Here is a 46,682-nt window from a genome sequence, read left to right on the forward strand (position 1 = left end):
GATCACCGCCCATTGCTCATCCGAGAGCCAGAACAGGTCCGCCATCACCGCCTCCAGGCCAGAAAACGGCCGCCTGGAATCATAAAACGACAGACCCTGCAACGGATTGGTTCGGTTCACACCCTAGGCTCGACAGCCCGACTCCTGCAAGGATCAACCCGAGGGTGCTGCTGCCGCGGGCGGCGAGCGCGTTCAGGAGGAGCGCTGCGACGCCGGCGCCGGCGATGCCGCCGAGCGGCAGGGCAAGGCTCATGGTGGCGGCGAAACCGCCGTAGAAGACGATGACAGCGCCCAGCGCCGCGGCGGACGAGATGCCGAGGATGCCGGGGTCCGCGAGCGGGTTGCGCAGGTAGCCCTGCATCGCGGCGCCGGTCAGGCCGAGGCTGAAGCCGACCAGGGCCCCAAGCAAGGCGCGCGGAATGCGAAGCTCCCACAGGACCAAGGCCGGCAGCGTCGTGCGACCGGCGACGAGGTCTGCGAAGGCGGCAGGCACGTCGAAGGGCGCGTAGCCGATGGCGATGGAGGCGAGCGTCAGCGCGAGCGTGGTCAGCCCGAGCACGGCGATGACGGTTCGCCGGGCGCGCGGCGTGCCGAGGCGACGGGAGGCCGTTGGATGGAGCGAGGTGACCGGCGCATTCATGGCCGGAGTGCCCGTTCGTTCGCAGCCTCGGCGAGCTGCGCCACGACCTCCGCGACCTGTGGCCCCGGACAGGTCCAAAGGCGGTTCGGGATGTCGACCGTCCGGTGCGCTCGCGCGAGCGCTTGGAAGACGGGATGATGCAGCAGCGTGTCGGCGAGCGAGGGCGAACCGGGCGCGCCTTCATCGACCACGATGAGGTCCGGGTTCGCCAGCGCTGCGGCTTCGAGGGGCACCTGCCCGAAGCGGTCACGCCCGATCTCGGCCGAGACGTTGACGAGGCCGGCGGCGCGGATCAGCGCGTCCCCAAGCCCACCAGGCGCGACCGTGAAGGCGTTCGGACGCATCACGAGGACGCGAAGGGGCTGCCTGGCCGGCAAGATGGCGGCGAGACGCGCATTGAGCGCCGCGACCATCGCCTCGCCCCGTTCGGCATGGCCGAGCGCCGCCGCGACCTCGCGGATCTGGGCGCGGACGCCATCGAGGTCAGCCGGCACGCCGAGTTCGAGCACGGGGGCGCCGACGCGCTTGAGCATGCCCACCGTCGTGCGCGTCGTGAAGGCTCCGGCGATCACAAGGTCGGGCTTCAGGGCCACGACCTCCTCGGTGAGACCCCGCGTCACCGGCAGCCCGACCGCTTCGGCCGCGACGGTCGAGCCCCGCGGGTCACGGGCAAGGTAGGTGACCGACAGCACTTGATCGCGGTCGGCCAGCCGGAGGACGAGTTCGTCGGCGCAGAGGTTCATCGAGACCACACGCACGGGTGCCGCCGCCGCGACCAAAGGCACGGCGGACAGGATGGCCACGAGAGCGAGCGCGAGGCGTGACGTCATCACCATCTCAGAAGGCCGTGAGGCGCACGCCGCCGTAGGCGGCGAGGCCCGGGCCGAGATAGCCGGTCGGGTTCTCGTAGCGGCGGTCGAACAGGTTATCGACCCGGACGAACAGGCCGACGTTCTCGTTGATGTCGTAGTTGGCCGACAGGTTCACGACCGTGAAGCCGGGGTTCTTTAGCCGCGGCACTGAGAAGTCCCGGTTGCCGTCGACGAACGGTCCGAGCACGATCAGGGTCCCGGTGATGGTCAGGCCCGGCAGAGGGTTCCAGAAGACGTTCGCGCTGCCCTTATGCCGGGGCCGGCGAAGCAGCTCCTGGTTGGCGATCTCATCCTTCGAGACCGTGTTGGTGTAGTCGATCCGGCCCGACAGCGTGTCCGTGAACCGGACCGAGACGAAGGCTTCCGCCCCGTAGGTCGTCGCCCGTCCGACGTTGACGTTCGACGTGAAGGTCGCGTTGGTGTTGATCAGGTTCCTGAAGTCGTTCTGGTAGTAGGTCGCGCCGATGAGCACGCGCTCGCCGAGCGGCTGTTCCAAACCGCCGTCGAACCCGAAGCTCTCCTCCGGCTTGAGGTTCGGGTTGCCGAAGAAGTTGGACGCTGGGAAGTTCTGGTAGAGCTGGCTGAGGGTCGGTGCCTTGAAGCCGGTGCCGACACTGCCCTTCAGGCGCGTCTCGGTGCCGGGCAGGATGTAGCTCGGCGCGACGCGAAACGTGGTGGCGGGGCCGAACTGGTCGTTCTCGTCGTGGCGGATGTTGACCACGAGGGCGGCGCGGTCGAAGGGCGTCAGTTGCACCTCGCCGTAGCCGGCTGTGTTGCCGTTGCGTGCCCTGAGGGTGCCGGCACCGAATGCGTTCGGATCAATCGTCAGCAGGCTCTCCTCGTCTCGCTGCGCTCCGAACAGGACGAGGTTGCCGGGCGAGAGAAGGTAGTCGCCACGATACTCGTAGCGCAGGCGCTCGCCGAGGCCGGTCGTCGGCTGGATGGCGAACGGGTCGTACTCGTTCTGCTGCTGGCGATTGAACAGGTTCGAGTAGTTGATCGCGAAGATGTTGTGAAAGCCGACAATGGGCGTCCATTCGGCCTCGTTGCGGGTGTAGAGCTGCTGCACGTCGGCGGCGCTGCGGACCGCGGACGGAAAGGCCGGGAAGGTGCTGAAGTCCGTGCCGGTGAACAGCAGGCGCGAATTGATGAACCGCGTGGTCGAGTTGACCCGGAACGTGTCGGTGAACTGGTAGCCGAGCTTCGCCGAGACCGTCTCGTTGTCGTAGTAGTTTGGGTGGATCGGGCGGCCGAAGGGCACGAGGTCGCGCGGCGTGACCGGCGTCGCGGCCGCTCGGAAGTGCTGGATCGACACCGAGTAGTCGAAGCCGTCCTGCGCCCCGCTGATGCGGCCGAACTGGTTGAAGGTACCGAACGATCCGCCCTCGGTCCGCAGGGTCACGCGCGTCGGCCCCTCGCCCCGCTTGGTCGTGAAGGAGATCACGCCGCCGATGGCGTCGCTGCCGTACAGGCCGCTCTGCGGCCCGCGCAGGACCTCGATGCGGGATAGGTCGTCGGTCAACAACTGACCGAAGTCGAACGAGCCGTTCGGGTTTGAGGGGTCCGTGGCGTCGATGCCGTCGATCAGGACCTTGGTCTGGTTCGAGTTCGCGCCGCGGATGAACACCGAGGTCTGCCCGCCGGGGCCGCCCGTCTGCACCACGTTGAGGCCGGGCACCTGTTGCAGGGCGTCCGGCACGGTGCGCCGTTGCTGGTCTTCGAGCACGCGGTCGGTCAGGACCGTGACGCTCGAACCTGTGGCGGCGATGGGCGTCGGCAATCCGGTGGCCGAGACCGAGATCTCGGCGAGGCTGACCGCGGCCTCGGCCGCAGCCGCTTGCCGGGGGGCATCGGCGAAGGGAGCGGCCACCTGCTGGGCCAGGACCGGCGAGGCAGAAAGAACCGCGCTGCCGATGCAGGACGAAACGAGCGCACGCCTGAGCGCGGGAGAGAGGAAGCAGGACAAGGGACGGCCTCGGGTGACGGCTGTGGCACGTCACCGCGAACGAGGCCTCGGCGGCCGCGTCCTCAAGGGAACCACGGCGCCGCGACACCTCCCAGGACACCCCGCCCGGCAAGCTCCGCGTGTGACCACGGCTGACGGCAGGTCTCCTGGCTCGCGGGTCGTCGCCCTCTCATCGTCTTCCCGGGCGAGGCCGCCCAGTGACGTCGTGATGAAGGACTCGCCGCTTACAGTTGCGGGGGCAGCCGCGGCATCGGCCGAGCCCTCACGGGCGTGACCTCACCGCGTTCCCTTTTGATCCCCGAGGGGAACCGTCACACTCAAGCTAGGCTGCGATGCGTCCATCCGTCAACGCAGGGAAACACCTTGTTCAGATGTGTGGCGTTCGAGGGGAGGCAGTCGCTTCTTCGATACCTCATGCGTAAGTGGCCGCGGGGCGCCTAAGAGCCCGATCCCGTCGAGGCCGCCTTCAGCGCGACGCCAGGCGCGGCTACTACTCGTACACACGTGCATGTCGGCTCAGGGTGGGTTTCTGCCTGTCTGGTTTTGAGCGGATTAGCGGTGAAGCAGACATCGCCGTTGTGCTCGATCTGAGATCTGCAGCATCTGCAACTTCAGGATGTCTCTTCAGCGCACCGCACTCGGCTCGTGGAGCGGGCAGCGGTTGAACCGCTCACGGAACTCGGCCGAATGCCGATAGGGGGCGTTGCGGGCGCGGTTGATGTTGCCAAGAGGTCGGTGCGCTGCGAGGCCTGTCCACACGCTGAACCGCATCTCCTCGTCCACTGCCTGGACCCGTGCAGGGTCCCAACTGTCCTGCGGCTGAACCTGGACAATCCCGACCCGCTGGAACGGTGCCTCGTCCTCCTTCCACTCCACCGTCGGGTCCTCGACCGGCTGGCGCTCAAGGTCGCGACAGAGCTGCACGCGGAATTCCCACTCGCCGGCGATGCCGATCATCTCAGACTGTACGGTTTCGCGGATGGCGTTCGGGCGGCCGGAGGCATCGATCTCGGTGCCGGTCAGGGCGGTCAGAGCTGGCGCGACGGGGGCCAGCGAGAACTTGGCGATGTAGGCGCCATACCGGAACGGGGTCAGGCTGTAGTAGGTCTCGCCGAGCGGATCGACATTGGGCGCGCCACCGAGAGAGCCGATGGTGGGGCTGTCGATGCCCACCGCATGCAGGGCCTTGTTGACCCCGCGCAGGACCGTGGAGGCGGCGACCTTCAGCCCCTCGGCGCGGTCCGTGGTGCCGGCCAGCAGCTTGAGGCTGCCCAGAAACTTCTCGGCGTTCGGTGCCTGGAACACCTTGCCGTTGACCATGATGAAGTTCTGGGTCGTCCCCTCCGCATCCGGCAGGCGCTCGCCGTCGACGTCCAGCACTTTGAGGGCGAGGCCTCGGGGCAGGGAGACCGCATCGGGAAGGATGTCGCCGGCGTTGGTCGACAACCGCATGTAGACCTTATGCTGGCCGGGAGTGGCGAACAGGCCCTGGGCCAGCTCGGGGGGCAGGCCCGCATCGATCGTCAGAGCCCCTTCGAGGATGCCATGCGACTTCGCGTGGACCGAGCGCACGGCATGGCCCGAATGCTCCGCGACCCGGTTCAGGATCTTATCGAAGGTCTGGTTGAGCTGCTCGATGGTATGCCCTTCGTCCGGCAGCACCGCCTCGACGTCGGGAGTGTATCGCACCGGTGATCGCAAGGTCTGTCTCCCGCTGACGGCCAGGACCGAACGCCCGCTCACCCGGCGACGTTCCGGGTTGTGCGGCATTCAATCGCCCATGAACTAAGGTGGGGAACGGCAGGGGGCCGGCGCGGCTTGTCTCCAATGCGGTCTTTCTCTCTGCCAAGGCGTGGCCATGATCCGGCAGCCTTCGGACCCCGCGTCCCGATCCTAGCCTTCGTGCAATCACCCCGCAGGCGGACGACACGTCGAGGATACGCCGATGACATTCCTTCGCTACGCCCCCGACATCGAGACGCCCGCCCCGGACGAGCAGAAGTCCATCGACGGCATCATCCAGGGGATGACCCAGCAGTCGCAGGTCGTGGAGAAGCGCGAGCACCGCGCGGTGCGCGCGAGCCACGCCAAGAGCTCAGCCTGCGTCGTCGGGGAGTTGGTCGTTCCGGAGAACTTGCCCCCGGAACTCGCGCAAGGCCTGTTTGCCAGGCCGGGTACGCACAAGGTGGCGGTGCGCTTCGCGCAAGGGCCTGGGGAGATCCTGGGCGACCGGGTATCGACCCACCGCGGCATGTCGATCAAGGTCTTCGGGGTGCCGGGCGAGAAGCTTCCCGGGCACGACGTCGATACTCAGGACTTCGTACTCGCCACCGGCACGACCTTCCCGTCGGGCACCGCGGCGGGCTTCCTGCGCGACGGCACGGTCATCGGGAAATCGACTGGCTTGCCAGAGGGCGTGAAGAGTGCCGTCGCGGCCACGGCCCGCAACCTCAACCGAGTGCTGCACGCGTTCGGCACCGAGAGCGCCTTGGCCGATTTCCTCGGCCATCCCTACAGCCATCCGCTCGCCGACAGCTACTTCAGCCAAGCGCCGATGCGCTTCGGCGACTACGTCGCCAAGCTCGGGGCGGTCCCGGCTTCGCCTGCCCAACGGGACCTCGCCGAATGGCGGCTTGATCCGCACGGGGACGAGGATGGCTTCCGCCACGCGGCGGCGGCGTTCTTCCGCGACAACGAGGTGGTCTACGACCTGAAGGCGCAGCTCTGGGCCGACGCCGAGCGCCAGCCCATCGAGGATGCCTCGGTCGACTGGCCGGTCGCGGTCAGCCTGTACCGCACGGTGGCGATGATCCGCCTGCCCCGGCAGGACGCCTATTCTCCCGAGCGGGTCCGCTACTTCGACGAGGTGATGACCTTCCGTCCCGCGCACAGCCTGGCGGCGCACCAGCCGCTGGGTTCGGTGATGCGGGCGCGGCTTCAGGTCTACCAGGCGCTGAGCGATTTCCGCCACCGGGAGAACGGCGTGACCGCCGAGAACACCGCATCGCCGGAGAGCATCCCGGCCTGAAACGGACTCCTTCAGCGTCTCGGATGGACCGACAGCAGTCCCGTCAACATAAGGGACGCTGAAAGCCTCGACGATTTCAGGAGGGGCTTCGGCCTCGGCACGGCGGAGGCGGGACCAGCTACGTGGCTTGCGCCTTCGGATGGCGCCTTTTGCCGAAATTACCTGTACTTTACAGCATATTCACAAGCAACGGCCGCACAACATGCGACTACTGACAACTGGAGGCCAGTCTTACAGGAAGTATTTCACCGAAGGCTTGATCAACGATCTAGCCGACGCGTCCTTTGCGCGCATTGCGGGTGAGCGAGACGATGGCCCTCAACACCGCCAGGGTAGCCGAGACTCGATTGTGCGCTAACTGGTCGTCGAGCCTGTCGCGAACGGGCGGGGGGACGATCCATGACCAAACGCCTTCGGACCATCGCCACCGGTCTCGCGGCCTTGATCGTCAGCACGGGCGCGGGCCTCGCGCAGGACCATGGGACGCACGGCGCGGTTACGCTGCCGGATGCCGCGAGCGCGACCTACCAACCGGGTCCGCCGAACCTACCGAAGGGCACGCAGATCAGCATGGTCTCAGGCGATCCGAGCAAGCCCGGCCCCTTTGTCCTGCGGGTGAAGTTTCCCGCCAATACGGTCATCGCGCCCCATACTCATTCCGAAGTCGAGACGCTGACGATCCTCTCGGGCTCGATCTATCACGAGCACGGCACGACCATCGACAAGGCGAGAGGCAAAGAGCTGCGCACGGGCGGTTTCGTGTTTCTGCCCAAGGACATGCCGCATTCGCTTTGGACCACTAAGCAGCCGGTAGAGCTTCAGGTGAATGGCTCTGGACCCTTCGGTCTGAACTACATCAACCCCGCCGACGACCCGAGCAAGTCGGTTCAGTAGATCTGGTCCCTCGTACCAAACGCCTCATCCGAGATGCCCGCTACGACGGACACTGCGCCCGCAATGGCCCCTCTGTCGTGTTGAGGAGGCGCTGCTATTCGGCCGCGTCGAGGAGTCGGAGTAGACTGCAGATCCGTGCTCTATCCTCCCGTCCATCTGCGCCGGCCTGAGACCGTCTACTCAGGGTGGATTACCGCCTGTCCGCTTCGGGGCGGCAATGCATGGAAGCGGACGTTGGCTTCGTGCCCGCTCACGACTCATTGCAGACGCTCAGCACCATGCCAGGATGGCCCCACGCGGGGGGGCTGGACGATGCCGACCTTACAAATCCATGACCTTGAGCCGCAGCACGCCGCTGTAGTCGATCCTCGCCTCGTGCTGCCGATGCTCGGCGAGCGTGCGATCCGGGCTTCATGGCAGGTTGCCGGGGTTGCCCGCTTCAACGAACCCCTCTTCGCTACGGGCGAAGGAGCAACCCATCTTGAGGCGCTCTGCCGATCTCTGAAGCGTGTTTCAGGTGTAGTGTTGAGGCAGATTTTCGATCAGGTTGAACAGGTCATCTGGGGCGAGTTCTCTGCCTACGACGGAGAAGGCACGCCTTGGGTGATACTCCGGGCTATCGACAGTTCTTGGTGCGAGGTCGAGACGGACGACGTTGGCATTCTGGTTCGCATCCGGGAGACTTTTACGGATGTCCGGACGGACCAGTGAGGGGCCTGTTCACACCCTAATCAGCCCTTTGCAGAGCGCTCCAGGGCGAAATCCAGTGTAGTCCAGTTGGACACTTCGACGCCCGTCTCGTCATGGATCAGGTATCCGTGGACCGACCCTTCGGGCACCTCGATGGCTGTGACCCACCCCTCTCCCCTGCGCTGCGATCTCGGCGCTAGGCCGGAGGCCAGATCAGCGAGTTCGCGTTCAGTGATAGGCTCAAGTGCGCGGGCACCTGCCTCAGCGGCTCCCGCCGCTGTGGCGAACACTTCGGTGAGGGTCTCGTAAGGAACAGGCGCTGTCCAGGGTGGGAAGACCGCCAACTTGACCGTGTAGCTCATAAGTTCACTAGTGCCACTGGAGGCCCTAACGCCGAGTTCCGCTAACCACCCCGAACCAAAGTAGCCGGACGGCCGAGGAATGGCTGCTTTCGGGAAGTGCGAGTCGCGTTCTGCACGGCTGGACCGGGTCGCAAGCAGACCGTCGCATAGCCAAGACGATGGGTTCGACCCTAAAGGTACTTGAGCCAAGCGATGTCGCGTCGCGACGCCTTGAGGCGCGAGAACCAGGCCGTCGGGAAGTACAGGGGCGGGATCAGCGCCGCATACCAGACCACGATCCACACGTAGTTGTCGACGCCGAACACGGTGCCCTGGGTCGCGCCCCAAATCGCGAACGCGCCATGGTAAAGTAGCCGCAGAACCGTCAGGTGAACCACGTAGAAAAAGAGCGGCGCCCCGCCGAACACCGCCAGCGCCGCGACGACCAGGCGGTCGCCAATGCGTTCCAGCGCGACGAGCAATAGCGCCCCGATCCCGAGCGTCAGCAACAGGAACAGCAGCGAGGGCGGATACTTCGTCAGCGCGAAGAAGCTCATCGCGGTCCGCATGGCGCTCTCGTCGACGACGAACCAGGGCCTGTCGCCGTAGCCGTTCACCAGACGCAGCAACGCGAAGCCGACCAGCATTGTGATGCCGACTGTAGCGAAACGGCGCTCGCGCGTACCTGTGGCGACGCCGGGCAGGAACCACGGACCGATGGCGTAGCCGAGCGCGATGACCCCGATCCAGGGAAGCACCGGGTAGGTCGTCTTGGCCACCAGACCGAATGGGAGCGCGATGACGTCGCGCTGGTGCAGCATGGCCCAGGCGGCGAAGAAGGGGTCATCGGGCCGGAGTTGGATCGGGTCGAGGAGATTGTGCCCGCAAACGATCAGCGTCCCGACCGCGAATAACGCCGAGCGCGGCAGGCCGATCATCGCCGCCAGGACGATCATGCACACGCCGATGCACCAGATCACCTGAAGCCAAAGCGTCGGGCTGGCGACGCCCCAGTACAGCTCCGAGAGGTAGAAGACCTCCAGAGCCATCAGCACGAGGCCGCGCTTCACGAGGTAGGCGCGCGTCTCCGCCAGGGTGTGCCGGGTGCTGAACAGGTACGCTGCCACCCCCGTCAGCGCGATGAAGATCGGCGCGCACAGGCTGACCGCGAGGCGCGCGAGATACAGGCCCGGCAGGGCGGTCCTGGCATCCATTGGGTCGGCGACCGGCACGTGCAGGAACCAGGTTTCACGCAGGTGGTCGAGGAGCATCAGCACCATTACCAGCCCGCGCAGGGCATCGATTGAGACGATGCGTCCGGTCAGGGCCGATTTCTCTGTCGACTCTTCCAGCGTTCTCGGATGCACGCTCATCAGAAGCGCGCCGTCATGCTGACGGTCACCCGCCGGGGCTCGCCGACGCCGACCCAGAAGGCGTTGTAGGAGCGTTCGTAGTAGGTCTCGTCGAAGATGTTATCGACGTTGAGCCCGAAGCGCAGGTTCTCGTAGCGGTAGTAGGCCAGGGCGTCGGTCAGCACGTAACCCGGGAGCCGGAACCGCTCGTTGCCGCTGTCCCCGAGACGCGAGCCGACGGCCCGGACGCCGCCGCCGAAGCCGAAGCCCTTCCAGTCGCCGGCCTGGACCTCATAGACGCCGAGCAGGCTGCCGGAGTGGCGCGGGATGTTGAGGAGCGGCGAGCCGACCCGCAGGACCTCGTCGCGGGTCACCGCTGCGTCGATGAAGGCGTAACCGCCGATCACCCGGAACTCGGGCGTCACCTGTCCGACGAAGCTTAGGTCGAAGCCCTGGCTCCGCACCGCCCCGGCGGCGATCTGGAAGAAGAAGTCCCTCGGGTCGGTCGTGAGGACGTTCTCCTTCTCGATGTGGAAGGCCGCGCCGGTCACGCTCAACCCGGTGAAGAGGTCGAGCTTGACGCCTGCCTCGTAGCCGAAGCCGGTCTCGGGGGCGAAGGGTCGTGTCGCAATGTCGAAGCCGGTGTTAGGCCGGAACGAGGCCGCCACGTTGCTGTAGAACGAGAGGAAGGACAGCGGCTGGTAGACGAGACCCGCACGCGGTGAGAAGCCGGTCCGGTCCTGCTCCGTGCGCTCGTTGCCAACCTTGTCGCGGAAGGTCTGGTTGTAGAAGTCGGTTCGGTTGCCGAGGAGCAGCCTCCACTCGGGGCTCAGCGCGATCTGGTCCTGCACGTAGACGGCGGTGTTCCCGACGTTCTCGCTCGCGCTGTAGCGCCGCGTAAAGGGCGGCTTGGGCTGGCCGTAGACCGGGTTGAACAGGTCGATGGCGAAGGGGTCGAGCCGCGGCGTCGAGCGCAGCAGGTTCTCGGTGCTGTTGTAGCGCTCGTGCTCAAGGCCGAGCAGCACGGTGTGGGCGAACGGCCCGGTGTCGAAGTGCCCCACGAGCTCGGCCTGACCGATGGCCACGCCCCACGTGAAGTCGTGCCGGCGGAACTCGCGCAGCAGGGTGCGCCCGTCGTCGAGAAGGCCGGTCGCGCCGGTCTGCAGGCCGGTCAGGCTGCCGGTGTTGAAGTGGCCGGCGACCCTGAGCTGCCAGTCGGCATTGAAGGCGTGATCGAGGCGGATCTGCAGGATCCCGGCTTCTGACACGGAGTCGTCGCCCGGCTCACCGAAGAAGCGGGAGCGCGGTACGAGGCCAAGGCGGTTGTTCACCGCCACCGTCCCGCGGTCGAAGGTCTGGCGGTTGCGCAGGTACTGCGCCTCGACGGTCAACTTGGTGTCCGGGCTGATCAGCCAGCTCACCACGGGCGCAGCCAGGACGCGGTCGCCGTCGACGAAATCGCGGAAGCTGTCCTGCCTCGCGAGCGCGCCGTTGAAGCGGTAGAGGACGGTGCCTTCCTCGTTCAGTGGCCCGCCGGCGTCGACGGTGGTGCGTGCCGTTCCGAAGCTCCCGAACAGCGTGCCCATTTCGACGAAGGGCAAGGCCACGGGCTGCTTGGTCAGGATGTTGATGGTGCCGCCCGGGTCGCTGCGTCCATAGAGTGCCCCGCTCGGTCCCTTGAGCACCTCGATGGACTGCACGTTCTGGGTGTCCGGCGCGCCGTTGTAGCCCCGGGCAATGTTGAAGCCGTTGAAGAAGATATCCTGGGTGGCGAAGCCGCGCACCGAGTAGAGCGCGAGGTTCTGGGCGCCGAAATCGTTCTGCTTGCCGACTCCCGGAACGTAGTCGAGGGCGCGCTCGACGCGCGTGGCGGCGGTGTCCCGCAGGACCTCCTGGGGCACGACGTCGACCTGCTGGGGCAGCGAGAGCCGCGGCGTCACGGTCTTCGTCCCGCTGTAGAGATCCTTGACTTGGTAGGTCGGTGCGGCGGTGTAGCTGCCCTCGACCGAGAGCGGATCGAGAACCACAGCGGCCGCTGCCTCGGCAGGGTCTCCCTGGGCCAGCGTCGGAGATGCGCCCGGAAGGGTAAGCGCGAGCGTGGCGACGCATGCGCGAAACCGCCTTTTGGAAATCGAACGGTACACAGGCCTAGGACCTCGGGACGGCAGTGGCACGTCACCGCGAACGAGGCCTCGCCAGCCGCGCTGGCGCACGGCCGTCTCGACACCCGTCAGGACCACCCCGCCCGACGCGTTTCGCGTGTGACCACGGCTGACGGCAGGTCTCCTGGCTCGCGGGTCGCCGCCCTCGCACCGTCTTCCCGGGGTGACCCAGTGACATGGTGGTGAAGGGCTCGCCGCTTACAGTTGCGGGGGCAGCCGTGGCTTCGGGGATAGCCCCAACCACGTTCCCTTTTGATCCCCGGAGGGAACCGTCAAGGTTGAGCTACGCTTCACGAGAATGTGAGTCAACGCACCGGCTGCTGCCGTTCGACCGGCTCCTGTGAAAGGGCACGCGTGAGGTCGAGGTGACCTGAGTTGCGTCGGCGGAGTGATGACACCTCAAGCTATCCCTGGGCGGGATCGGGAACGCGCGGCGACGGCGCCAACAGGCTCGCCTACTCGACCTTCAGCCGCTTGGCTGCAGCGGGGCAAAGCATCTTGAACTGCTCGACCATGGGCGGCATGCCCGACGCGCACGAGGTGTCGGCGTCAGCCCCGACTGGGAAGCGGGCCTTCCTGACCTGCCCATCGCTGTAACGGTAGCCGACCGTGCCGGTTCGGCAGTTCGCCTCCGCGGTCATCGTGGCTCGGCCTTCGCTCCGTAAGTAATTCGCGACACACTGAGCCGTCGTGAGCTTGCCACCGAACTGCTTGGTTTCCCCGCCGGGGTCGCGTTCGCAATACTCCTGCAGGTCGGCCTTGGTGACGATGCCGCGCATCGTGGCCCGCGCCGTATCGATGCCGTCGCGCTCGACGACCGTGCCGTTCCAGCCTTTGCAGGAGGCGAGCGGGAAATCCCCCGCCGCCAGCGTCGGCGTCACCAAAAAGGGCAAGGCCGCAAGCGCGTAAACGGTGATCCTCAATGGCGTTCCTCCGGCGCGGTCTAGACCGAAGCGGCTCTGACGGTATCTCTTCGGCAAGCGCCAATTCCATTTATCCACAGGCGTCCACACCGGCTCATTGTCGCAAGCTCGGCCGCTTGCGAGGAACCGCCGCCGCATGTTCCTATTTTGTTCTGTTAGATTCGCGGAGCAAAAACATGCAAGCCAGCGGCATTACCATTGGCCTGCCCATGCCGGTGCCCCTCCTGGCTCGACCAGTCAGGGCGGGCTTCCCCAGCCCGGCGGACGATTTCATCGAGGACGAGATCGACCTTCAGCGTCTGCTCATCGCCAACCGGCCGGCGACCTTCCTGGTGCGGGTGGCGGGCGACAGCATGGTGCTGGCCCGCCTTTTCGACGGAGACCTCGCGGTGGTCGACCGCTCGCTCACGCCGCGAAACGGCGACATCGTCGTGGTCGATATCGACGGCGAGCGCTCCTTCAAGGTCTGGCGCCGCCAGGGGCATCGGGTGCACCTGGCTTTCGCCAATCCCCGTTTTCCGGAGTTCCGGCTTTCTCCCGGAGCAGAGGTGGAGGTCTGGGGCGTCGTCTCCGGCTCGATCAACCCGAGGCGCCGGAGCGAGTGAGCGCCCGGGCCTACGCCCTCTCCGACGGCAACTCGTTCTATTGCTCCTGCGAGCGCGTGTTCGACGCCCGCTTGGCCCGCGTGCCCGTGATCGTGCTGAGCAACAACGACGGCTGCGCCATCGCCCGCACCGCCGAGGCCAAGGCCCTCGGCATCCGCATGGGAGAGCCGTACTTCAAGATCCGCGACATGTGCCGGTCCCGGGGCGTGCGAGTCTACTCGTCGAACTATGCTCTGTACGGCGACATGTCCGCCCGGGTGAACACGGTCTACCGGGGCTTCTCTCCGCGCATCGAGATCTACTCCATCGACGAAAGCTTCCTCGACCTGTCCGACGTCCGGGAGCGGGACCGAGTGCCGCTCGCTCGGGACATGCGTGAGACCGTGCGAGCCTGGACTGGCATCCCGACCTGCGTCGGGATCGGCCCGACCAAGACGCTGGCGAAGCTCGCCAACCACGTCGCCAAGAAGGTGCCGGAGCTCGGCGGGGTTTGCGACCTGACAGACCCGGTCCAGTACGAGCACTGGATGGTCCGCATCCCGCCCGAGGACATCTGGGGCGTCGGACCGGCCAACGCCCGCAAGCTGGAGGCCCTGGGCTGCGAGAGCGTCGCCGACGTGCGCGACCTCGACACCCGGGCGGTGCGCAAGGCCATGACCGTGGTCGGGGAGCGGCTCGTCATGGAATTGCGGGGCATGGCCTGCCTCGACCTGGAGGAGGTCGCACCGACCCGGAAGGGCTGCGCGGTGACCCGCAGTTTCTCCGACCGCGTCGAGGACCTCGCTACCATGGAACAGGCCGTCGCCACCCACGCCGCCAGGCTGGGCGAGAAGCTGCGCGCCGGGGGCCTCGGGACCGACCACGTCACGGTCTTCTTCCACACATCCGAGCACGACCGGGACCGGCCGCAGCGGTCGGTCTCGTCGGTGGTGACCCTGCCGGAGGCGTCGAACGACACCCTCGTGCTCGTGAAGGCCTGCCTGCACGGGGTCCGGAAGACCTGGCGCGACGGCTACCGCTATTCCAAGGCCGGGGTCGTCACCACGGACCTGGTACCCCTGGCGGCCTCGCAGCGGGCCTTCCCGGGGCTGGGGCAAATGGACCGGGAATACGGGGCGGCGCTGATGGGCGCCCTCGACGCCTGCAATCGCCGGTTCGGCCGTGGGGCGGTCGTCCCGGGCAGCGCGGGGTTCGCCCCAAAACGGGAGTGGTCGACCAAGTTCGACATGCGCTCGCCGCGCTACACCACCCGGATCGACGAACTCCCGACCGTGGCGGCGGCCTAGGCCGGGCCATCGTGGTCACGGCGCCGGCGTCCAGGCACGCCGCGTCGTAACGCGTCACGGATAGCGTTATGCGCTACGCGGCACTCGCCGAGTCGACCGGCGTCCTTACCGCGCCGCCGATAGGGGTCCGGGGTTATCCCCTCCATCATGGGGAACAAAGCGGGTTCGGGACGCATGAATCCGGAACTTGGCCGGCAACCCGACGGGGGCTTCCATGCGCGCCCGCGCCCGCACGCGTACCGAGAAGGCCGGCACTGCGTCCCAGACAGCGGCCAAGGCGAAGCCTGGACCGCGACCCGCGGCCCGGCCGGCGACCCCGCGCGGCAAGCCGGAGAAGCCCGAGGTCCGGATCTTCGTTTCCTACTCGCACCGGGACGCCGACGCGCAGGCCAGGCTCGAAACCCTTCTCGCCCCGCTGAAGCGCGAGGGCGTCACGACCTGGTTCGACGGCGACCTGAACGCCGGCGACAAGCTCGACACCGGGATCGCGCGTGCCCTCCGCGAAGCCCATGTCTTCGTCGCCCTGCTCAGCCCCGATTACCTTGCGAGCAACTACTGCTGGAAGATCGAGTACAAGCGCGCCATGGGCCGGCGCGCGCGGGGCCACGTGCGGGTCGTCGCCGTGGTCGTCCGCCCGTGCGACTGGAAGTCGACCCCCGCCGCCGGGTTCAAGCTGCTGCCCGAGGACGGACGCGAGGTCACCCGCTGGCGCAGCGCCGACGATGCGTTCCTCAACGTCGCCCAGGACATCCGGCGTGTCGTCGCGGCGGTCCGCAAGGACATGGCGACGACCCTCGCCAAGCCCGCGCCGCGGAAGCGCGCGACAACGAAGCCACCGGCAAAGCCGGCCCCCAAGCCTCCGATGAAGCCGCCTATAAAGTCTGGACCAAAGCCGCGGGCTCGCACGGCTGGCGGGCAGACGGTGCTGAAAGGCCCGCGCAAGCCTGGAAACAGCCGGGGAAAGATCTGATGCGATGACGAGGCCGCTAAGCCGAAGAGGTGGCTTCCCGCTCGGACACGGTCGGCACGATCTCGGCGTGGTTCAAGACCGGTTCCTTCGAATTGAGGCATCACACGCTGTCGCCAGTGCCGGCTCCACCGCTGGTCGGATTACTGCAGTCGCAGATCCTCCCAACCGTGTGCAACATCCACCAAGGCCTCGGTGCAATGACGCCGGACAGCATCGGCGCGTATTTGACCCGGGGGCACTTGGTGCAGAGCCGTAGGCAATCCTGTTGGTCCAGGAACGTCTGGCCGGGTTGGTCCACGCTGCCGCCTGCGCGGAGGATTACGCCAACCCAAGCCCAAGCGTTCAGGTGAGCGTACGCGGCCCGGTTAGACTCCGAGCCGTGGTGCGGAGCGGTCGCAACGACTACCGGGAACGGCATGGGGAGGGCCGGGAGGAACGAGTTGGCATAACCTCGACCGTCGCCGAGGGGTGAGTCGCCACAGAAAAGGAAACCATGTCGCTGCCATCCAAGTGGCGCGAAGAACGCGAGGCTCTGCCGGTTGATCAGCGTCAATTGCATGTAGAGGCGGAGGGAGGATGGGGGCGGTGCCTGCTCGACGGCGTTGATCGGGACAAGGAAATGGCGCGCACCGCCGGACGCCCGGCGCGTCCTCTCAAACGTCTCAAAATCGAACCAGCGGGTTCTGATCCCATGTCGGATGGCAGCCATGGCGATGCCGCGAATGGCTTCGGCCGTCTCGATCAGGCCTAGCCAGTAGCTGACAATCGAAGTTCCCGGCGCCGCGGACACCCGCCCTTTCCGATGCCTCGCCCTTTTGCGCGTCGCGTCGAACGCCCGTGCAGCGTCGGCGTCACTCGCCAATTGCTCCTTGGCGACGCGAAGCTCTTCGAACCACCCGGGCTCCGGGGGAGGCTCCCCGGGACCCAAGTCGTCATCAGGGTCGTCGGCCCAGCCTTCGAAGAGTGATCCGTCGTGGTCCAACGGCTCGGACTGGATGTCGTCCCGGCCATCTCGCGGTCTCTCCTCACCCGCGTCGCGGATGCCGCGCAGAAGCTGCTCATCGGGCTTCTCCAACGCGGCATCGAGCTCGCCGATCAGCTTTCCCAGAAATCCCGCGGGATCGCGCGCGAGTTGAGGGATGACATCGACCCACCTTCCCGGAAGCCAAAGCTGCCCGACGCGTCCCGCCCATTTATCCAGGAGATTGGGTAGGCCCCCAGCGTGGTCGGTGTCACCATGGGTGCACAGGACGACATCGAGGCGTTCCAAGTCCTTGAAGTGCCGCTTGAGTTTGTCGGGGATCTTGTCCCCTTTGTAGCCGCCGTCCACCAACACGGCCCGGCCCGAGCGCCGAAAGAGAAAGGCCTCCCCTTTGACAGGGAGGGCCAGCAGCATATCGGGCCTTTCGTGCAAAGAGACCGGCATGCTTCCCCCGCGGGCGTATCCAAATGTCAAACGGCTCACGGGGCCGCATGCCGGCGCACGACATGCCTGGCTGCGGGCGGAAGCCGCCTCTCAACGGTCAAGCTGATGGAGCTCTACCCTATATGAGGGCCGGGTTGTCCTCCGCCCAGATGAGCTGAACGGTTGAACCGCTGATCTCGACCTTGAGGTCTGTCCGGTGGCGCAAGGTCTCGGCCATGCCGTCGATGGCCGCTCGCCCCCAACCGTAAACCTGCAGTTCCATGGAGGGCTGCTTGCGCCCCGCCACGGCGACCGCCTCGTCGATGATGCGGCCCAGGTTGGTGTCGGCGAAATCCGCACCGGCATCGCGCCCGTACAGTTTCAGGTCACGGAACTGATGGTCGAGGGGGGAAGTCCTCATGCCGTACATGACGGCACGGTTCTGCAACGACGCGGTGTAGGCGGCCTGGACCTTGGCCTTGATTTCCTGGGGCGTCACGGCTTGCCCTCCCAAACGCAGTCACCGGCCATGCCAACGGCGGCAGATGTCGGCCGTTCCCCGGGGCCACTGACGGGAGGCAGCTCAGCGACGGACGGGCTCAGCCGGCTTCAGGATATCCTCCGGCCGCTTCAGGTCGAGTTGCTCCCCCTCGCCGTCCGCCTTGTAACCGAATGCCTGGGCGTATCGGTCGAGGTCGGCTTCGCTGTTCAGGGCGACGCCGTGGCAGGCGGCGAAGTACCGGGCGGTCGCCGCCTCCGTCGCGCCTGCAGGCTGCCCGATGGGAACCAGCACGGCCGCGATCCATGTCCCCGGCTTGTCGCCTGGGTCGACCACTGCGGGGCGCGACTTCGAGCAGAACACGTACTCGTCGCCGGCTTCGCCGCCGACCCGCCGGGTGCGCTTGTCGTAAGTCCCGTTCGGATGCGTGCTCGTCCAAGTCCGCACGCTCATCTTGAAGAGCGCCCCGGCCGGGGACGACGCGACTAGGTCACGCTGCTCGATGCTGAACCACGAGCACACGTCCATATGGCACCGACCGCGCAGGAGTTCGGCCGCCGTAGCGGCGTCGAGGCTCGCGGCCGACGCGAGGATCGAAAGGGCGGCGAAAAGGGACAGGCGCAAGGGCGTCTCCAATCGGGGGCGTCGAACTGCAGGGCCCCCCACCGGACAGGACACCGTCGGTCGATTAGGGCTCGGCGGAGGCCCGGGTTATGCGGCCTCGTCCGGGCCAAACGTCCGGCTGCCAGGCCAGCGACCCGTGGCGGCGAAGACCTTGCCCGGGAGCTCCTGCAGGGGCCGCTTATTCCTGATGCGCTCGCGCAGCTTCTGGCGCAGTCGACCGGGCTTGATCGCCTTGTAGCGTTCCGTGGCCGCCACCCAACCGTCCGGCAAGTCTTCGAGGATCCGCTCCGCGGTAAGTGGCCCCCTCTCCAGCAGCAGGTCATGGACCTCGGCGACGAACAGCTTCCAGAACCATTCAGCCGACAGGGGCGGCGCGTCGGTCCCGATTGCGACGCGGCCCGGGTCCGGGGCGGCCTCGACGGGCGGCGCCACGGCGAAGCGTCCCTCGACCTCGGCGAAGCCGTCCCCCGCGTCGGCTAGGCGGATGAGGTAGAGCCGCAGCCAAGCCGGGGTCAGCGGCAGGCCGGCCCGCTCGGCGCGCTCCTTGAGCCGGTCCGGCAATGACAGGTGTATGGCGTGGACCCACATCGGCCCGCGCCGTTCGAGCACGCGGGTGACCGCGACGCGGACCTCGGCCCAGACCGGGTCGGCGGCCTCGGCGGCATGCCGGTCGCGAACCTTGCCGTAGACAGGGTTGAGGTGCATCGGTGCGGGTACCTTCACCGGCTCGGGCTCCGGGTCCGGCGCCGGGAATGCGAGCGCAGGGGGTGCCGCGCGGAGCCGGGCGAGCTCGGCCTCCAGCATCGCGACCCGCGCCTCCAGCAGGTCGACCTGCGCCAGCGCCTCCTCCAGGACCTCGCCTTGGCCGGCCTCCCGGGCCGCCTCACCCTCGGCCTCGGCGATCCGGTGGCGGGTCTGCTCGACGCGGACGTGTTCGAGGAGGGCGGTGCCGAAGGCGGCGAGTTGACCCTGCAGCGCCTCAGGCAGCTCGGCCTGCTCGATCAGCGGCCGGTAGCCGACCCTTGCCTTCCACTCCGCGAGCTCGCGGGCGATGTCGCCGAATGAGCCCTTGCCGAGCGCCTTGCGGACGGTGCGCACCGAGACCCGCGGCTTGGCGCCGTCGGCGTCGCGAGCCCTGGCCCGTATCCCGTCCGCCGCCGCCCAGACGTCCTTCCTCGCGACCATGCCCGCCGTCCCCGACTTGATGCGGACAGGATTGAGCGAAAGCGGTGAAGAAAGGGTCGTCGTGCGCATCCCCATTGACCCAGGCGTCCCGGATGCACATCCTGCGAATCCGAACGGAGAGTGAACATGGCTCAAGGTGGCAACTCAGGAGGGCGTCCCCCCGGGTCGTCCGCTCCGCCGAGGCCCGCGCCGGCCCCGGTCAATCGCCCTGGTGGAGGTGTCGGTGGAACTCGTGAGACAGGCGTCCGACCTCCCCCGCCCGGAGGCCCCCGTCCCGGCGCCAAGCGCTGAGGCGGTCCGTCTCTACGGCGACCTGAAGTTCGAGGCCCAGCGATGCGCCTACTACCACGGGATGCGGGCGCGCTTCTTCGACAGCTTCGGGAAGACGATCTCGCTCGTATCCTTCGTGGCGGGCGCGGGTGCGTTCTCGTCGCTCATTCAAGGCGTCGGCCCCCTCGTCTCAGTCCTGGCAATCGTCACCGCGTTCTTCTCGGGCCTGAACCTGATCATCGGGTTCGCCCGGAAGGGGCGCGACCACGAGGTGCTGAGGAGCAAGTATTACGGCATCCTTGTCGAGATCAAGAAGGCGCGTGACGACCTTTCGAAGCTGCGCGAGATCCAGGTGCGGCTGCTCGGCTCTTACGCCGACGGCACGATCTTCCTGTCGGCGCTCGACATGATGGCCACGAACCGCACGGCTGTCTCCCTGGGGCACCGGGACTACATGATCTACGTCCCCTGGAACCACCGCGCCCTGGCGCATGTCTGGTCCTTCACCGGCTACTACGTGAACGGCAAGCGGCCTGCCATGGGAGCGCCCGTCCAGAACCCGGCGCAGGCGGCCGGGGCCTCTTCACCGCCGCCGGTCGATTGACGGCAACCCGGCGAAGGACGGCGCCCGCCCCGGCGGGATCATCCCGCCCTTCCTGAGGGCCGCGTCCGCGTGGGCGTAGCCGGCGCGCATGACGGTCCGCTGGACGTGGTCCGGAAACCGCTTGAGCCGCGTCTTGATCGATGCCGCCAGCTTCGTGTCCGCAGCCGTGAACCCGAGGGGGTTTTCCGGCCCGTAAGTCTGAACGCCCTGGCCGATGCCCCAGGAGACGACCTTGCGCGAGCCGTCCCGGTCGAGGCCGCGAAGCACCCGCTCCCGCAGGAAGATCCCCTGCTGAAGGGCGATGTCCGTGACGCGGAGCGCCTGGGAGAACCAGTTTGACTTCGGGAGCGGGTTGCTTGGCATGGCCCGCCCCCCGTCGCTGACGAGAATGGTCTCGTAGCGCTTCCAGATCGGCTCCAGGCCGAGGTTGTCGTAGACTCCTCCGTCGGTCAGCCGAAGGCGGCCCTTGAAGCCTTCCTCGTGCAGGTCGGCACCCTCCTGCATCTGGATGGCCCCGGGCGGGACGCGGACGTAGGCGGGGGACATGTACGGCGGGAAGGCCGCCGAGGCAGCCACGACGTCGGCGACCCTCAGCTCCGGCTTCGGCCATTGGCCGACGTGATACTCCGCCGCGTATTCCTTCGCGAAGCGCCATAGGGCGCCGGTCTGCAGGCTGGTCGCCGTGAAGGTGAAGCGGGGCCGGTCGGGCAAATCCTGCAAAGTCGCGCCTTTGAACAGCGCGCGGTCGTAGACCCGCGCCGCGACCCCGGCGGCGGTCACGAAGGGCAGCAGCCCGGCCACGATAGCGGGCGCGTCCACCCATTTCTGGGCCAGGGCGAGGAGCGGCTGGCTGACCTCATCGCGGAGGTTCGTGGCCACTCCATTCTCGTCGAAGCGGAGACGCGCCCACCCCACGGCCAGCGCGCCGGCGGCGACGGAGCCGCCCGAGACGCTGGCCACTCGATCTAGCTTAGGCAGGATGCCTGCCTCGTTGAGCCGCGTCAGCGCGCCGACGTGGAACAGCATCGCGCGGAACCCACCCCCGGAGAGGCACAGGCCGATGCCAGGCTCAAGCTTGCGGGCGCCTAGGAAATCCTCGGCGGGCCTCGGGTCCGCGCCCTTGGGGGAAAAGCCGTCCATCAAAGCATCCCGCGGAAACCGTTCGCCACTTGTTGCACTTCTGTTCTTAGGTACCCAAATCGCTCTGGTGGAGGGTGATATATGACTGCTGTCCTGACGTTTCATCCTCTCGGCGACGCCGATGGAACGCTCGTCGAACTGGCCGACGGGCGCCAGGTTCTCATCGATTTCGGGAACGAGTGGACGGCGGCGCGCGACGACCGGAGGATCGATCTCGCCACGGCCCTCAGGGCGGGGCTGCGCAGTTCCGGTCGCCGCGGATATGAAGCCGTGCTCTTCACCCACCTCGACCGCGACCACGTCTACGGCGCTGCGGGCTTCTTCCACTTCGACCACTCGCCCGCGTTGCAGGGACCGGGCCGCGCCATCATCGGTGAACTCTGGGTCCCCGCCGCAGCGATCCTGGAGGACGACCTCCCGGACTTCGCGCAGGTCATCCAGGACGAGGCGCGTTTTCGCCTGCGCCGCGGTTATGGCGTGCGGGTCTTCTCGCGGCCGGAAGCGCTCGCGGGCTTCCTGGCGAAGCACGCTTTGACGCCGGCCCAACGCGACCACCTGATCGTCAACGCTGGGGAGACCGTCCCGGGCTACAGCCTCTCCGGGCCGGAGCGGGTCGAGTTCTTCGTGCATTGCCCGTTCGGCTGGCGGCAGGACGAGAACGACCAGATAGTCGACCGCAACCAGGACAGCGTGGTGCTGCAGGCGACGTTCCTCGAAGGAGGAGAGCCGCGGCGCGTCCTGTTCGCATCCGACATCGACTCGGAGACCCTGCGCCTCATCGTTCGCACCACCCGGCGTCACGGCAAGGTCGAACGGCTGGTCTGGGACGTGTGCAAGGTCCCCCATCACTGCTCGTACACGGCGCTCAACGCCGCCGATAAGGGCATGACGCGAACGGTTCCCGTACCGGAGGTGGGCTTCCTTTTCGAGAGCTGCGCCATGCCGGGCTGCATCATGGTCTCGACGAGCCGTAGCATCCCGTCCAACGACCTCGACGTCCAACCACCCCACCGGCAGGCCGCCGCTTACTACAAGGAAATCGTCCGCGCCCGTGGCGGACGGTTCGAGGTCACGATGGACCATTCGCCGCCGCGGGACCCGCAGCCGTGCAAGGTGGTCATCGACGAGCAGGGATGCCGGTTCGTCTCTCCCCTGACGGAGGCCGTGTCCCGTCCGGGCGGTCTCCTGCGGCCTGCGGCGGTGGCGCCGGCCGGTTTCGCGTTCCCCAACCATCCCGTAGCCCCTGTCAAACCGGCGGGCTTCGCTTGATTTGGTTCTTTGAGAGACCGAACCGCCTGGTCGCCGAGCGCCGGGCGGTCACTGCCTTGGCATCGTCGGTTGACTGGCTTGACGACTTCGGCTTCGGCATCGGCGACGGCGCCCGTCTGGTCCTGCACTTCACGGTGGCCGTCGGCGATGCGAAGGTCGACTTGGAACTGCGGTATCCGCGGCTCTATCCGGACACCTGCCCCGACGTGGTTCCCAGGGACCCGAACCTTAGGCTCTCGGACCACCAATGGTCGGGCGGGTCGCTGTGCCTCGAATACCGGACCGACAACTGGAGGCCCGAGTTCACCGCCGCCGACATGATCCGCAGTGCGCAGGCTCTCCTGTCTGCCGAGGCAACCACCGAGGGCGGCGCGGCGCGCCTGCCGTCTGCTCACGAACTCACCCAAGGTCAACGTCTCAGAGCGGCCGACTACCGGCACGTGTACTCCGATGCGCTCGTCGACCTGTTACGCCAAGCCGCCCCGGGAACGCGGATGGCGGCGACCATGCGGTTTCAATTCCAAGGTTCGGCGGTCGTCGCGCGGATCGATGCAGTGGACACGCCCGATGGCCGCTGGCTCCAGCCCGGTTTCCCGCAGGACGGTCACCAAGCAACCGGGGTCGTAATGCTGCAACCAGAGCCCGTGACGGCCGATACGGAGCTCGATCTCACGAACGCCGAGTTGCCGCGGGAATGGGCGCGGCTCTGCGCAAACACGGATGCGAATCCGGAAGCGGCGGAGTTTGCGCTCGTGCTGGGCGGCTCCGGGCTTCGGATGGCGTGGCGCTGGTTACAGACGCATGCCCATTTGATACCGGTGGTGCCGGTCCATGCGGGCTCCGGTGGGTCGGAGCGGATTGGGTCGATCCAACCGGAGATGGCGGCGAAGGCGGTCGCCGTGGTCGGTTGCGGTTCCGCAGGCTCCAAGGTCGCTGCCAGCCTAGCCCGCTCCGGGATCGGGCGGTTCGTTCTTGTGGACGACGATGTCCTCCTTCGCGACAACCTGGTCCGGAATGATCTGGATTGGCGCGCCGTTGGCGCCCACAAGGTCCATGCGGTCGCCGCGCGGCTGCGACTGATCAACCCCGAGGTGACCGTGAGTGCGCGTGCGCTACGCCTCGGGGGACAGGAAGCGAGCGGCAGCGTCGACACGGCCCTTGAGGCGCTGTCGCAATGCGACCTGATCGTGGATGCGACCGCGGACGCCAATGCCTTCAACATCGTCTCGGCGGTTGCCAGGCGTGCCGGACGACCGATGGTCTGGCTTGAGGTGTTCGAGGGCGGGATAGGTGGGATGGTCGCCCGATACCGACCCGGCCTCGACGCGCCGCCCCAGGACATGCGCAGCGCCTACCTCGATTGGTGCGGATCGCTCAATGCGCCTTGGTTGGGCACCGAAGCGGGGGATTATGCCACCGAAGCGGACGGCGGAAAGGTCCTCGTCGCCGACGATGCCGAGGTCGGTATCATCGCCAACCATGCCGCCCGCTTCGCCATCGACGCCTTGACCGGTGGGAACGCCTTCCCGCACCCGATCTACACCGTCGCGCTGAGGGCCGGCTGGATATTCACGGCTCCTTTCGAAGCCCACCCGCTAGATGTTACCGTTCCGGAAACCGTCGGTCCGGAGGTTCAGTCGGACGAAGACAGGGCCGAGGCCGTGGAGATCTTCACAGGCCTCTTCACCAAGGACACCCATGAAGATCCTGCTGCCTAAGGCGGTCTCCGCCTCGTGGCGTCGGGAGCTCAAGCAGGCCGGCCAGCGAGAGATCGGCGGCGTCCTCCTGGGCGAAGCCCTCGGTGGGGATGAGTTCAGGGTCCTGGAGGCGAGCCTCCAGCACGACGGCGGAAGTCCCGCCCGCTTTGTCCGTGACCCGGAACACCATGGGAAGGCCATCCGGGACTTCCACGAGCGAACCGGCCACGATTATCGACGCTTCAACTATCTTGGCGAATGGCACTCCCATCCGTCTTTCCCGACCCGACCCAGCCAGGATGACGTCTGCGCCATGCGGGAGATCTTGGCCGATGGGCGCGTGGGCGCGACGTTCGCCTGCCTCTTGATACTCCGCCACCGGCCCTTCCGCCGCCTCGACATCGGCGCCAGCGTCTTCACCCCGGATGGCGGCATCTCTCCCGTCTTGGTGAAGCGCGAGCGTTGACCTCCGCACATCGCTAGCGCGCGGCGACCGGCGGATGGCGGCGGCGAACATTCCGAGTGCACTTCCGGCGGGATCGGAGATGCCTGCAAAGTCCCTCTTCGGCACTGCCCCAAACTCGCCGCCGGTGTAACGGGTACGCCGAACGTTACGCGTGATGCGATATCCACCGGGTCGTTCGCCCCGCAACGTCCAGGGTTCCCCGGACTTCGTCGCGTGCACCCGGTTCTGCCCGGGATCCACAGGGGGCCAGGCTTTTCTACTTAGATCTGACGGGTCGTCGTTGACCGGCGTTAATCGAGCTGCTTCGGTCTGCCTGCTGTTTGGCACCACTGTCCGCGGCCCAGGCTCCTTGTCGGGTCGCCACGCGAGGATTGCTTCCGCCATGTCCCCCCTCGACCGCCTCATACCTGGAGCCGAAGTCCGGCCGGCGGTCGTGCAGAATGCCTGCGCCGCCCGGCCCCCTCGTTCCGACGGCACCCCCACACGGACCGGAGAGGCCTGACCGCGCCCCTTGCGCGCGGCCGCCTCCGACCGGAGGCGACAATGGCACCCGACACCCACGACCCCGACGCGATTATCGGCGACATTTTCCGGCGCCTCGCTGGATGCCGCGAGAGCCTGGGCGAAGCCTCGCTCATCAAGGTGGCTGCCGCGGTGCGCGTCGCCCTCGGCGCCGCCGTGCTGGAGGAGGCAGAGCGGCGCGCCGCCTCGCTGGCCGATAGGACCGGCCCGCGCCCCCGCGACGTGCGGGTCACCGCCTGGGCCCGCCGGACCGGCGGCGACCCCTACGATGTCGGCGACGACCTGCCCTGATCCCCGGCAACCGGACGCATCGAGCATGACCGAGCACCTCATATGCAAACGCGATGACCGCCTCCGCGCGGTCCCCGAGCACCCCTGCCCCGACCCCATTCCCGAGGCCTGACCCGGCGCCGCGACGCGGCCGGTCGCCTCGCGCGGAGACGACCATGGCCCGAAAGCAACAGAACCAGAAGCCGGATCAGAACCTGGAGGACTTCCTCTCCCGCGACCTCGCACGCAGGGCTCACGAAGGGGACGATGCGTCCGGGGGCCTCGACGAGAAGGTCGAGACCCTCGCCGGCATTCTGGTTCACGACGCGCTGACGCCCGAACAGCGGCGGGCGCTGGCCGCGCTGGACGGCTGCGCGGTGGTGGTCCGCGTGCCCTCGCCGGATTGGGCCGACGCCGCGGCCGCCGCGATGCGGTCCCACGCCACCTACTCCGACATGCAGATTAAGCTCGGGACATCGCGGACCCAGGACCGTCCAGAGGTCGGGTGCGACCGCGTCTCCGCCCGCCTCGCCCGGGGCGGCCGGGTCTGCGGGATCAGCCAGGACCCTGAGCGCTACCTGCCCACCGCCCTCGTCGCCGGCGCCGACGTCCGGCTCGACCTCGCTCAGCCGACCGCTGGGCAGGTTGCCCGCGCGATCCGGGCCGTGACCGGCGAGGACCCCGGGCCGATGCCGCCGCTCCACGGCCTAGGCCACCACGATTACGTCGCCGCCCTGCGCACGGGCTCGACCGCTGCCGCCTGCCTCGCCCGGCTCAAGGCCGCCGCGCGCTCCCGCTCCGTCGTCGACCCGGACCTGCCGGAGGCGCCGCTGCTGCACGAGATGCCGGGGCTGGAGGGCGAGGCCAGGGATTGGTGCCTCGCGCTCGCCGACGATTTCCAGGCTTACCTCGCGGGGCGCATCGAGTTCGATGCGATTGCCCGCCATGCCGTGTTCTTCGGCGAACCCGGCACGGGCAAGACTTTGCTGGCCCGGTCCATCGCCAGGACCCTGGGTGTCGGCTTGATCGAAACATCCGTGGCGTCCTGGTTCACGCAGACGCAAGGGTATCTCGGGGACGTGGTGCGCGAGATCGACAGGGTGTTCTCGGCTGCCGCTGCTGCTTCGCCTGTGGTCCTATTCCTAGACGAAGCGGACGGTCTTCCCTCAAGAAACAAGCTGGATAATCGCAACAGAGATTTTTGGAAGCCAATCATAGGTCAAGTATTGTTGCAATTAGATGGAGCAACGTCAGGAAAAAACGGCAAGATTATCGTCATTGCGGGCACGAACCACGTCGAAGACTTGGACCCCGCGCTTGTCCGGCCGGGCCGACTGTCCCGCGTCATCACGGTGCGCCGGCCCAGCGTTTCCGGCCTCGCCGACATCATCCGCCACCATCTCGGGCCCGACACCCTGCAGGGGGCCGACCTGACCGGCGTGGCCGCCCTCGGGATCGGCGCGACCGGGGCCGACGCCGCCGCCTGGGTCAAGGCCACCCGCCGAACGGCGCGGGTCGCCGACCGGCCCGTCACCATCGCCGACCTGATGGCGCTGATCGCCCCCGAGGACGACCGCACCCCCGCGGAGGCGCTCGCCTGCGCGAGGCACGAGATCGCCCACGCCTGTGCGGTCGAGGTCATGGGCGTCGGGACCGTCCAGACCGTCACCACCGTGCAGAGCGGCGAGGTAGCTGGTCTTACGAGGACCAAGTTGAAGACCCGGCTGTCGATGACCCGAGTACAGATCGAGAACTACGTCGTGGCCACCCTGTGCGGACGGGCCGCCGACGAGGAATGGGGCGAGGCGTCCACCGGGGCCGGCGGTCCGGCTAATTCGGACCTCGGCATGGCGACCCGGACGCTGGCCGCGGCCCATGCGAGCTTCGGCCTCGGCGGCTCGCTGCTTCACAGGGCCTCTGACGCCGACGCGCACCGCCTTCTGGCGACCTGCCCGGACCTGCGCCAGGCTGTATCCGCGGACCTCGACCGATTGTACGCGCGAAGCCGCGACTTCGTGCAGGCCCACAAGCCCACCATCGACGGACTCGCCCACCGCCTCGTCGACGAGCGGTTGCTGACCGGCGCGGTGATCCGTGACCGGCTCGCTGAGGACCGCACCAGTCTTGCCCCCACCCGGACCAAGGGAGGGCGCCGTGCTTGATCCCAACGCGCTGGACGAGTGTCTCGCCGACGTGATGCGGCGCCTCGTGGGGATGCGGCGCATCCTCCGCGGCCCGGACTTCGAGACGCTCGTCGACGCACTGAACGTCGAGCTCGACGTCGCCGAGATGGAGGCAAAGGGTCGAGAGATCGCTCGAACCTTTCGCTCCAGAAACAACAGGAAGCCATCGCTAACCGGGAAGCAACCCGAAGCGGACGCCGTCCGCCCTCAAGATGGCGAAGGTAACGTCATCCCCTTTAGGCCGCCATGGGCTGCTCGGGCGCTTACAGACGCCAGATAGACGTGGTCAGGCTCACATGAGTCTGAGCTCGCGAAGGGGGTGGGCCGGCGTCTCAATGACGTTCTGAGCCCTCCGGCAGGCGTGACGTGCCAGCGGCGGATGGCGGTGCTGCTCAAGCGTGAGCGAAGCGCCCCGAGGCGTAGCGAAACACAACGGTAACGACGCTCAAAGGTCGTCAAAGCCGCACGCGCTTTCCAATGTGAAAATTCAGAAGGTTGCGATGATGTCGAACCGAATGCGTGGAGCGACCCAAGAGGATCGGCACGGACGTGAGCACAAGTGCGTCGATGCTTGCAATCCTGCGGATGCAGGACCGGACCCACCCCACTCAGGCTGGATGCCCCACGATCTCCTCACGGAGGCAGAGGCCTATGCCGCCTTCGGACACGTGCTTGAGGACAAGGAGCTGCGCCACGCCCGCCAATCGGGCCGCCTCGGCTTCATGCGCCGCAAGCGCACAATCTTTTACAGGCGCGACGAACTCGAAGCTTTCGTTAGCAGCCTCCTAAGACAGGACTACGTCGAACCATGCAAGACGAGAATGGAACCGTTGCCGAAGGGAAGTCGAAGAGACGGAAGTCTGTTCGTCACACAAAGGGCATCTCAGAACACGCTCCCGCCAGACCTGCTCCGACAGGCTCTCAAGATGATGGAGTAAGTGCCCTTGTTCGAAGGGTTAGAAGCAAGTACCCAAAGGTTAATTTTGTAAGTCTGCTCGCCGGCAAGGAGGCCCAAACTTATCGATCAATCTCGCGAAAGACTACAAGGGAAAATCGCTCGTTTGAGTGGTAAGGTTTTTACATCAATCCGTCGCGACCGAATGAAAATATTCGAATGTATTGGAACATTCCAGGAGACAGCGATGTCTCTCAAATTTCTCTCGGAACACAAGATGAGGAACTAGCCAAGAAGCTGCTCGTAGGCTTCGTAATTTCTATCGGCCGCGATCCATCAGGCAGCGTAGGCGACCCTCAAGTCATCGCCGCCATCAATCGACTGCTTGCAACTACCAAGAGATCAACTGAGGCATGGATTAGCCACGCCAAGTTTGTCAAGGAGCTTCTCAATGAGTTGCACCCCAATGTGACCATGTCAGAATTCTCTGAGGCGATGCAGGAGGAACTTATCAAGCGAATGGTTCCACGTTGGAAGCCAAATACTATCCTGACCGCAATGAAGATGCTTGCGTCAGAATGCCATCAGGCTTCCAAGCCTGATAAGCACCTCGCAGTATTCTCACATTATAGCCCTACCGTAATTTCTAATATCGAAGAAATCTGTGATATTCTCGAAACCGATACGCCAGATCCAAGGAACTGGTGCCCGGAGCCGGAGATTATGGCTCTCGTACTTCGTGAGTTAGCTCATCACGAGGATGCTAGACGCTGGGCCTTTCTCGCCATCTTCACAGCATGCCGAGCTGGAGCTCTAATGCAATTTGGATCATCCATGCTTGCCACACAGCACGGATGCAGTACCCTCAGAACCCTTCCAAAGGGTGTCCGCAAGAAGAGAAACAAGAGAAGGCCTACGCTGCCTTTGCCGCCAATGATCAAGGCCGAATTGGATAGCTGGGGACAAGGCAATTGGATTTTCTGCTCGCAAGACACGATTGATTTCCAGGTCAAGCGTGCCGCAACGGCCCTAAATTTGCCTGAGCTCTGCCCCTCAAGTTTCCGCGATTTTGCTATTGCTGCACAACGGAATGGGCACGTTACAATTGGTGCCTGTGAAGTTCCTATCCCCGAAAGCGAAATTTGGGCTGGGCATCGCGTAGCGTCGAACATTCATGAACGGTACGGATTTTTTCACCCCGATTACCTCCAGAAGCCTGCTGCAGCGATGCTCTTCATGATGCAGTGGCTCGACCGGCGATCGGGTGGCGCGCTCTTCCGCGGGGTTACCGCGGGATCAATCCCCGCGGTAACCAGCGAAACTGACGATGACATAGCCGCGAGGGTCGATAATCCGCAGGCTCCGCCGCCCGCCAGTTCGTCCAGGGCAACAACGCGGAAGGCGGGCAAAAAATCTCTGCCCAGCAATGAGTTAGACCCCAATCCCATCGTGCCTGTAGACGCTATTGAAGCTGACGAGCTACCAAATCCGGTTCTGATCCAAAGTGAACTGAACCCTTCCTCTCATTCATTGCATGCCATTCATATGCGGGAGGAATGGCAAGCCGTCTCCAGAGGGGATTTGGCGGGACTAAACGGGGCAAAGGTACTGAAAACGGGCCAAATCGAGGGCTTTCAGGGCACTTTCCGCCGGGTTTCCGATGGGCGCGAACCGGGCATTTGGGCGGACGAGTTCAAGCGTGTCGGCTCCAAGTACGTGCTTCCGACCTTAGAAAGCTGGTTCCGAGTCACCGGCATCGAAATCTACGAGACTGACCCCACGATATCAGGCAGCGCAGTTCGCGTGTTCGTCGAATGGTCATCACAGACGGTTATGAGCACGGCGGATGTGAAATCAAGAATGGTCGCCTCGTTGGGCCGCGATCCTGGCGGCTGGGTAGACCACTCAGAAGTTCGAAAGGTCGATGCATCCGGGCCACCACCGGGACACTTCGAGTACAGGGATTTGGATGAACTTCCGGACCTTCCCCGTGGCCTTCTCGATCTAATAGGGGCGCACTCACCTCTCGGCGTTATCTCTGGGGTCCCGGGGTGGTTCAGAGAGGTGCCGAGTATGCCGTTTGAGCCACCGTCGAGATACGAACAGCTCGACTGGCGCCACCTACTCAGAAATCTGCAGTTGTTTTTTGATATCAATCACATTCGAGTCTTCGAGGCAGAAATCTCCATCGCAAACCTGACCAAGCCATTCAGATTTTTTGTGGATGGCCTAACCGAGAAAATCATCCCCGTCGAAACAGTTCGCGAGAGAATGTTTGATGATCTAGGCTGCGATCCGGGAGGCTGGGCCGAACATTCGCGACACAATGCAGCCACAGATTTCGATGTCGAACGATTTATCTCAACCACCTCATAAATAGACGACGCGAAGCGGTTTTCCATGAATCAGTTTACGCCCGATGACGCCAATGACAGCCCCATCTTAGGCTGGCACTAAATCATGGGATGCAGATACAACTCAGTTTCTGCGCCGTCGGCTCAGCGGTTGCGCCTCAACGATGGGCGAACCGTCAAGTGGAGGTAGCCGCACCTTGGCAATGGCGGCCTTGGCTGCCTCCATCTCGGGGCCTTCGCTATACCGGCCCAGGGTCAGCCCGGACCGCTTGTGGCCGACGATGGCGGCAATAAGGTCGCCGTCAACGGCGGCCCGCTCCATCTTGGTGATGAACCAGCGACGCCAGGAGTGGAAGTTGACCAAGCTGCGCCGCTTGCCTTCGACCTGATCGTCGACCCCGATTGCCCTGCGATACACCGTGAAGCGCTTCGAGAAATAGGAACTTCGCTCGCGCATCGAACCCTCGGCCTTGGGCACCGGCCATTCAGGGAAGAGGTCGTCGTCCGCAGACTTGCCCCTCACCCGGTTCGCCACGAGTTGCTGCAAGGCCGGGTGGATCGGTACGTCGCGTTCGTGTCGTTCCTTCTTCTGCGGCTTGAACGTGAACCAGCCGTCGGCACATTCCCCAACCCTGAGGTCGATGACGGCGTCGAGCCGGGCTCCAGTCAACGCCGCGACGAGCATCACGTCCATGATCCCCGCGGGCGGAGATCCCATCAGTAGCTTCTGCACCTCGCCGTCGGTGAAGGACCGCTCCTCCATGTCAGCGTTCTCCTCGGGCTTCTCCAATTGGCAATGGGTCCAGGGGTTGTCAGCGACATGCGTCCGAAGGACGAGGTAGCCCCAATAGCGCTTCAGCCGCCCGAGGTACTTCGTCGAGGACGCCCAGCCGAGGTCCGCGAAGCTGCCGATGTCGTCCATGAACCGCACTGCGGTCCGGACGTCGATGCGTTCCAAGTAGGGGTCCACCCCGTTGCCCCGGCACCAGTCCAGCAGGATCCGCAACGCGCGCACATCGTCGGTCAATGAGCGCGGCTTGATGCGAAGCGTCTTCATGAACGCGTCGTGATGCAGGGCGATGGGCGTCGATTGCCGGCGGGCGATGGCACCGAAGGTGTCGGCCTTCTCACGTGCCTCGTGCGTGGTGATCTCGTAGTCGTAGGTGTCGCCGTCCTCGTCGACGTCGGTCTTCCATGTCGACCCGACCGAGGCGATCTCGGCCTCGCGTTCGCGGAGGGCCTCCAGCAAGGCGCCGTGCGCAGGGTCGCGCCGGTCGACGGCATCCTGAAGGATGTTCGCCCAGGCCACCGCCTCGTGGAGTTCCGACCGGCTTTTGCCGCCGAGGTTGACCCATGCCTTGTCGATGCGCGCCTTGAACTCGCGCACCACGGGCGCCTTGAGGACGTTTGCCGAGAGCAGACTTTTGGTGCCGAGGGTGCGCTTCAGGCGAGTGCCGAGCTGCGGCCGCAGGGCCGCGGGAACGCCCATCGTGACGCGATAGTAGCCGTCGTGGAGTTCGAGATAGGCGTTCCTGGGGTCCGGCTTGCGGGGCATGTCGTGTCCGCGGGTCCGAGGGGCAATTTGTCCCCGATTTGTCCCGGGATGTGTCCCGAAATCGCGTTTCCAGGCAAACACTTATTTAGTTAACAATGACTTAGGGCGGCGGCTCGTGAAATCCCTCCGTTTCCGCCAGTACCGCTCAACACAATCTAAGTCGCTGAATTGACAGCGATTTTCCGCACGTCGAGTTTTGATTTCTCCCCGCGGAAACTGGCTCGGCCAACAGCAGAAGGAATGCCCACTCGGCGCTTCCGATCTTCACGACGGCGTGTGATTCGAGCTTGAGCGGAGGAACGACTGCTTCCCGGCTCGCTTGCGAAGAGCTCCGTCGGAAGAAATGTGATCGACCGAACCGTCGCATCCTGCTTCGGCAGCATTCTCTGCGAGACCTGACTGCCCGGGTCGCCAGGTCGTCAGCGTAGGTACCGACTCCGGGAACCACGCCGCGCCGGTGCCGTCGTGCTGCCTACGATCCGGAGGCGGGATGATGTCACCCGGCATGCGCGTCGGGTTGCTCCGTCCCGGTGGCGTCCAGGCGGGTACGCCGGCTCCGGCACCGGCTGACATGGGCGTAGTCGCGTCGGAAGGAGCCGCACTGAACAGACGCGCGCGCGAGGGCGAAGGCACATCCCTAGCGGATCCCGCTCGCGCGGAGCGCCCTTCCCTACCGGCCAGTCGAGACCTGGCCGTCGTCGCGTCGATCCGGGCACCCGCTGAGCACGCGTCACGACCCTCCCGTGACCGTGACCGTGACCGTGACCGACGGCGCGGAACGTCGCCCGGGCGGGAGCCGTTCCCGATCCCCGTGGCCGCCCTGGTCGCGAAGGCCTGGTCGCGAAGGAGAACCGCCAGGAGCAGCACCACCGACACGATCAAGGGCCTGGCCAATGAGGCCGTCGGCAACGTGAAGCAGGGCATCGGCAGCGTGACTGGCAACGACAAGCTGAAGGCCGAGGTCAAGGCGCAGGAACTGAAGGGCGAAGCCCAGAAGACGACCGGGAACGTCAAGGACGGCGCCAAGCACGTGGCCGACAAGCTCACCGGCAAAGTTTGATCCGGCCGCCCGGAGCGGTTCCACGCTCCGGGCATCCCGAGGTCGCGGCAACGCGTCGAAGGAAAGGATCGTGGATCCTGGCATAGGCCGGTCCTGCAACGCCCGCGCGCCATGCCGCGTTGATCTGCGAAGACAATATCCGAACCGCAGCCGGACCCTTGCCTGCGCGCAGCATCGTGGGCCCATGGACCAGTTGAACGCGTCGCAACCGACGCCGGAGATCGACCTCTCGTCCTGCGACCGCGAGCCCATCCACATCCTCGGCGCGGTGCAGGGGTTCGGCTTCCTCATCGGGGTCTCCCCGGACTGGATCGTCACCCGCGCCTCGGACAACATCGCGACCTGGCTCGGCCAGGGTGCGGCGGCACTTCTCGGCCTGCCCCTCGATGCCGTCCTCGACCGCGAGGCCATCCACACCCTGCGCGGGCACCTGCAGACCCTGCGCGGGCCCGACGCCGTCGACCGGGTCTTCGGCCTCCGGCTCGTGCCGGGCGGCGAGCCGTTCGACGTGGCCCTCCACCGGTCCGGGGACACCATCGTCATCGAGGCCGAGCCGAGCGCCACCGAACACCTCAGCGCCGGCAACCTCGTGCGCAGCATGGTCACCCGTCTCCAGCAGACCGTGGGGTTCGACCCCCTCTGCCGCGAGGCCGCCCGCCAGATGCGGGCGCTGACCGGGTTCGACCGGGTTATGGTCTACCGCTTCGCCGAGGACCATTCGGGCGAGGTCATCGCCGAGGCGGTCCGGTCCGGCCTCGCCCCCTACCTGGGGCTGCACTACCCGGCCTCCGACATCCCCAAACAGGCCCGCGCCCTCTACGCGCGCAACTGGCTGCGCATCATCGCCGACGTCGACGACACCGGCGCCGCCGTGCTGCCCCCGCGCGATCCGGCCGGCCAGCCCCTCGACCTGTCGCTGTCGACCCTGCGGACGGTCTCGCCGATCCACCTCGAATACCTGCGCAACATGGGCGTGGCGGCCTCGCTGTCCGTGTCCATCCTGCGCGACGGTCGCCTGTGGGGCCTGTTCGCCTGCCACCACACCGAGCCGCGCCACATCTCGCTCGAGCGCCGGACCGGCGCCGAGCTGTTCGGCCAGATGTTCTCCTGGCTGCTGGAGGCCCGCGAGCGGCAGGCCGACGCCAAGCGCGAGGTCCGTTCGCGCGAGTTGCACAACCGCCTGCTGGGCGCGCTGGCCACCGGCGGCACCAACCTGGAAAGCCTCTCCGACTTCCTCGACGACCTGGCGGCGATCCTGCCCTGCGACGGCATCGGCCTGTGGGTGAACGGCGAGATCACGCTCCAGGGCTCGACCCCGACCGCGGAGGAGTTCGCCGGCCTGGTGCGCTTCCTCAACCGCACGGCCGCGAGCAAGGCCTACGCGACCGACGAGATCGGGCGCGTCCACGAACCGGGCCGCGACTTCACCGAGCGGGCGGCCGGCATGCTCGCCATCCCGGTGTCGCGCACGCCCCGGGATTTTCTGGTCTACTTCCGGCGCGAGGTCTCGCGGACCGTGACCTGGGCGGGCAACCCGGTGAAGCCCGCGACCCCGGGGCCGAACGGCGTCCGTCTGACCCCGCGCAAGAGCTTCGAGGCGTGGCGCGAGACCGTGCACGGGCGCTCGCTCCCCTGGGCCGAGGTCGAGATGCGGACCGCCGAGGCCCTGCGCATCACCCTGCTCGAGGTGATCCTGCGCCTCACCGACTCCGCCGAGAAGGAACGCAAGGTCGCGCAGGAGCGTCAGGAACTCCTCATCGCCGAGCTCAACCACCGGGTCCGCAACATCCTGAACCTGATCCGCGGGGTGGTGACCCAGAGCCGACCGGCGGGCGGGGCGGACAGCGCCTTCGCGAACACGGTCGGCGACCGCATCCAGGCGCTCGCCCGGGCGCACGACCAGATCACCTCGAGCAACTGGGGACCGGGATCCCTGCGCGACCTCGTCATGCTGGAGGCCGGCGCCTACCTCGGACCCAAGGCCGGCCGGGTCGTGCTCGACGGCGCCGACGTCCTGCTGGAACCGCAGGCGTTCTCGACCGTCGCCCTGGTCGTCCACGAGATGATGACGAACTCGGCCAAGTACGGCGCGCTCTGCGACAGCCTCGGGCGGGTCGACCTGCGCTGGGAGCGGGACGCCCTCGACCACTTGGTGATTCGATGGCGCGAGACCGGCGGCCCGGCCGTGCGGGCGCCCACCCGGCGCGGCTTCGGCACGACCATCATCGAGCGGTCGATCCCGTACGAGCTCAAGGGCGAGGCGGAGGTGCGCTACGAACTGGCGGGCGTCGAGGCGCGCTTCACCATCCCCCCGGCCTTCGTCCAGAACGCCTCACGCGCCGCGCCGAAGGCTGTCAGGGCGGCTCCCGCCGAGGCGCTGCGCGGTCTCGCGGGGTCCGTGCTGGTCGTCGAGGACAACATGATCATCGCCCTGGAGGCCGAGGAGTTGCTCACGTCGCTCGGCGCCACGAACGTGGACATGGCCTCGTCGACGCGCGAGGCGCTCCGGCTGATCGACGCGGCGCCGCCGGCCCGGGCCCTGCTCGACGTCAACCTGGGCTCCGAGACCAGCATCGCCGTCGCGCGCAGGCTGTTCGAACTGGGCATCCCCTACGCGTTCGCCACCGGCTACGGCGACGGCTTCCGCATTCCGGAAGACCTCGCCGCCGTGCCTGTGGTGAAGAAGCCCTACGGGGCGGAGGACCTCCTGCGCGCCTTCCCGGCTTGAGCCCGCGAGCCGGTGCTCGACGGGTCGGTGATCGGGGTTACCGGTGGTTGGGGCGATGTCGGGCGCGGCTCCTGGCCCGGTGGGATGTTCCGCCACGAAACGCGCGGAGGTCGCGCGGTCCTCGGCGCGCCTCAGCTTGCCGAGGAAGCCCTCGGACTCACGGAGACGGGTTTCACGATCGCGACGCGGTGCCTCGATGCGGCGGATCTCGCCGTCGCGCCACGCGTCGAAGGCGGTGGTGCCGCTGGCCCGAAGGCGGGGTGAACGACGGCGGTGCGCGGGTCACGGCGCCGGGCCCGACAGGTCGCGGGCGGCATTCGAGACCCGGCAGGCCGGGACGGTCGCGTGCGTCGCGGGCTTCGGGCGGGTCGGCGCCGCGGTCGCCGGGCCGGAGGGCCTCTACCGGCGGTCACGCTCATTCGGGGTGGGGTCACCTCGGTTCGGTGCCGCGCCGCTCTAGGTTGGCTGAAAGGGGAGCGGACCGCATGGGGCAGGACATCGGCGAGGCGGAGCGGTCGCCCACTTCGCGACGGCCATCCGTCTCCAAGTCCCTGGACCTCCTCAACCTCCTGCTCATCGACGTGAACGGGGCGATCAAGCCCTACCTCAACGTCTACCTCTACGTGCACCGCGGCTGGAATGATGCCTCGGTCGGGCTTGTCAGCACGGTGTCGGGCATCGTCGGCATCGTGGTGCAGACGCCCATCGGGACCGCCATCGACGCGGTGCGCGACAAGCGCGTGATCCTGCTCGGCGCCCTGGTCGCGCTCTCGCTGGCCACGCTCCTCGTCGCGCTCTTCCCGTACTTCTGGCCCGTGCTCGCGGCCTCCTGCGTGCTGGCCGCCGTCGGGGGCATGCTGAGCCCGGCCATCGCGACGCTCACGCTCGGCCTCTTCCCTGCCGACCGGATCGCCGGGCGCTTCGGCCGCAACGCCGCCCTGGAGCGGACCGGGAACGTCGCCATCGCCGTGCTGATCGGGCTCGTCGGCTGGCTGTTCCCGGACCGCGCGGTGTTCCTCCTGGTCCCGGTCTGCGCCATCGTCTCGGCCGCGGCCATCTACTCCATCCCGCGCGATGCCATCGACGCGCGCCGGGCCCGCGGCGGCGGCGAGGGGGAGCAAGCCCCGGCCCGGTGGCGGACCCTGCTGACCTGCCGGCCGCTCACGGTCTTCGCGGCCTGCGTAGGGCTTTTCCATTTCGCCAACGCGCCGCTGCTGACCCTCGTCGCCCAGGAGATCGGGCAGGCGCGCCCGGACTGGTCGTCCGTCATCGTCTCCGTCTGCATCGTCGGCGCGCAGGGGGTGATGGTGCCGATGGGGCTCATCGTCGGCCGCCGGGCCGAGCGCTGGGGCCGCAAGCCCTTGCTCGTGATCGGCTTCGCCGCGCTGCCCGTGCGCGCCTTGCTCTATCTCGTCTGGCGCGACCCGTACTGGCTGATCGCGGTCCAGTGCCTCGACGGCGTCGGTGCCGGCCTGCTCAGCGCGGTGAAGCCGCTGGTCATAGCCGACATCACCCGAGGAACCGGCCGCTACAACGCCGCCCACGGCCTGATCGGGACCGTGCAGGGCGCCGGCGCTTCGCTGTCGTTCGTGATCGCCGGAACCTTGGTCCAGCAGGCGGGGTTCGATGCCGCCTATCTCGCGTGCGCCGCCGTGGCGGCGGTCGCGCTCGGAGTGCTCGTGACGCTGCTGCCCGAGACAATCCCGGAGAAGCCCCGGAGAAGCCCCGGGGCGGCCCGGCGGCGTGGCTGCGAGCGGTGAGACCTGGCACGGCTTGAGGAGGGGTGGTGAAAGATCGGATTTCCGGCCGGGGCGGCCGGCGGCTCACCGCGACGCTGGCCGTGCTCCTCTCCCTTCCCCTGCCCGTCACCGCCGCGACGCTCCACAGCACCTACGTCGACCCGGCGGCGATGGCGCTGCAGCGCGTCCTGCCGCCCCCGCCCGAAGCCGGCTCGGAAGCGGCCAAGGCGGACATCCAGGCCGTGGAGGCCGCGGTCCGCGCCCGCACGCCCGACGACGAGCGGCGCATCACCGCGAACCTGCCGTGCACCCTCGACCGCTTCACCGGTGTGCTCGGCCCAGCCTTCACGGCGGAGACGATGCCGGACACCGCGGCGCTGATCGAGAATGTGTTCCAGGACGGGGAACTCGCCGTGCTGGCGGCGAAGGCCGCCATCGCGCGGCCGCGGCCCTACACGGTGAAGCCGGACCTCGCCACGTTCGGACATCGCTCCGACAGCACGTCCTACCCTAGCGGCCACGCCACGTTCGGGTATCTCGCGGCCACGGTGCTGTCGCGCCTCGTGCCCGAGAAGCGCCAGGCGCTGTTCGCGTTCGCCGGGACCTACGGGGAGAACCGCGTGATCGCCGGCACCCATTTCCCGTCCGACCTCGAAGCCGGCAAAATCGCCGCGGCCGTCATCGCCGAGGCGCTGTTCCACGACCCGCGCTTCGAACGCGATCTCGCCCGGGCGGCTTCTGAAGTCGCGGCCCAGGGCGGCGCCTCCGGTCGGTGAGGCGAAGGCTCCTGACGCAGGATCACGAAGGCGGGAGGCGGGTTTGCGGGGCGAACCCGCCTGTCCAACTGCAATCCTGGGCACCCGCGCACGGGCCCTTGCCGCACCCGACTCAGCCCCGGAGATGGGCCGCCCGACATCCGAGCCCCGAACGACAGGAGGCCGCCGGCATGTCTCACCTCACCGAGGAGAAGGCCGCTGATGGGCACTTCATGGTCAAGGTCGCCGGTCGCGCCGTCACGGAGATCTGCGAGAAGCGGCAGGCCAGGAAGCTCGTCCGCGGGATGCACATCTGTCGGGCGGCCTCGTCACGCTGTTCGGCGGAAGACGAGGCTCGCCGCTGCGATGGCTAAGCCCAGCCGAGCTCTCTCACGGCCCGGGCGTCGTTCCAGATCTTCGTCAATCCGATGATGCGGTCCCCCTCGAACTGCATGACATACACGTAGTCGGTCGACGTGGATTTGCCCGTGGGCGGGCAGGGTCCGCCCTCGCCAGTGTGGGTCCCGTGGAAGACCCCGTAGGCCGTCACGTTCCGGCGCTCCTCGTCCGTCGCGAAGGAACGCACCTCGTACCGACCGTCGGGGATGAAGGTCAGGAGCCCCTTCATCCACTCCGTGTAGTCCCGCAGGGAGGTCACGCCGGCCAGGGCATCGGCCTGGCCGGAGAAGGTCGCATGCGGGGCACAGTAGCGCGCGCACGCCTCCCAGCCTCCGCCGGTCTCGCAGGCGTCGAAGAAGGCCTTTGCTACCGTCGTGATGTCGCCCATGCCTGGATCGCCCTTCTCCATTGCCGGAAGCGCCGATTGTAGCGGACGCCGTCCGCGCAAGCACCCTCTGCGAGGGTCTGCGCGGACGGTCATGCGGCTGGCGCCGCTTCCAACCGTATCGCGACGGTCAGGAAGGCGCCTCGTTCGAGGCCGCCGCGCCATGCCCCCCGCTCCCGTGCGGGAGCGGGTTGGGGCAAGACGCTTCGAGGTCGAGCGCGCCATGTCTGTGACCGTTCTCGTGTGAAGCCGGGGGAGGCGGTGGGCCGGACGTGCCGAGGCGCGCGGCCCGGCTTCTCGAAGGCGGCGTCCCGACTTCGGCCGTCCCCCGGCCGGGCGCTCGAGCGCTCTCCGCCGAAGTGGATACCGGTTCGGCGTAAGAGAGCGCGTCGAGACAAAGGTTTAGAGCCGTGCCCGATTGCAACGCGATCGGGCACGGCTCTAGCCGAACCTCCGGCCGATCGCCTCGGCGAGCATGATCGTGGTCACATTCGTCGGCGCCGAGACGATGTCGGGCATGATCGAGGCATCGACGACGTTCAGGCCGTCCACCCCGCGCACCGCCCCGTTCCCATCGACCACTGCCCACGGGTCGTCGCGGCCGCCCATCGGGACGGAGGAGGTCGGGTGGGCGTAGCCGTCGACTGCCGAGAGCACGGCTCGCCGCAGCGCGTCGTCGTCACGGACATCGGGACCGGGATACATCTCCGCCGCGACCACGTCGCTGAACGGGGTCGTCCGGCCGATGCGCCGCGACAGGTGTACCGCTTCCAACATGCGCCGCAGGTCGGCCGGGTCCTCGAAGAAGTTGTAGCGGATGAGCGGCATGGCGCGGGGGTCGCGGCTCGCCAGCCGAACCGAGCCGACGGACCTCGGCAGCGTGACCGAGCAGGCCAGTACGATGGCCCCGCCGGTCGGGCTCTGCGCCGGATCGAAGATGTGCGTCCCCAAGATGTGAAGGTCCAACTCGTCCGGAGCGGCCTCACGCGACCGCGTCCAGATGATCGCGCCCGCGACCGGGTCCATCGCCCGCACCTCCCGCTTGAGCGCGTAGACGTTGTAGTAGAACGGATGCTCCTTGAGTCGCTCGCCGACCGGCGCGTCCTGCAGCACGGGAATGTCGAGGTCGCGCAGGTGCGCCGCCGGCCCGATGCCCGACCGCATCAGGATGGCGGGGCTGCCGAATGCCCCGGCCGAGAGGATCACCCGTCCGGCCTCCACCGTCGCGCCGCCCAGCAGCCGGAGGCCGCGCGCCCGCCGGCCGTCGAACAGCACGGCGTCGACCTCGGCGCCCCCGACGATGGCGAGGTTCGGTCGGCGCCGAACCTCCTCAGTCAGGTAGGCCATGCCCGTGTTGACGCGTCGGCCCTCGACCACGTTCAGCGGGTAGGGCAAGACGCCGTGCTGCTCCACGCCGTTGAAGTCGGCGATGCGGGACAGGCCGGCCGCCTCCGCGGCCAACACGAAGGCGGGCATGGAGGGGGTGATCTCCTCCATCGTGCGCTGGCGGATCGGGAAGGGCCCGGAGCGCCCGCGCCGAGCGTCGTCGCCGGCCGGCGTGTTCTCCAGTGCCCTGAAGACCGGGAGCACCTCGTCCCACGACCAGCCGTCGAGACCGCGCGCGGTCCAGCGGGCGAAATCGGACGGCCGCGCCCGCATGGCGACCGCGGCGTTCACGCCGGAGCTGCCGCCGAGCACCTTGCCGCGGATCGCGCGCACGTCGTGGCCGAGGCCGGAGCGGTCCTGGGTGTGGTAGCCCCAGTCGTGCGCCGCGTCGCCGCCGACCCGGTTCGCGTTCGCGATGACGTCCGGATACGCCCCCGGCGCGTAGGCCGGTCCGGCCTCCAGCAGAAGAACCGTCCGGTTCGGATTCTCGCTGAGCCGGCGCGCGAGCACGGCGCCCGCGGAGCCTCCGCCGGCGATGACGACGTCGAAGGCCTGATCCGGGATGGGGGCGCGGATGGGCATGGCGGACATGTCCTCTTCGAGAGCGGCGATGGTCAGGATGCGGAGGCGCGGCGCAGGAAGGCGGCGGCTCGGTCGAGGGCCCGGCGGCTGCTGTCGAGGTGGGCGACGTCGAGCTGGAAGACGTGATGCAGGCCCTCCCAGACCTCCAGCCACACCGCGACGCCAGCCTGTTCGGCGCGCCGGGCGTAGCGCGTCGCGTCGTCGATGAGGCGCTCGTCGGTGCCGACCTGGATCAGGAGCGGGGGCAATCCGCGCAGGTCGCCGAGGAGCGGTGAAGCCAGCGGGTGGCGGACATCGCGCGCGCCGGCATACTTGCGCGCGCAGTCCTGCAGGTACGCACGACCGATGAGCGGGTCCTGCACCGAAGGGTCGTTCATGGAGGGGCCGGACAGCGTCAGGTCGGTCCAGGGCGAGAAGACGACGCCGGCCACCGGCGCAGGGCCGCGCGCGCGCAGGGCGAGGCTCGCCAGGGTGACGAGGCTCAGCCCGCCCCCGGCCGAGTCCCCGACGACGGCGATCCGGTCGTAGCCTTGGCCGATCAACCAATCCCAGGCAGCCAGCGCCGCCTCCGGGGCAGCGGGCAGCGTCGCCTCCGGCGCCAGAGGATAGTCGATGGCGAGCGCGGCGACGCCGGCCCGGCTCGCGATCTGGCTGACGAAGCCGCGATAGGCCGCGGCCGTGCCCTGGACGTAGCCGCCGCCGTGCAGGAAGAGGATCGCCTGGCCGGGCGCGGCATCCGCGGGGCGCACCCACCAGCCGCGGATGCCGGCCTCGTCCACAGGGTCGAACGCGACGCCGTCCGCGCGCGGGCTGCCGGCTATGAAGGTGTCGTAGACGGCCCGCGGCTCTCCCGTCGCGTTGCCCCAGAAGCGCGCGAACAGGTCCCGCAGGGCGTCCTCGCGCCGCCGTTCATCGTCGGCGAGCGGAATGGTGATCGTCCCTGGCGCCGGATCGGGGCCGAAGGTGTCGTCGCGCATCGCAGTCCCCCCTGGTGCATCGGCCCGACCGCCGCCGGGCAAGGCTCCGCCGTCCGCGCGTCGCTCGGCGCCGCGCGGGGTTCGTGTGTCGGACGATCGGATCTCAGGCCGGGATGCGGCCGAACGCGCCCCGGGCGTAGCCGGCGAGCGCGCGCTCGACGTCGGCGACCGTGGACATCACCAGCGGACCGCGCTTGACGAAGGGCTCGCGGATCGGCCGCCCGGCCATCAGCACGACATGCGCAGCCTCGGCGGCTTCGAGGATGATCTCCGCGGCGGAACCTGCGCCCACCGCGAGGGCGCCGCCCTCCGGCAGGAGGCGCTCCTCCTCACGGCAGCGGACGGACACGCGCCCCGACACGGCGTAGATCCAGGCTTGCCGCCCCTCGGGCAGGGCGTGGGCGAAGGCGCCGCCCGGCTGTAGGAAGCCGTCGAGCAGTGTCATCTCCTCCGGGGTGCCACCCGCGCCGACAACGTCGCCGCTCTGCCCCAGGACGACGCGGACGCGATGGCCGCGGCCTTCGAGGACCGGGATGTCGGCCGCGCGAACGTGCAGCGCGCGCGCCGGCTGCGCCTTGAGGCGCGCGGGCAGGTTGACGAAGACCCGCAGGGCGTGGACCCGTGCCCCTTCGGCCGGCCTCTCCTCGTGCGCGGCGCCCGACGCCGCCGCGAGCCAGTAGAGGTCGCCCGGCTCGAGGGCGACGTCTCGGCCCAGCGTGTCCCGGTTGAGGAAGTGGCCGGTCGCGTCCTCGAACATGACGGTCACGGCCGAGATGCCGGCATGGAGGTGCGGCTCGAAGGTCGGCCCCGTCATGACGAAGTGGTCGACCATCAGGAGCGGGTCCATGCGCCCGTCGAAGGCTTCCTCGGAGAAGTGCGCCGCGGAGAAGTTCGAGCCGATGCGGTGGGGCTCTCCGAGAACGGTCTCGCCGAGCCTCGGGTGGAGCGCGTCGGCCCCGTGGATGGTCTCGAGAGCTGTCATGTCCTGCCTCGCTGCGTGGATGTGCCGATGGTGTGGCGACAAACGCTGGCCGAGAAGGCAGCTATTTTCGGACCTATCGTCCGACCGTTTGGACGCCGGGATCCGGCATCCGGTGGCGCTCGCGGCGGATGGCGACCGGCCCCGGCCCCGCACACCCTCGACCGACCCCGTCGAGATCGCCCGCGCCTAGAGCAGCACGGCCTTCGGAAACTCCGCCGCGAGGTGGTCGAGGAAGGCCCGCACGGACGGAAGCAGGCCTTGGCGGTAGGGAATGAGGGCCGTCAGGGTGGAGTCGCCCGCGACCCAGTCGGGCAGAACGCGCCGCAGGGCACCCGAGCGGACGGCCTGACGACAGATGTAGCTCGGCAGAGCGACCACGCCGATGCCGCGGATGGCGGCCTGCTGCAGCCCGACCATGTCATCGCCCATCAGCCTCGGGCTCAACGGCAGTACCGCCTCGTCCCCGGCGCGGCTCGCGTGCCGCAGCCGCCAGACCGGCGCGACCCCGGTCCGCATCATGAACAGGGACGGATGGTCCCGAAGGGCGTCCGGATTGTCCGGAGCGCCGTTCTCGTCGAGGTATGCCGATCCCGCAAACAGGAACCAGGGCGCCGGCGCCAGGGTACGCTGGACGAGGTTCGAGTCCGGCAGCGGGTCCGTATGGGCCCGCACGGCGATGTCGAAGTTCTCGCCGACGATGTCGACGGTGCGGTCCGCGCCGTGGGCCACGACATTCACCTTCGGGTGGCGGACGAGGAAGTCCGCGATGATGTCCGCCAGGGCGAACTGCATGGTCGCGACGCCGGCCGTGCACCGCACCGTGCCGGTCGGCTCCGTCAGGCGCTGGCGGATCGTCGTCTCCGCCAGCTCCGCCTCTCTGAGCATCGCGACCGCGTGGCGGTAGAAGTCCTCCCCCGCATCCGTCATGCCGAACCGGCGCGAGGTCCGGTTCAACAGCCGGACGCCGAGGGCGCCCTCCAACTGCTGGAGGCGGTGGCTCAAGGTGGATTTCGGCACGCGCAGCGTCCGCCCGGCGGCCGTGAAGCCGCCGCGATCGACGACCTGCACGAAGTAGAAGAAGTCGTTCAGGTCGAGCACGCCGCCCCCTTATCGTCCAAACCTATGGACGCTGGGTTCGGATTGTTGCGGCTTCTGGGCCGCCGGTCCAGCCGGTAGCTCTTGCTCGTCGCCGGCCCCGACGGGCCTTGAGCAGGAGGATACGATGACCGCTCGCGCCTACGAACCGCTCACCGCCGAGAACGCAGCCCTCGTCCTCGTCGACCATCAGGTCGGCCTGATGACGGGCGTGCGGGACTATTCGACGGGCGAGCTCAAGCACAACGTGATCGCCCTGGCGAAGGCCGCCGCGGCGCTCGGCCTGCCCATCGTGGTCACCACGACGGCGCGCGACAGCCTATGGGGTCCGACCTTCCCCGAGTTGGTCGCGGCGTTGCCCGGAAACGAGATCATCGACCGCTCGTCGGTGAACGCCTACGACGACGCGCGCGTCGCCCGGGCCATCGAGGCCACGGGCCGCGAGAAGCTGATCTTCGCCGGCATCTCGCTGGAGGTCTGCGCGGCTTTCCCGGCCATGACAGCCGTCGCCCGCGGCCTCGACGCCTACGTGGCTGTCGACGCCTCCGGGACGTTCAGCGAGACCAAGCGCCAGGCCGGCCTTCTCCGTATGGCGCAGGCGGGCGTGGTCCTGTCCGACTACGCGACGCTGATGGTCGAGATCCTGAAGGACAACGCCCGCCCGGAGGCGGGCCCGGTCTACGCCGCCTTGGACATGCCCTGGGCGACCTTGGTCGGCCAGGTCGCCGCCTCCTTCGGCAGAGTGGACGGCGGAGCGAATGCTTGACCGTTCCCGACACGTGTCAGTTTGCGGCCGCCGCCTGTCCCACAGCGGTCGGCAAGCGGGCGCGCCAGCGGTGTCTGCCGGCCCCTGCTCGACGCAACAATCGAAGCAACACGCGCGTAAGGCCGAGCTCTTAAATCCTTCATTAACCAAAGGCCCGAACGGCCACGAGGGGGAACCGACATGACCACCATCATCGCACGACTGCTGATCGTCATCAGCGTGATCGGCGCCATCGCCTGCGCGCCGATGCTGACGCCGGCATCCGCAGCCGGTCTCCTCGCGCAGACGAGGTGAGCCGTCATGGGCATGCAGTCCGTCATCCTGCTGGTCATCGCCGGCAACTTCGCCTGCGCCTCCCTCATCCCGTATCTGGCGATGACCGGAGCCTGAAGGCGTCGCCTCGGTAGATCTCTCACCCTACGGAGCCGACCATGAGTATCTTGAAGACCGCTTGCCTCACCGCTGTCCTCGGCCTCGTCTCCGACATGGCCTTTGCCCAGACACAGGCGAGCCAGGAGAACCTGAAGCGCCACTGCATAGGAGATTACCTGGAACATTGCGGCCAGTTCTCGCCCGACGGCGGGGAAGTCCAGGCCTGCTTCCGCGAGAGAGCCGGCCTCCTGACACCGAATTGCTCGATGGCTATCGCCGCTTACCAAGAGGAGCAGAAGGCCGCGAATCCGATTCGGAAGGTCCGCGCCGCACGGTGAAGTCATCCCTTGGCGTATTCGATAAGGTCAGCCGAGCCGGCATCTGCGAAATCCGGCGCGGCACGGAATTCGCCCGTGTCTACCGTCGCCTGCCCTGACCGGGATGCGACCCGCCGCAGGGTATCAACCTTACCGCGCCCGACAGCCCTCGGCGAATGGGGGTTGGATGACCGGTACCGCAAGCCAGCGCACGCGGTGCGCGTTCGCCGCGCACAGTCGAAGGGCGATGCGAAATCCCCTGCGCCGGATCGTGGCGGAGTCCGCCGCTTCTCGAGTTTGGGCGCGAATGGAAGCCGAGGTCGGCTTTCCCGCACTTGATGCCCAGAAGCAGATGGGGTGGATGGCTCCCGCTCCGACTGACGGCATCTCGATGCCAAGATGTGGTTGCTGTCAAAGCAGCAGCCACGCTCATGCAGGAGCCATCCCCATGGAGATCACCACCGTCGGCATC

The 46,682-nt window shown here is 67.4% G+C and carries 38 protein-coding genes, 2 pseudogenes and 2 riboswitches; of the genes and pseudogenes, 21 read left to right on the forward strand and 19 right to left on the reverse strand.

Annotation, left to right across the window (positions count from 1 at the left end; translation table 11 throughout):
* The 4 genes and pseudogenes from ACLBYB_RS29420 to ACLBYB_RS29435 all read right to left on the reverse strand — a co-directional run.
* A pseudogene (locus ACLBYB_RS29420) lies at positions 1–640 on the reverse strand (iron chelate uptake ABC transporter family permease subunit); the annotation flags it as partial.
* Positions 637–1,470 (reverse strand): ABC transporter substrate-binding protein, encoded by an 834-nt coding sequence (locus tag ACLBYB_RS29425; RefSeq protein ID WP_447700907.1) that lies wholly within the window; start codon positions 1,468–1,470, stop codon positions 637–639. The gene ACLBYB_RS29425 and the pseudogene ACLBYB_RS29420, both read right to left, overlap by 4 nt.
* Positions 1,471–1,477: 7 nt before the next feature.
* On the reverse strand, positions 1,478–3,478 hold the full coding sequence (locus ACLBYB_RS29430) for a TonB-dependent receptor plug domain-containing protein (RefSeq protein WP_447700908.1): 2,001 nt from the start codon (positions 3,476–3,478) through the stop codon (positions 1,478–1,480).
* A gap of 119 nt (positions 3,479–3,597) precedes the next feature.
* A riboswitch (cobalamin riboswitch) is annotated at positions 3,598–3,806 on the reverse strand.
* Between the two features lie 296 nt (positions 3,807–4,102).
* Complete coding sequence (locus ACLBYB_RS29435) at positions 4,103–5,167, reverse strand: catalase family protein (protein ID WP_447700939.1); 1,065 nt, start codon at positions 5,165–5,167, stop codon at positions 4,103–4,105.
* A 256-nt stretch (positions 5,168–5,423) separates the two neighbouring features.
* On the opposite strand from ACLBYB_RS29435, the gene ACLBYB_RS29440 reads away from it, so the two are divergent.
* The 3 genes from ACLBYB_RS29440 (at position 5,424) to ACLBYB_RS29450 (ending at position 8,111) form a co-directional block, all read left to right on the forward strand.
* Positions 5,424–6,506 carry a catalase family protein gene (locus ACLBYB_RS29440; RefSeq protein ID WP_447700909.1) on the forward strand — a complete coding sequence of 361 codons (1,083 nt, stop codon included), beginning with the start codon at positions 5,424–5,426 and terminating at the stop codon, positions 6,504–6,506.
* Between the two features lie 399 nt (positions 6,507–6,905).
* Positions 6,906–7,400 (forward strand): cupin domain-containing protein, encoded by a 495-nt coding sequence (locus ACLBYB_RS29445; RefSeq protein WP_447700910.1) that lies wholly within the window; start codon positions 6,906–6,908, stop codon positions 7,398–7,400.
* Between the two features lie 312 nt (positions 7,401–7,712).
* Positions 7,713–8,111, forward strand: coding sequence for a hypothetical protein (locus ACLBYB_RS29450; protein ID WP_447700911.1), 399 nt, complete (start codon positions 7,713–7,715; stop codon positions 8,109–8,111).
* A gap of 511 nt (positions 8,112–8,622) precedes the next feature.
* Here the strand turns inward: ACLBYB_RS29450 and ACLBYB_RS29455 are convergent.
* From ACLBYB_RS29455 to ACLBYB_RS29465, 3 genes are all read right to left on the reverse strand, one after another.
* Complete coding sequence (locus ACLBYB_RS29455; RefSeq protein WP_447700912.1) at positions 8,623–9,804, reverse strand: DUF1624 domain-containing protein; 1,182 nt, start codon at positions 9,802–9,804, stop codon at positions 8,623–8,625.
* Positions 9,804–11,723 (reverse strand): TonB-dependent siderophore receptor, encoded by a 1,920-nt coding sequence (locus tag ACLBYB_RS29460; RefSeq protein WP_447700940.1) that lies wholly within the window; start codon positions 11,721–11,723, stop codon positions 9,804–9,806. Before ACLBYB_RS29460 ends, ACLBYB_RS29455 begins: the two co-directional genes overlap by 1 nt.
* A 319-nt stretch (positions 11,724–12,042) precedes the next feature.
* Positions 12,043–12,234, reverse strand: a riboswitch (cobalamin riboswitch).
* Positions 12,235–12,400: 166 nt separating this feature from the next.
* On the reverse strand, positions 12,401–12,868 hold the full coding sequence (locus tag ACLBYB_RS29465; RefSeq protein WP_447700913.1) for a hypothetical protein: 468 nt from the start codon (positions 12,866–12,868) through the stop codon (positions 12,401–12,403).
* Positions 12,869–13,044: 176 nt separating this feature from the next.
* On the opposite strand from ACLBYB_RS29465, the gene ACLBYB_RS29470 reads away from it, so the two are divergent.
* From ACLBYB_RS29470 to ACLBYB_RS29480, 3 genes are all read left to right on the forward strand, one after another.
* Complete coding sequence (locus tag ACLBYB_RS29470) at positions 13,045–13,473, forward strand: LexA family protein (protein WP_447700914.1); 429 nt, start codon at positions 13,045–13,047, stop codon at positions 13,471–13,473.
* On the forward strand, positions 13,470–14,759 hold the full coding sequence (locus tag ACLBYB_RS29475) for a Y-family DNA polymerase (RefSeq protein ID WP_447700915.1): 1,290 nt from the start codon (positions 13,470–13,472) through the stop codon (positions 14,757–14,759). The genes ACLBYB_RS29470 and ACLBYB_RS29475 overlap by 4 nt, the downstream gene beginning before the upstream one ends.
* A 214-nt stretch (positions 14,760–14,973) precedes the next feature.
* A complete protein-coding gene (locus ACLBYB_RS29480) occupies positions 14,974–15,729 on the forward strand; it encodes a toll/interleukin-1 receptor domain-containing protein (RefSeq protein ID WP_447700916.1) in 756 nt (251 codons plus the stop codon).
* A gap of 100 nt (positions 15,730–15,829) precedes the next feature.
* Here ACLBYB_RS29480 and ACLBYB_RS29485 read toward each other — a convergent pair whose 3' ends face one another.
* The 4 genes from ACLBYB_RS29485 to ACLBYB_RS29500 form a co-directional block, all read right to left on the reverse strand.
* A complete protein-coding gene (locus ACLBYB_RS29485) occupies positions 15,830–17,125 on the reverse strand; it encodes an MBL fold metallo-hydrolase (protein ID WP_447700917.1) in 1,296 nt (431 codons plus the stop codon).
* Positions 17,126–17,273: 148 nt separating this feature from the next.
* Positions 17,274–17,633: a hypothetical protein gene (locus tag ACLBYB_RS29490; RefSeq protein WP_447700918.1), complete on the reverse strand. Its 360-nt coding sequence runs from the start codon at positions 17,631–17,633 to the stop codon at positions 17,274–17,276.
* 84 nt (positions 17,634–17,717) lie between these two features.
* The gene (locus ACLBYB_RS29495) at positions 17,718–18,257 is read right to left on the reverse strand and encodes a hypothetical protein (RefSeq protein WP_043759400.1); all 540 of its coding nucleotides are present in this window, start codon (positions 18,255–18,257) and stop codon (positions 17,718–17,720) included.
* An 87-nt stretch (positions 18,258–18,344) separates the two neighbouring features.
* Positions 18,345–19,442: a DNA-binding protein gene (locus ACLBYB_RS29500; protein WP_447700919.1), complete on the reverse strand. Its 1,098-nt coding sequence runs from the start codon at positions 19,440–19,442 to the stop codon at positions 18,345–18,347.
* Positions 19,443–19,665: 223 nt separating this feature from the next.
* Here ACLBYB_RS29500 and ACLBYB_RS29505 point away from each other — a divergent pair, with 223 nt between their 5' ends.
* Positions 19,666–20,316, forward strand: coding sequence for a hypothetical protein (locus ACLBYB_RS29505; protein WP_447700920.1), 651 nt, complete (start codon positions 19,666–19,668; stop codon positions 20,314–20,316).
* Here the strand turns inward: ACLBYB_RS29505 and ACLBYB_RS29510 are convergent.
* Positions 20,296–21,456 (reverse strand): patatin-like phospholipase family protein, encoded by a 1,161-nt coding sequence (locus tag ACLBYB_RS29510; protein ID WP_447700921.1) that lies wholly within the window; start codon positions 21,454–21,456, stop codon positions 20,296–20,298. The genes ACLBYB_RS29505 and ACLBYB_RS29510 overlap by 21 nt on opposite strands.
* Before the next feature lie 81 nt (positions 21,457–21,537).
* Here ACLBYB_RS29510 and ACLBYB_RS29515 point away from each other — a divergent pair, with 81 nt between their 5' ends.
* The 7 genes from ACLBYB_RS29515 (at position 21,538) to ACLBYB_RS29545 (ending at position 31,134) form a co-directional block, all read left to right on the forward strand.
* The gene (locus ACLBYB_RS29515) at positions 21,538–22,725 is read left to right on the forward strand and encodes a hypothetical protein (RefSeq protein WP_447700922.1); all 1,188 of its coding nucleotides are present in this window, start codon (positions 21,538–21,540) and stop codon (positions 22,723–22,725) included.
* Entirely contained in the window at positions 22,722–24,443 is a 1,722-nt protein-coding gene (locus tag ACLBYB_RS29520) for a ThiF family adenylyltransferase (RefSeq protein ID WP_447700923.1), read from the forward strand. Before ACLBYB_RS29515 ends, ACLBYB_RS29520 begins: the two co-directional genes overlap by 4 nt.
* Positions 24,424–24,888, forward strand: coding sequence for a Mov34/MPN/PAD-1 family protein (locus ACLBYB_RS29525; protein WP_447700924.1), 465 nt, complete (start codon positions 24,424–24,426; stop codon positions 24,886–24,888). The genes ACLBYB_RS29520 and ACLBYB_RS29525 overlap by 20 nt, the downstream gene beginning before the upstream one ends.
* Before the next feature lie 543 nt (positions 24,889–25,431).
* Positions 25,432–25,701 (forward strand): hypothetical protein, encoded by a 270-nt coding sequence (locus ACLBYB_RS29530; protein ID WP_447700925.1) that lies wholly within the window; start codon positions 25,432–25,434, stop codon positions 25,699–25,701.
* A 53-nt stretch (positions 25,702–25,754) separates the two neighbouring features.
* Positions 25,755–27,842: an AAA family ATPase gene (locus ACLBYB_RS29535; RefSeq protein WP_447700926.1), complete on the forward strand. Its 2,088-nt coding sequence runs from the start codon at positions 25,755–25,757 to the stop codon at positions 27,840–27,842.
* On the forward strand, positions 27,835–28,143 hold the full coding sequence (locus ACLBYB_RS29540; RefSeq protein ID WP_447700927.1) for a hypothetical protein: 309 nt from the start codon (positions 27,835–27,837) through the stop codon (positions 28,141–28,143). Before ACLBYB_RS29535 ends, ACLBYB_RS29540 begins: the two co-directional genes overlap by 8 nt.
* 834 nt (positions 28,144–28,977) lie before the next feature.
* Positions 28,978–31,134 (forward strand): hypothetical protein, encoded by a 2,157-nt coding sequence (locus ACLBYB_RS29545; RefSeq protein WP_447700928.1) that lies wholly within the window; start codon positions 28,978–28,980, stop codon positions 31,132–31,134.
* A gap of 102 nt (positions 31,135–31,236) precedes the next feature.
* Here ACLBYB_RS29545 and ACLBYB_RS29550 read toward each other — a convergent pair whose 3' ends face one another.
* The gene (locus tag ACLBYB_RS29550) at positions 31,237–32,667 is read right to left on the reverse strand and encodes a tyrosine-type recombinase/integrase (protein WP_447700929.1); all 1,431 of its coding nucleotides are present in this window, start codon (positions 32,665–32,667) and stop codon (positions 31,237–31,239) included.
* Positions 32,668–33,478: 811 nt separating this feature from the next.
* Between ACLBYB_RS29550 and ACLBYB_RS29555 the strand changes: the two genes are divergently transcribed.
* Positions 33,479–33,727, forward strand: a complete 249-nt coding sequence (locus ACLBYB_RS29555) for a CsbD family protein (protein ID WP_244535010.1) — start codon at positions 33,479–33,481, stop codon at positions 33,725–33,727.
* Between the two features lie 184 nt (positions 33,728–33,911).
* Positions 33,912–36,455 carry an HWE histidine kinase domain-containing protein gene (locus ACLBYB_RS29560; protein ID WP_447700930.1) on the forward strand — a complete coding sequence of 848 codons (2,544 nt, stop codon included), beginning with the start codon at positions 33,912–33,914 and terminating at the stop codon, positions 36,453–36,455.
* A gap of 144 nt (positions 36,456–36,599) precedes the next feature.
* Here the strand turns inward: ACLBYB_RS29560 and ACLBYB_RS29565 are convergent.
* Positions 36,600–36,662, reverse strand: a pseudogene (locus tag ACLBYB_RS29565) (hypothetical protein); the annotation flags it as partial.
* A 278-nt stretch (positions 36,663–36,940) separates the two neighbouring features.
* Between ACLBYB_RS29565 and ACLBYB_RS29570 the strand changes: the two are divergent.
* The 3 genes from ACLBYB_RS29570 (at position 36,941) to ACLBYB_RS29580 (ending at position 39,323) form a co-directional block, all read left to right on the forward strand.
* Positions 36,941–38,215 (forward strand): MFS transporter, encoded by a 1,275-nt coding sequence (locus ACLBYB_RS29570; RefSeq protein WP_447700931.1) that lies wholly within the window; start codon positions 36,941–36,943, stop codon positions 38,213–38,215.
* A gap of 26 nt (positions 38,216–38,241) precedes the next feature.
* Complete coding sequence (locus ACLBYB_RS29575) at positions 38,242–38,970, forward strand: phosphatase PAP2 family protein (protein WP_447700932.1); 729 nt, start codon at positions 38,242–38,244, stop codon at positions 38,968–38,970.
* Positions 38,971–39,140: 170 nt separating this feature from the next.
* On the forward strand, positions 39,141–39,323 hold the full coding sequence (locus ACLBYB_RS29580) for a hypothetical protein (RefSeq protein ID WP_447700933.1): 183 nt from the start codon (positions 39,141–39,143) through the stop codon (positions 39,321–39,323).
* Here the strand turns inward: ACLBYB_RS29580 and ACLBYB_RS29585 are convergent.
* From ACLBYB_RS29585 to ACLBYB_RS29605, 5 genes are all read right to left on the reverse strand, one after another.
* Positions 39,320–39,736 (reverse strand): ester cyclase, encoded by a 417-nt coding sequence (locus ACLBYB_RS29585; RefSeq protein WP_447700934.1) that lies wholly within the window; start codon positions 39,734–39,736, stop codon positions 39,320–39,322. The genes ACLBYB_RS29580 and ACLBYB_RS29585 overlap by 4 nt on opposite strands.
* Before the next feature lie 438 nt (positions 39,737–40,174).
* Positions 40,175–41,701, reverse strand: coding sequence for a GMC family oxidoreductase (locus tag ACLBYB_RS29590; protein WP_447700935.1), 1,527 nt, complete (start codon positions 41,699–41,701; stop codon positions 40,175–40,177).
* 32 nt (positions 41,702–41,733) lie between these two features.
* Entirely contained in the window at positions 41,734–42,678 is a 945-nt protein-coding gene (locus tag ACLBYB_RS29595) for an alpha/beta hydrolase (RefSeq protein WP_091928349.1), read from the reverse strand.
* Between the two features lie 103 nt (positions 42,679–42,781).
* Positions 42,782–43,660, reverse strand: coding sequence for a pirin family protein (locus ACLBYB_RS29600; protein ID WP_447700936.1), 879 nt, complete (start codon positions 43,658–43,660; stop codon positions 42,782–42,784).
* 186 nt (positions 43,661–43,846) lie between these two features.
* A complete protein-coding gene (locus tag ACLBYB_RS29605) occupies positions 43,847–44,758 on the reverse strand; it encodes a LysR substrate-binding domain-containing protein (RefSeq protein WP_056529504.1) in 912 nt (303 codons plus the stop codon).
* A 124-nt stretch (positions 44,759–44,882) separates the two neighbouring features.
* Here ACLBYB_RS29605 and ACLBYB_RS29610 point away from each other — a divergent pair, with 124 nt between their 5' ends.
* The gene (locus ACLBYB_RS29610) at positions 44,883–45,521 is read left to right on the forward strand and encodes an isochorismatase family protein (RefSeq protein WP_447700937.1); all 639 of its coding nucleotides are present in this window, start codon (positions 44,883–44,885) and stop codon (positions 45,519–45,521) included.
* Positions 45,522–45,952: 431 nt separating this feature from the next.
* Positions 45,953–46,231, forward strand: a complete 279-nt coding sequence (locus ACLBYB_RS29615) for a hypothetical protein (RefSeq protein WP_447700938.1) — start codon at positions 45,953–45,955, stop codon at positions 46,229–46,231.
* Positions 46,232–46,682: the final 451 nt, after the last annotated feature.

The sequence above is a fragment of the Methylobacterium sp. D54C genome, assembly GCF_053345595.1.

Excerpts from the sequence above, each read along its gene's own strand:
- ACLBYB_RS29425 (WP_447700907.1), bottom strand. The coding sequence starts at position 1,470 with ATGACGTCACGCCTCGCGCTCGCTCTCGTGGCCATCCTGTCCGCCGTG.
- ACLBYB_RS29440 (WP_447700909.1), top strand. The coding sequence starts at position 5,424 with ATGACATTCCTTCGCTACGCCCCCGACATCGAGACGCCCGCCCCGGAC.
- ACLBYB_RS29445 (WP_447700910.1), top strand. The coding sequence starts at position 6,906 with ATGACCAAACGCCTTCGGACCATCGCCACCGGTCTCGCGGCCTTGATC.
- ACLBYB_RS29450 (WP_447700911.1), top strand. The coding sequence starts at position 7,713 with ATGCCGACCTTACAAATCCATGACCTTGAGCCGCAGCACGCCGCTGTA.
- ACLBYB_RS29455 (WP_447700912.1), bottom strand. The coding sequence starts at position 9,804 with ATGAGCGTGCATCCGAGAACGCTGGAAGAGTCGACAGAGAAATCGGCC.
- ACLBYB_RS29470 (WP_447700914.1), top strand. The coding sequence starts at position 13,045 with ATGCAAGCCAGCGGCATTACCATTGGCCTGCCCATGCCGGTGCCCCTC.
- ACLBYB_RS29480 (WP_447700916.1), top strand. The coding sequence starts at position 14,974 with ATGCGCGCCCGCGCCCGCACGCGTACCGAGAAGGCCGGCACTGCGTCC.
- ACLBYB_RS29485 (WP_447700917.1), bottom strand. The coding sequence starts at position 17,125 with ATGCTGCTGGCCCTCCCTGTCAAAGGGGAGGCCTTTCTCTTTCGGCGC.
- ACLBYB_RS29500 (WP_447700919.1), bottom strand. The coding sequence starts at position 19,442 with ATGGTCGCGAGGAAGGACGTCTGGGCGGCGGCGGACGGGATACGGGCC.
- ACLBYB_RS29510 (WP_447700921.1), bottom strand. The coding sequence starts at position 21,456 with ATGGACGGCTTTTCCCCCAAGGGCGCGGACCCGAGGCCCGCCGAGGAT.
- ACLBYB_RS29515 (WP_447700922.1), top strand. The coding sequence starts at position 21,538 with ATGACTGCTGTCCTGACGTTTCATCCTCTCGGCGACGCCGATGGAACG.
- ACLBYB_RS29525 (WP_447700924.1), top strand. The coding sequence starts at position 24,424 with ATGAAGATCCTGCTGCCTAAGGCGGTCTCCGCCTCGTGGCGTCGGGAG.
- ACLBYB_RS29530 (WP_447700925.1), top strand. The coding sequence starts at position 25,432 with ATGGCACCCGACACCCACGACCCCGACGCGATTATCGGCGACATTTTC.
- ACLBYB_RS29535 (WP_447700926.1), top strand. The coding sequence starts at position 25,755 with ATGACCGCCTCCGCGCGGTCCCCGAGCACCCCTGCCCCGACCCCATTC.
- ACLBYB_RS29545 (WP_447700928.1), top strand. The coding sequence starts at position 28,978 with ATGTATTGGAACATTCCAGGAGACAGCGATGTCTCTCAAATTTCTCTC.
- ACLBYB_RS29550 (WP_447700929.1), bottom strand. The coding sequence starts at position 32,667 with ATGCCCCGCAAGCCGGACCCCAGGAACGCCTATCTCGAACTCCACGAC.
- ACLBYB_RS29560 (WP_447700930.1), top strand. The coding sequence starts at position 33,912 with ATGGACCAGTTGAACGCGTCGCAACCGACGCCGGAGATCGACCTCTCG.
- ACLBYB_RS29570 (WP_447700931.1), top strand. The coding sequence starts at position 36,941 with ATGGGGCAGGACATCGGCGAGGCGGAGCGGTCGCCCACTTCGCGACGG.
- ACLBYB_RS29580 (WP_447700933.1), top strand. The coding sequence starts at position 39,141 with ATGTCTCACCTCACCGAGGAGAAGGCCGCTGATGGGCACTTCATGGTC.
- ACLBYB_RS29585 (WP_447700934.1), bottom strand. The coding sequence starts at position 39,736 with ATGGGCGACATCACGACGGTAGCAAAGGCCTTCTTCGACGCCTGCGAG.
- ACLBYB_RS29590 (WP_447700935.1), bottom strand. The coding sequence starts at position 41,701 with ATGCCCATCCGCGCCCCCATCCCGGATCAGGCCTTCGACGTCGTCATC.
- ACLBYB_RS29595 (WP_091928349.1), bottom strand. The coding sequence starts at position 42,678 with ATGCGCGACGACACCTTCGGCCCCGATCCGGCGCCAGGGACGATCACC.
- ACLBYB_RS29600 (WP_447700936.1), bottom strand. The coding sequence starts at position 43,660 with ATGACAGCTCTCGAGACCATCCACGGGGCCGACGCGCTCCACCCGAGG.
- ACLBYB_RS29610 (WP_447700937.1), top strand. The coding sequence starts at position 44,883 with ATGACCGCTCGCGCCTACGAACCGCTCACCGCCGAGAACGCAGCCCTC.
- ACLBYB_RS29615 (WP_447700938.1), top strand. The coding sequence starts at position 45,953 with ATGAGTATCTTGAAGACCGCTTGCCTCACCGCTGTCCTCGGCCTCGTC.